This is a genomic window from Ruegeria sp., assembly GCF_965199275.1.
Lineage (GTDB): Bacteria > Pseudomonadota > Alphaproteobacteria > Rhodobacterales > Rhodobacteraceae > Ruegeria.
Genome location: NZ_CBDAQX010000028.1, coordinates 1 through 54792, shown reverse-complemented (window position 1 = coordinate 54792; position 54792 = coordinate 1). Strand labels below are relative to the sequence as shown.

Annotated in this window: 61 protein-coding genes, 1 tRNA gene and 3 pseudogenes (1 of these 65 only partly in view); 34 read left to right on the top strand and 31 right to left on the bottom strand. The window is 59.0% G+C overall.

The features are described from left to right. The 3 genes and pseudogenes from ACOERD_RS27535 to ACOERD_RS27525 form a co-directional block, all read left to right on the top strand. Positions 1 to 328, top strand: the 3' portion of a protein-coding gene (locus tag ACOERD_RS27535) for an ArsR/SmtB family transcription factor (protein WP_419741126.1). 2 nt of this gene lie to the left of the window's left edge; only the last 328 of its 330 coding nucleotides appear in the window; the start codon is cut by the window's left edge — 1 of its three bases falls inside, at position 1; it ends in the stop codon at positions 326 to 328. Further along, positions 316 to 765 (top strand): annotated as a pseudogene (locus ACOERD_RS27530) (SRPBCC family protein). Before ACOERD_RS27535 ends, ACOERD_RS27530 begins: the two are co-directional and overlap by 13 nt. A 1-nt stretch (position 766) precedes the next feature. Next, complete coding sequence (locus ACOERD_RS27525) at positions 767 to 1018, top strand: hypothetical protein (protein WP_419741125.1); 252 nt, start codon at positions 767 to 769, stop codon at positions 1016 to 1018. On the opposite strand, the gene ACOERD_RS27520 is transcribed toward ACOERD_RS27525, so the two are convergent. Then, positions 978 to 1139, bottom strand: coding sequence for a hypothetical protein (locus ACOERD_RS27520; RefSeq protein ID WP_419741124.1), 162 nt, complete (start codon positions 1137 to 1139; stop codon positions 978 to 980). The genes ACOERD_RS27525 and ACOERD_RS27520 overlap by 41 nt on opposite strands. On the opposite strand from ACOERD_RS27520, the gene ACOERD_RS27515 reads away from it, so the two are divergent. Beyond that, the gene (locus ACOERD_RS27515) at positions 1132 to 2874 is read left to right on the top strand and encodes an IS1634 family transposase (protein ID WP_419737624.1); all 1743 of its coding nucleotides are present in this window, start codon (positions 1132 to 1134) and stop codon (positions 2872 to 2874) included. The genes ACOERD_RS27520 and ACOERD_RS27515 overlap by 8 nt on opposite strands. 107 nt (positions 2875 to 2981) lie before the next feature. Here ACOERD_RS27515 and ACOERD_RS27510 read toward each other — a convergent pair whose 3' ends face one another. After that, complete coding sequence (locus tag ACOERD_RS27510; protein WP_419739268.1) at positions 2982 to 3146, bottom strand: hypothetical protein; 165 nt, start codon at positions 3144 to 3146, stop codon at positions 2982 to 2984. Between ACOERD_RS27510 and ACOERD_RS27505 the strand changes: the two genes are divergently transcribed. Next, positions 3139 to 4881 (top strand): IS1634 family transposase, encoded by a 1743-nt coding sequence (locus tag ACOERD_RS27505; RefSeq protein WP_419737624.1) that lies wholly within the window; start codon positions 3139 to 3141, stop codon positions 4879 to 4881. The genes ACOERD_RS27510 and ACOERD_RS27505 overlap by 8 nt on opposite strands. Before the next feature lie 87 nt (positions 4882 to 4968). Next, positions 4969 to 5259 carry a YciI family protein gene (locus tag ACOERD_RS27500; protein ID WP_419741182.1) on the top strand — a complete coding sequence of 97 codons (291 nt, stop codon included), beginning with the start codon at positions 4969 to 4971 and terminating at the stop codon, positions 5257 to 5259. 5 nt (positions 5260 to 5264) lie between these two features. Here ACOERD_RS27500 and ACOERD_RS27495 read toward each other — a convergent pair whose 3' ends face one another. Further along, the gene (locus ACOERD_RS27495) at positions 5265 to 6263 is read right to left on the bottom strand and encodes an asparaginase (protein WP_419741123.1); all 999 of its coding nucleotides are present in this window, start codon (positions 6261 to 6263) and stop codon (positions 5265 to 5267) included. 181 nt (positions 6264 to 6444) lie between these two features. On the opposite strand from ACOERD_RS27495, the gene ACOERD_RS27490 reads away from it, so the two are divergent. The 4 genes from ACOERD_RS27490 (at position 6445) to ACOERD_RS27475 (ending at position 9425) form a co-directional block, all read left to right on the top strand. Continuing rightward, positions 6445 to 6978, top strand: coding sequence for an invasion associated locus B family protein (locus ACOERD_RS27490; RefSeq protein ID WP_170376002.1), 534 nt, complete (start codon positions 6445 to 6447; stop codon positions 6976 to 6978). A gap of 147 nt (positions 6979 to 7125) precedes the next feature. After that, positions 7126 to 7293 carry a hypothetical protein gene (locus ACOERD_RS27485; protein ID WP_170376001.1) on the top strand — a complete coding sequence of 56 codons (168 nt, stop codon included), beginning with the start codon at positions 7126 to 7128 and terminating at the stop codon, positions 7291 to 7293. Positions 7294 to 7410: 117 nt separating this feature from the next. Then, positions 7411 to 8601, top strand: coding sequence for a 23S rRNA (adenine(2503)-C(2))-methyltransferase RlmN (gene rlmN, locus ACOERD_RS27480; protein WP_419741122.1), 1191 nt, complete (start codon positions 7411 to 7413; stop codon positions 8599 to 8601). Between the two features lie 224 nt (positions 8602 to 8825). Then, positions 8826 to 9425: a cytochrome P460 family protein gene (locus tag ACOERD_RS27475; protein WP_419741121.1), complete on the top strand. Its 600-nt coding sequence runs from the start codon at positions 8826 to 8828 to the stop codon at positions 9423 to 9425. A gap of 102 nt (positions 9426 to 9527) precedes the next feature. Here ACOERD_RS27475 and ACOERD_RS27470 read toward each other — a convergent pair whose 3' ends face one another. Together ACOERD_RS27470 and ACOERD_RS27465 are read right to left on the bottom strand one after the other, a co-directional pair. Further along, positions 9528 to 9866 carry a hypothetical protein gene (locus ACOERD_RS27470; RefSeq protein ID WP_170375995.1) on the bottom strand — a complete coding sequence of 113 codons (339 nt, stop codon included), beginning with the start codon at positions 9864 to 9866 and terminating at the stop codon, positions 9528 to 9530. Next, on the bottom strand, positions 9863 to 10783 hold the full coding sequence (locus ACOERD_RS27465) for a DnaJ C-terminal domain-containing protein (RefSeq protein ID WP_419741120.1): 921 nt from the start codon (positions 10781 to 10783) through the stop codon (positions 9863 to 9865). The genes ACOERD_RS27470 and ACOERD_RS27465 overlap by 4 nt, the downstream gene beginning before the upstream one ends. Before the next feature lie 159 nt (positions 10784 to 10942). On the opposite strand from ACOERD_RS27465, the gene ACOERD_RS27460 reads away from it, so the two are divergent. Further along, positions 10943 to 11326, top strand: a complete 384-nt coding sequence (locus tag ACOERD_RS27460) for a hypothetical protein (protein ID WP_170644204.1) — start codon at positions 10943 to 10945, stop codon at positions 11324 to 11326. On the opposite strand, the gene ACOERD_RS27455 is transcribed toward ACOERD_RS27460, so the two are convergent. Continuing rightward, the gene (locus tag ACOERD_RS27455) at positions 11327 to 12424 is read right to left on the bottom strand and encodes a cystathionine gamma-lyase (protein ID WP_419741119.1); all 1098 of its coding nucleotides are present in this window, start codon (positions 12422 to 12424) and stop codon (positions 11327 to 11329) included. 3 nt (positions 12425 to 12427) lie between these two features. Continuing rightward, positions 12428 to 13270, bottom strand: a complete 843-nt coding sequence (locus tag ACOERD_RS27450) for a TIGR00730 family Rossman fold protein (protein WP_170459791.1) — start codon at positions 13268 to 13270, stop codon at positions 12428 to 12430. A 79-nt stretch (positions 13271 to 13349) separates the two neighbouring features. Here ACOERD_RS27450 and ACOERD_RS27445 point away from each other — a divergent pair, with 79 nt between their 5' ends. The 3 genes from ACOERD_RS27445 to dapD all read left to right on the top strand — a co-directional run bounded on the left by ACOERD_RS27445 (position 13350) and on the right by dapD (position 15842). Next, positions 13350 to 14261 (top strand): threonine/serine dehydratase, encoded by a 912-nt coding sequence (locus tag ACOERD_RS27445; RefSeq protein ID WP_419741118.1) that lies wholly within the window; start codon positions 13350 to 13352, stop codon positions 14259 to 14261. Between the two features lie 44 nt (positions 14262 to 14305). Continuing rightward, positions 14306 to 14905 (top strand): GntR family transcriptional regulator, encoded by a 600-nt coding sequence (locus tag ACOERD_RS27440; RefSeq protein WP_419741117.1) that lies wholly within the window; start codon positions 14306 to 14308, stop codon positions 14903 to 14905. 109 nt (positions 14906 to 15014) lie between these two features. Then, a complete protein-coding gene (dapD, locus tag ACOERD_RS27435) occupies positions 15015 to 15842 on the top strand; it encodes a 2,3,4,5-tetrahydropyridine-2,6-dicarboxylate N-succinyltransferase (protein ID WP_419741116.1) in 828 nt (275 codons plus the stop codon). Positions 15843 to 15893: 51 nt separating this feature from the next. Here dapD and ACOERD_RS27430 read toward each other — a convergent pair whose 3' ends face one another. Both ACOERD_RS27430 and ACOERD_RS27425 read right to left on the bottom strand, forming a co-directional pair. Continuing rightward, positions 15894 to 16229 carry a cupin domain-containing protein gene (locus ACOERD_RS27430; protein WP_419741115.1) on the bottom strand — a complete coding sequence of 112 codons (336 nt, stop codon included), beginning with the start codon at positions 16227 to 16229 and terminating at the stop codon, positions 15894 to 15896. Positions 16230 to 16430: 201 nt separating this feature from the next. Continuing rightward, positions 16431 to 17612, bottom strand: a complete 1182-nt coding sequence (locus ACOERD_RS27425) for an ISNCY family transposase (protein WP_419737600.1) — start codon at positions 17610 to 17612, stop codon at positions 16431 to 16433. Positions 17613 to 17743: 131 nt separating this feature from the next. Here ACOERD_RS27425 and ACOERD_RS27420 point away from each other — a divergent pair, with 131 nt between their 5' ends. From ACOERD_RS27420 to ACOERD_RS27370, 11 genes are all read left to right on the top strand, one after another. Then, positions 17744 to 18088 (top strand): hypothetical protein, encoded by a 345-nt coding sequence (locus ACOERD_RS27420; RefSeq protein ID WP_170768320.1) that lies wholly within the window; start codon positions 17744 to 17746, stop codon positions 18086 to 18088. A gap of 70 nt (positions 18089 to 18158) precedes the next feature. Beyond that, positions 18159 to 19544 (top strand): trypsin-like peptidase domain-containing protein, encoded by a 1386-nt coding sequence (locus ACOERD_RS27415; protein WP_419741114.1) that lies wholly within the window; start codon positions 18159 to 18161, stop codon positions 19542 to 19544. Between the two features lie 3 nt (positions 19545 to 19547). Further along, positions 19548 to 20861, top strand: coding sequence for a replication-associated recombination protein A (locus ACOERD_RS27410; RefSeq protein ID WP_419741113.1), 1314 nt, complete (start codon positions 19548 to 19550; stop codon positions 20859 to 20861). A 94-nt stretch (positions 20862 to 20955) separates the two neighbouring features. Continuing rightward, positions 20956 to 21762, top strand: a complete 807-nt coding sequence (locus ACOERD_RS27405) for a crotonase/enoyl-CoA hydratase family protein (RefSeq protein WP_170667865.1) — start codon at positions 20956 to 20958, stop codon at positions 21760 to 21762. A 117-nt stretch (positions 21763 to 21879) separates the two neighbouring features. After that, positions 21880 to 22923 carry an RluA family pseudouridine synthase gene (locus ACOERD_RS27400; RefSeq protein ID WP_419741112.1) on the top strand — a complete coding sequence of 348 codons (1044 nt, stop codon included), beginning with the start codon at positions 21880 to 21882 and terminating at the stop codon, positions 22921 to 22923. Beyond that, entirely contained in the window at positions 22920 to 23591 is a 672-nt protein-coding gene (locus tag ACOERD_RS27395) for an HAD-IA family hydrolase (protein WP_419741111.1), read from the top strand. The genes ACOERD_RS27400 and ACOERD_RS27395 overlap by 4 nt, the downstream gene beginning before the upstream one ends. 4 nt (positions 23592 to 23595) lie before the next feature. Beyond that, positions 23596 to 24303, top strand: a complete 708-nt coding sequence (locus ACOERD_RS27390) for an ATP12 family chaperone protein (protein WP_419741110.1) — start codon at positions 23596 to 23598, stop codon at positions 24301 to 24303. A 207-nt stretch (positions 24304 to 24510) separates the two neighbouring features. Continuing rightward, positions 24511 to 25527: an amino acid ABC transporter substrate-binding protein gene (locus ACOERD_RS27385; protein ID WP_170375963.1), complete on the top strand. Its 1017-nt coding sequence runs from the start codon at positions 24511 to 24513 to the stop codon at positions 25525 to 25527. A gap of 125 nt (positions 25528 to 25652) precedes the next feature. Beyond that, a complete protein-coding gene (locus tag ACOERD_RS27380; protein ID WP_170375961.1) occupies positions 25653 to 26885 on the top strand; it encodes an amino acid ABC transporter permease in 1233 nt (410 codons plus the stop codon). 3 nt (positions 26886 to 26888) lie between these two features. Next, positions 26889 to 28187: an amino acid ABC transporter permease gene (locus tag ACOERD_RS27375; RefSeq protein WP_419741109.1), complete on the top strand. Its 1299-nt coding sequence runs from the start codon at positions 26889 to 26891 to the stop codon at positions 28185 to 28187. 12 nt (positions 28188 to 28199) lie between these two features. Then, positions 28200 to 28991 carry an amino acid ABC transporter ATP-binding protein gene (locus ACOERD_RS27370; RefSeq protein ID WP_170375957.1) on the top strand — a complete coding sequence of 264 codons (792 nt, stop codon included), beginning with the start codon at positions 28200 to 28202 and terminating at the stop codon, positions 28989 to 28991. Between the two features lie 45 nt (positions 28992 to 29036). Here the strand turns inward: ACOERD_RS27370 and ACOERD_RS27365 are convergent, their stop codons facing one another. The 3 genes from ACOERD_RS27365 to ACOERD_RS27355 form a co-directional block, all read right to left on the bottom strand. After that, the gene (locus ACOERD_RS27365) at positions 29037 to 29336 is read right to left on the bottom strand and encodes a SixA phosphatase family protein (protein WP_419741108.1); all 300 of its coding nucleotides are present in this window, start codon (positions 29334 to 29336) and stop codon (positions 29037 to 29039) included. A gap of 81 nt (positions 29337 to 29417) precedes the next feature. Then, entirely contained in the window at positions 29418 to 30926 is a 1509-nt protein-coding gene (tnpC, locus tag ACOERD_RS27360) for an IS66 family transposase (RefSeq protein WP_419741181.1), read from the bottom strand. Next, entirely contained in the window at positions 30871 to 31218 is a 348-nt protein-coding gene (locus ACOERD_RS27355) for a hypothetical protein (protein WP_419741107.1), read from the bottom strand. Before ACOERD_RS27355 ends, tnpC begins: the two co-directional genes overlap by 56 nt. Between ACOERD_RS27355 and ACOERD_RS27350 the strand changes: the two genes are divergently transcribed. Next, positions 31211 to 32953: an IS1634 family transposase gene (locus ACOERD_RS27350; protein ID WP_419737624.1), complete on the top strand. Its 1743-nt coding sequence runs from the start codon at positions 31211 to 31213 to the stop codon at positions 32951 to 32953. The two genes, ACOERD_RS27355 and ACOERD_RS27350, sit on opposite strands and share 8 nt — an antisense overlap. A 6-nt stretch (positions 32954 to 32959) precedes the next feature. Here ACOERD_RS27350 and ACOERD_RS27345 read toward each other — a convergent pair whose 3' ends face one another. The 5 genes and pseudogenes from ACOERD_RS27345 to ACOERD_RS27325 all read right to left on the bottom strand — a co-directional run bounded on the left by ACOERD_RS27345 (position 32960) and on the right by ACOERD_RS27325 (position 35124). Continuing rightward, the gene (locus ACOERD_RS27345) at positions 32960 to 33304 is read right to left on the bottom strand and encodes a hypothetical protein (protein WP_419741106.1); all 345 of its coding nucleotides are present in this window, start codon (positions 33302 to 33304) and stop codon (positions 32960 to 32962) included. Between the two features lie 55 nt (positions 33305 to 33359). Next, entirely contained in the window at positions 33360 to 33713 is a 354-nt protein-coding gene (gene tnpB / locus ACOERD_RS27340) for an IS66 family insertion sequence element accessory protein TnpB (protein WP_419737608.1), read from the bottom strand. After that, on the bottom strand, positions 33710 to 34120 hold the full coding sequence (gene tnpA, locus ACOERD_RS27335) for an IS66-like element accessory protein TnpA (RefSeq protein WP_419737609.1): 411 nt from the start codon (positions 34118 to 34120) through the stop codon (positions 33710 to 33712). Before tnpA ends, tnpB begins: the two co-directional genes overlap by 4 nt. A 104-nt stretch (positions 34121 to 34224) precedes the next feature. Further along, positions 34225 to 34380, bottom strand: a pseudogene (locus ACOERD_RS27330) (SixA phosphatase family protein); the annotation flags it as partial. 306 nt (positions 34381 to 34686) lie between these two features. Beyond that, positions 34687 to 35124, bottom strand: a complete 438-nt coding sequence (locus ACOERD_RS27325) for a hypothetical protein (RefSeq protein ID WP_419741105.1) — start codon at positions 35122 to 35124, stop codon at positions 34687 to 34689. Between ACOERD_RS27325 and ACOERD_RS27320 the strand changes: the two genes are divergently transcribed. Beyond that, positions 35117 to 36859 (top strand): IS1634 family transposase, encoded by a 1743-nt coding sequence (locus ACOERD_RS27320; RefSeq protein WP_419737624.1) that lies wholly within the window; start codon positions 35117 to 35119, stop codon positions 36857 to 36859. The two genes, ACOERD_RS27325 and ACOERD_RS27320, sit on opposite strands and share 8 nt — an antisense overlap. 6 nt (positions 36860 to 36865) lie before the next feature. Here the strand turns inward: ACOERD_RS27320 and ACOERD_RS27315 are convergent, their stop codons facing one another. From ACOERD_RS27315 to ttcA, 11 genes and pseudogenes are all read right to left on the bottom strand, one after another. Then, on the bottom strand, positions 36866 to 37114 hold the full coding sequence (locus tag ACOERD_RS27315) for a hypothetical protein (protein ID WP_419741104.1): 249 nt from the start codon (positions 37112 to 37114) through the stop codon (positions 36866 to 36868). A gap of 18 nt (positions 37115 to 37132) precedes the next feature. Then, positions 37133 to 37996 (bottom strand): acetylglutamate kinase, encoded by an 864-nt coding sequence (gene argB, locus ACOERD_RS27310; RefSeq protein ID WP_170375950.1) that lies wholly within the window; start codon positions 37994 to 37996, stop codon positions 37133 to 37135. 115 nt (positions 37997 to 38111) lie between these two features. Beyond that, on the bottom strand, positions 38112 to 38426 hold the full coding sequence (locus ACOERD_RS27305) for a PepSY domain-containing protein (RefSeq protein WP_419741103.1): 315 nt from the start codon (positions 38424 to 38426) through the stop codon (positions 38112 to 38114). A 143-nt stretch (positions 38427 to 38569) separates the two neighbouring features. After that, a complete protein-coding gene (locus ACOERD_RS27300; RefSeq protein WP_419737631.1) occupies positions 38570 to 39751 on the bottom strand; it encodes an ISNCY family transposase in 1182 nt (393 codons plus the stop codon). A 77-nt stretch (positions 39752 to 39828) separates the two neighbouring features. Beyond that, a pseudogene (locus ACOERD_RS27295) lies at positions 39829 to 40932 on the bottom strand (PepSY-associated TM helix domain-containing protein); the annotation flags it as partial. Positions 40933 to 41003: 71 nt separating this feature from the next. Further along, complete coding sequence (locus ACOERD_RS27290; protein ID WP_419741102.1) at positions 41004 to 41372, bottom strand: DUF2946 domain-containing protein; 369 nt, start codon at positions 41370 to 41372, stop codon at positions 41004 to 41006. After that, positions 41369 to 42022 (bottom strand): ribosome biogenesis GTP-binding protein YihA/YsxC, encoded by a 654-nt coding sequence (yihA, locus tag ACOERD_RS27285; RefSeq protein ID WP_419741101.1) that lies wholly within the window; start codon positions 42020 to 42022, stop codon positions 41369 to 41371. Before yihA ends, ACOERD_RS27290 begins: the two co-directional genes overlap by 4 nt. Next, a complete protein-coding gene (locus ACOERD_RS27280; protein WP_419741100.1) occupies positions 42019 to 42756 on the bottom strand; it encodes an MOSC domain-containing protein in 738 nt (245 codons plus the stop codon). The genes yihA and ACOERD_RS27280 overlap by 4 nt, the downstream gene beginning before the upstream one ends. Then, the gene (gene yidC, locus ACOERD_RS27275; RefSeq protein ID WP_419741099.1) at positions 42753 to 44582 is read right to left on the bottom strand and encodes a membrane protein insertase YidC; all 1830 of its coding nucleotides are present in this window, start codon (positions 44580 to 44582) and stop codon (positions 42753 to 42755) included. Before yidC ends, ACOERD_RS27280 begins: the two co-directional genes overlap by 4 nt. Before the next feature lie 126 nt (positions 44583 to 44708). Continuing rightward, a complete protein-coding gene (locus tag ACOERD_RS27270) occupies positions 44709 to 46244 on the bottom strand; it encodes a putative bifunctional diguanylate cyclase/phosphodiesterase (protein ID WP_419741098.1) in 1536 nt (511 codons plus the stop codon). Positions 46245 to 46310: 66 nt separating this feature from the next. Then, positions 46311 to 47204 carry a tRNA 2-thiocytidine(32) synthetase TtcA gene (gene ttcA / locus ACOERD_RS27265; RefSeq protein ID WP_419741097.1) on the bottom strand — a complete coding sequence of 298 codons (894 nt, stop codon included), beginning with the start codon at positions 47202 to 47204 and terminating at the stop codon, positions 46311 to 46313. Positions 47205 to 47317: 113 nt separating this feature from the next. Here ttcA and ACOERD_RS27260 point away from each other — a divergent pair, with 113 nt between their 5' ends. After that, positions 47318 to 48253 carry an alpha/beta fold hydrolase gene (locus tag ACOERD_RS27260; protein ID WP_419741096.1) on the top strand — a complete coding sequence of 312 codons (936 nt, stop codon included), beginning with the start codon at positions 47318 to 47320 and terminating at the stop codon, positions 48251 to 48253. On the opposite strand, the gene yidD is transcribed toward ACOERD_RS27260, so the two are convergent. The 3 genes from yidD to rpmH are packed head-to-tail and all read right to left on the bottom strand — an operon-like array spanning position 48250 to position 49069. Then, entirely contained in the window at positions 48250 to 48486 is a 237-nt protein-coding gene (gene yidD, locus ACOERD_RS27255) for a membrane protein insertion efficiency factor YidD (protein WP_419741095.1), read from the bottom strand. The genes ACOERD_RS27260 and yidD overlap by 4 nt on opposite strands. Next, a complete protein-coding gene (gene rnpA / locus ACOERD_RS27250; protein ID WP_419741180.1) occupies positions 48483 to 48908 on the bottom strand; it encodes a ribonuclease P protein component in 426 nt (141 codons plus the stop codon). The genes yidD and rnpA overlap by 4 nt, the downstream gene beginning before the upstream one ends. A 26-nt stretch (positions 48909 to 48934) precedes the next feature. After that, complete coding sequence (rpmH, locus tag ACOERD_RS27245) at positions 48935 to 49069, bottom strand: 50S ribosomal protein L34 (RefSeq protein ID WP_005980833.1); 135 nt, start codon at positions 49067 to 49069, stop codon at positions 48935 to 48937. Between the two features lie 296 nt (positions 49070 to 49365). Between rpmH and ACOERD_RS27240 the strand changes: the two genes are divergently transcribed. The 6 genes from ACOERD_RS27240 to ACOERD_RS27215 form a co-directional block, all read left to right on the top strand. Then, the gene (locus tag ACOERD_RS27240; protein WP_170376065.1) at positions 49366 to 50097 is read left to right on the top strand and encodes a TVP38/TMEM64 family protein; all 732 of its coding nucleotides are present in this window, start codon (positions 49366 to 49368) and stop codon (positions 50095 to 50097) included. Positions 50098 to 50102: 5 nt separating this feature from the next. Further along, a complete protein-coding gene (locus ACOERD_RS27235; RefSeq protein ID WP_419741094.1) occupies positions 50103 to 51521 on the top strand; it encodes a dihydrolipoyl dehydrogenase family protein in 1419 nt (472 codons plus the stop codon). Positions 51522 to 51539: 18 nt separating this feature from the next. After that, positions 51540 to 52922 (top strand): sensor histidine kinase, encoded by a 1383-nt coding sequence (locus ACOERD_RS27230; RefSeq protein ID WP_419741093.1) that lies wholly within the window; start codon positions 51540 to 51542, stop codon positions 52920 to 52922. A 64-nt stretch (positions 52923 to 52986) separates the two neighbouring features. Next, positions 52987 to 53063 (top strand) — tRNA-Arg (locus ACOERD_RS27225). A 148-nt stretch (positions 53064 to 53211) separates the two neighbouring features. Beyond that, on the top strand, positions 53212 to 54378 hold the full coding sequence (locus tag ACOERD_RS27220) for a tyrosine-type recombinase/integrase (RefSeq protein WP_419741092.1): 1167 nt from the start codon (positions 53212 to 53214) through the stop codon (positions 54376 to 54378). A gap of 169 nt (positions 54379 to 54547) precedes the next feature. Beyond that, a partial coding sequence (locus ACOERD_RS27215) for a hypothetical protein (RefSeq protein ID WP_419741091.1) occupies positions 54548 to 54792 on the top strand: 245 nt, incomplete at its 3' end.

Here is a 54792-nt window from a genome sequence, read left to right as displayed (position 1 = left end):
GACCGATCTTATTGCAGCCTTTTCCGCACTATCTGACCGCACTCGGTTTGCCATCGTCGAGCAGCTGATGGACGGCGGCGAACTGCCCGCCGGAGACCTGGTCGAAGGCAAAGGCATGTCAGGTGCCGCAATCTCGCGCCACCTGAAGGTGCTGCGCGAGGCAGGATTGGTGCAACAACGCGTGCTGGGCACCCAGAGGTTGTATTCCGTCCACTCCGAAGGCCTTCGTGCGATTGCCGAGTGGACGATCTCGAAACGGCAGTTCTGGGAAGGCAGTCTGGATCGTTTGGGTGACATCTTGGAAAGGGAAAATTCATGGCCGACCTGAAATTGGAGCGGGACTTTCCCGTCAGCCCGGAGGACCTTTTTACCTGGGTGACAGATGGCTCAAAACTGTTGCAGTGGTGGGGGCCGGAAGGCATGCATGTGCCGGATCACAATCTGGATTTTTCAAGAACCGGCCCATGGTTTTCGGTGATGGAAAACAGCGATGGGCAGCAATTCAAGGTTTCGGGGCATGTCACGCATGTTATTCCACCGAACTCGGTTGGCTTCACGTAGGGTTGGCATGACGACCAGGATCAACGCGGGCCTGAAAGCCATGTGACTTTTTCAATAGCGGCAACTGAAACCGGCGCCCGACTTGTTATCGATCACCGTGAACTCGCGGACGCCGAGGCAGCTGAGAACCACAACACAGGCTGGACATCCTCGCTGCGCAAACTCGAAGCGCAGTGCCAAAAGATTTCATTCAAGGAGGACTGAAATGCCCCAATATCTGTTTGTTTATCACGGGGGCCACACCCCAACTGACCCCGCAGAGGTCGAAGCAACCATGGCCGCATGGGGCGCATGGTTTCAGAACATGGGCGAGGCTTTGGATATCCCGGGAAACCCGGTAGGCCAATCCTATACCGTCAGCAACGGCGGTGTCGTCGACAATGGCGGGGCTAACCCAGCCTCTGGCTTCACGGTGATCAAAGCCGACAGCATTCCTGACTTCCGACCTTTTTGTTGATCTGACTGGGTTTTTGGTTTGTTTTCAGGTGTGGTTGCTCAGAGGCGCGTTGTAGTGCCCCATTATTATAAAAAGTATTGACATGGGCCTTCAGATGGCTAACCTCTTCGCCCATGTTCATCCGCACCAAACATGACGCAAAGCTCAACCGCACACGGATCCAGATCGTTGAATCCGTCCGCACCGGCTCCAAGGTACGCCAGAAGATCCTGCGCCATGTGGGTGTGGCCCATAACGACAGCGAGATTGAGGATATCAAGCGTCTGGCGGGCCGCTTGATGGAGCAATTACGCATTGATCGCTCGCCGCAAATGGAACTGTTCACGCCCACGGAATATGCCGATCTGCAGGCGCTGGTGCGCCGCGCTCCGCGGCCGGACAAGCTTGGCGTTGATCTTGCCGAGTGCCGTGAGGAGGCGCGGGTCTCTCTGGGTCTGCGGGATGTCATGGGGACGATGTATGACCAACTGGGTTGGGGGGCCCTTCTGGGGGCGGCGCGTAAAAGTGCCAATCGCATTGTGAAAGAGCTGGTTATGGCGCGGATCGCACAGCCCGAGAGCAAGCGCGCGACCGTGGAGGCGTTGGAGAACCAGGCAGGCATCACGCTCAATCTGGACGTGGTCTATCGGAGCATGGATTACATCAATACGCCGGTGATAGACGGGATTTGCAAAACCTCTCACGCGGCGGCAGAGAAGTTGCTGGGCGGGCCAGTGACCGTGCTGTTCTACGATTGCACGACCCTGGCCTTTGACACCGAGCGCGAGGACCCGGCCGAGGATGCGGACGGGGTCGAGCAGGATCATCTTCTGGCCAAGGGCTTCAGCAAGGATGGCAAGCATCACCGCGCTCAGGTCATGCTGGCGCTGATCGTCACCTCCGATGGGCTGCCTGTGGGCTATGAACTCTTCCCGGGAAACACCTGGGAAGGTCATACGCTGGAAGCTGCGCTGAAGGCGTTGGAGGGACGCTTCGACGTGGCCAGGGTCACGTTCGTGGCCGATGCCGCCATGCTCAGCAAGGACAACCAGCAGATGTTGCAGAACAAGGGTCTGCCCTACATCCTCGGCTATCGCATGAAGTCCGCCCCGGCCGCCGTGAAGGCGAACATTTTGAGCCCGGAGGGACGCCAGCCTTGGGCTGGACACGGTTCTGAAGAGGCAACCGAGAAGGGCTGGTACAAGGTGATCGACCAGGAGGGAGCGCGGGTCATTGTGACCTGGTCACCCACCCGGGCACGCAATGATGCCCACAAGCGCGACAAGGCAATCGAAAAGCTGCACAAGAAGCTCAAGCGCTCTCGCAAACCCGGCAGCTTCAGCAGCCGGGGATATGGCCGCTTCCTGGCCTTCCCCGACAGCGGGGACGTCACGCTGGATGATGCAAAGATCAAGGCAGCGGCACAATGGGACGGGCTGCATGCCATTGTTGTTCATGGTGCGGACGAACTGGAGGCACAGGACGTCATTGCCCGCTATCACCAGTTGTGGGAGATCGAAGCCTGCTTCCGCACCAACAAGCACGATCTGAAAATCCGGCCCATCTATCACTGGTCGCCGCGTCGGGTCCGGGCCCATATCGCCATCTGCTACATGGCCTTCTGCTGCCTGCAGCACCTGCGCAAGCATCTGGACCTGCTCGGACACCCGATGAGCCCGGCTCGTATCCGCAACGAGTTGAACGCATTGCAGCTCTCGATCCTGCGCCACAAAGGCACCCCTGACCGCTACGGCATGCCAAGCCATGCCACGGTCGATGCCAGACGCATCCTCACCTGCGTCGGCCTGACCTGGAACGAAGCCCCTTTCAAGATACCCCCCGGGCGCACCCGAAAAACTGGCCAGACCAAAGCCTGAGCTCCCTCAACACTCCGAAACAATCGCTGGCGAAAAAAGTCCGTGTAGTGCCTTTTGGCAACCAAGGCATAATAATATCAATGACTTATACGAAAAAATGTCGGAAGTCAGGAAAGCCGACAGCATTCCTGACTTCCGACCTTTTTGTTGATCTGACTGGGTTTTTGGTTTGTTTTCAGGTGTGGTTGCTCAGAGGCGCGTTGTAGTGCCCCATTATTATAAAAAGTATTGACATGGGCCTTCAGATGGCTAACCTCTTCGCCCATGTTCATCCGCACCAAACATGACGCAAAGCTCAACCGCACACGGATCCAGATCGTTGAATCCGTCCGCACCGGCTCCAAGGTACGCCAGAAGATCCTGCGCCATGTGGGTGTGGCCCATAACGACAGCGAGATTGAGGATATCAAGCGTCTGGCGGGCCGCTTGATGGAGCAATTACGCATTGATCGCTCGCCGCAAATGGAACTGTTCACGCCCACGGAATATGCCGATCTGCAGGCGCTGGTGCGCCGCGCTCCGCGGCCGGACAAGCTTGGCGTTGATCTTGCCGAGTGCCGTGAGGAGGCGCGGGTCTCTCTGGGTCTGCGGGATGTCATGGGGACGATGTATGACCAACTGGGTTGGGGGGCCCTTCTGGGGGCGGCGCGTAAAAGTGCCAATCGCATTGTGAAAGAGCTGGTTATGGCGCGGATCGCACAGCCCGAGAGCAAGCGCGCGACCGTGGAGGCGTTGGAGAACCAGGCAGGCATCACGCTCAATCTGGACGTGGTCTATCGGAGCATGGATTACATCAATACGCCGGTGATAGACGGGATTTGCAAAACCTCTCACGCGGCGGCAGAGAAGTTGCTGGGCGGGCCAGTGACCGTGCTGTTCTACGATTGCACGACCCTGGCCTTTGACACCGAGCGCGAGGACCCGGCCGAGGATGCGGACGGGGTCGAGCAGGATCATCTTCTGGCCAAGGGCTTCAGCAAGGATGGCAAGCATCACCGCGCTCAGGTCATGCTGGCGCTGATCGTCACCTCCGATGGGCTGCCTGTGGGCTATGAACTCTTCCCGGGAAACACCTGGGAAGGTCATACGCTGGAAGCTGCGCTGAAGGCGTTGGAGGGACGCTTCGACGTGGCCAGGGTCACGTTCGTGGCCGATGCCGCCATGCTCAGCAAGGACAACCAGCAGATGTTGCAGAACAAGGGTCTGCCCTACATCCTCGGCTATCGCATGAAGTCCGCCCCGGCCGCCGTGAAGGCGAACATTTTGAGCCCGGAGGGACGCCAGCCTTGGGCTGGACACGGTTCTGAAGAGGCAACCGAGAAGGGCTGGTACAAGGTGATCGACCAGGAGGGAGCGCGGGTCATTGTGACCTGGTCACCCACCCGGGCACGCAATGATGCCCACAAGCGCGACAAGGCAATCGAAAAGCTGCACAAGAAGCTCAAGCGCTCTCGCAAACCCGGCAGCTTCAGCAGCCGGGGATATGGCCGCTTCCTGGCCTTCCCCGACAGCGGGGACGTCACGCTGGATGATGCAAAGATCAAGGCAGCGGCACAATGGGACGGGCTGCATGCCATTGTTGTTCATGGTGCGGACGAACTGGAGGCACAGGACGTCATTGCCCGCTATCACCAGTTGTGGGAGATCGAAGCCTGCTTCCGCACCAACAAGCACGATCTGAAAATCCGGCCCATCTATCACTGGTCGCCGCGTCGGGTCCGGGCCCATATCGCCATCTGCTACATGGCCTTCTGCTGCCTGCAGCACCTGCGCAAGCATCTGGACCTGCTCGGACACCCGATGAGCCCGGCTCGTATCCGCAACGAGTTGAACGCATTGCAGCTCTCGATCCTGCGCCACAAAGGCACCCCTGACCGCTACGGCATGCCAAGCCATGCCACGGTCGATGCCAGACGCATCCTCACCTGCGTCGGCCTGACCTGGAACGAAGCCCCTTTCAAGATACCCCCCGGGCGCACCCGAAAAACTGGCCAGACCAAAGCCTGAGCTCCCTCAACACTCCGAAACAATCGCTGGCGAAAAAAGTCCGTGTAGTGCCTTTTGGCAACCAAGGCATAATAATATCAATGACTTATACGAAAAAATGTCGGAAGTCAGGAGGTCGAAGCAACCATGGCCGCATGGGGCGCATGGTTTCAGAACATGGGCGAGGCTTTGGATATCCCGGGAAACCCGGTAGGCCAATCCTATACCGTCAGCAACGGCGGTGTCGTCGACAATGGCGGGGCTAACCCAGCCTCTGGCTTCACGGTGATCAAAGCCGACAGCATTGATGCCGCGACCGAGATGGCCAAAGGTTGCCCGATGGTCATCAACGGATCAGGCTCGGTCGAAGTGGCGGAAATCCACGAAATCGAAATGTAGCTGCTTTAGTTCGGAAAGCCCGGCGCGGGTCGGATCACGCCGCATTCCAGCCCTCGGCGGCTGTATTGCCTGGAATTCATGAATTTGCGCGTGGCCGGGTGATCAGCCTCCAACACCCCGAGGCTGACCAGAATGGCCGCGATGGCGCATTCACTGGCGCGGGTGGTGCCATCGGTGATCTTCAGAGCAACGCCCATGCGTTTATCCGGCAGGATCGCGACAAAGACGGCTTCGGCCCCGGTCTTGATCGCAGCGCGCCCATTCATTGCGCGCATCAACTCTGTGCAGGCGCGGGTTTCGCCCGCGACAAGCTCTGGGTGCTTGATCATCGCGGCGGTCAGTTGCTGCGCCGCATCGCTCGACCGGTCTGACCGATCAGAGGCCGAGGCAAACCACGCCATGGAGCGCGCAAGCCCGACCAGCGAAGTCGCGAAATTCGGGGCCGAGCATCCGTCGATGCCGTAGCCGGGGCTAGTCTCGCCGGTTGTTTCCTCGATGGCAGACAAGCAGGCCTGTTGAACAGGGTGGTCGATCTCAAGGTATTCCGGTCCGGCCCCCATATGCTGAGACAGGGTCAGAAACCCGCAGTGTTTACCCGAGCAATTGTTGTGGATCTGGCACGGCGTATCGTCGGCCAGAATAAGCCGGTCGCGCGCGGCGATGTCGGCGGGCTCTTGCGGGCCGCAGCGCAGATCATGCTCGGTGAGACCCAGATGATCCAGCCAGACTGAGACGCGATCCGTGTGAATGGCGGCCCCGTTATGCGAGGCGCAGGCCAGCGCAAGATGTTCCGAGTTCAGCCCGTATTTTGCCGCAGCGCCAGACGTAACCAAAGGCAAAGCCTGGATCATCTTGGCCGAGGATCGCGGGTAGATCACTGCGTTCGGATCACCCCAGCTTTGCATGATCTGCCCGGTGTCATCGCAGACCACTGCATGGCCCAGATGCAGGCTTTCCAACAGATCGCCGCGCCACAGTTCTGTCATCGGGATGGGCTGCGTCATCTGGACCTCCGGATTTATGCGCAAAATTCTGCCAATCGCCCTTTCGCGTGTGGCGAAACCTGCGTTAGTGTGTGTATGTCGACAATCATCGGAATGCGCAACGTTTCCAAGACGAACTGGCAGGGTTCGCATGGCTTTCCGATGGGTATGAGGTAGAAGGTCGAGCTAGGAGGCTGGACAAATGGGATCAATGCTTACCCGCGTGCTTGCGGGTCTGTGTGTGGCGGGTATGGCCACAACTGCAATCGCACAACAGGGGACAAGTACGAACCGCGTCGCGGCAAAAACGGATTGGAGCGTTTTTGTCGAAGATGATCCCACCGAATGCTGGAGCGTTTCGGCCCCCAAGGAAACCGTGAATACGCGGGGCGGACGTGTCGTTTCTGTGCGCCGCAGCGACATCTTGCTGTTTGTCTTCTATCGTCCGAATGCCGAGGTCAAAGGACAAGTGACCTTTACCGGTGGCTACCCTTTTGCGGCCGGTTCCACGGTGAACCTGGTTGTAGACGGGTCTGAATTCGAACTGTTTACCGAGGGCGAGTGGGCCTGGCCGGCGACTGCTCAGGACGATGCCAAGATCGTCACCGCCATGAAGCGCGGGACCGAGGCTGTGCTGACCGCACGCTCGGAACGCGGGACGCAAACAAAGGACACGTTCTCTCTGCTCGGGTTTACCGCCGCGATTGAAGACGCTGAGACCCGCTGCACCAACTGATCTATCGGGTCGCGATCACAAGCGACCCGTCTATTTCGCAGCTTCTCGCATAATTCTACCAAATATTCAGAAAGCTTGATCCGTATCAAAGCGCGTCCTTTTGGTATCTGAACTAATTTGTTCAGTAATAACAAAGGATGTCTGAATATGTTCGACAAAACTCTGATCACTCTGATGTTGGCTTCTTCACTGGTTCTGGCGGCCTGTGAAAAAGAGCCTGAAACCTACCCGATTACAGGTGAAGAATGCGGGCCTGAAGATCCGGTGAAAACACTGGATGCCGAGGATTGCTTTATTCCGCCTGCAGGAGTCTGATCCGGCGACAAAAGCGCGTAGAGGTCAATACGATTCCTTTTGATCTTTGCGCGCGATCCTATATAGAGGCGCATCCCAATCCGGAATCCACCTGAGATACGCCCAGTAGGTACCCAAATGTCGCCCAAAGCGCCGATCACTCAAGACGTCATGACCATCCCCCGCAAACTGCCTGAGGGGAAGGTGAACCTTGTCGGTCTGACTCGCGATCAGCTCCGCGCGACTCTGATCGAGCATGGCACGCCGGAAAAGCAGGCCAAGATGCGGACTGGTCAGATCTGGCAGTGGATCTACCAATGGGGCGTGCGTGATTTCGCACTGATGACAAACCTGGCCAAAGCGTATCGCGCGCAACTGGCCGAGAGCTTTGTGATCGAAATTCCCGAAGTGGTCACCCGTCAGGTGTCAGAGGACGGCACACGCAAATACCTGTGTCGTATTGCGGGCGGGCATGAGGTCGAGGTCGTTTACATCCCCGAAGAGGATCGCGGCACGCTGTGTATCTCGTCTCAGGTAGGTTGTACGCTAACCTGCTCGTTCTGCCATACCGGCACGCAGAAACTGGTGCGCAACCTGACATCGGCCGAGATTGTGGGCCAGGTGATGATGGCCCGCGATGATCTTGAGGAATGGCCGACCCCCGGTGCGCCGAAGGATGAGACGCGCCTGCTGTCGAATATCGTTCTGATGGGCATGGGTGAGCCGCTCTACAATTTCGAAAATGTCCGCGACGCGATGAAGATCGCCATGGACCCCGAAGGGATTTCTCTGTCTCGTCGCCGGATCACGTTGTCCACGTCGGGCGTGGTGCCGGAAATTGCGCGCACGGCCGAAGAAATCGGCTGTTTGCTGGCGATTTCCTTCCACGCGACCACCGATGAAACCCGCGACGTTCTGGTGCCGATTAACAAACGCTGGAACATTGAGGAGTTATTGCAAGCGCTGGCCAGCTATCCCAATGTTTCGAACTCCGAGCGGATAACGTTCGAATACGTGATGCTTGATGGTGTGAATGACAGCGACGAGGACGCGCATCGTCTGATCAATCACATCAAGCGTCATAAGATCCCGGCGAAGATCAACCTGATTCCGTTCAACGAATGGCCCGGCGCGCCGTACAAGCGCAGCTCGAACAATCGTATCCGGGCCTTTGCGAATATCATCTACCAGGCCGGCTATGCCTCACCCATCCGCAAGACGCGCGGCGAGGATATCATGGCGGCTTGCGGTCAGTTGAAATCGGCAACAGAGCGTGCGCGCAAATCGCGTAAACAGATCGAGGCCGAGGCCGGGTTGAGCGGTAACTAAGCCACTTCTGCCAAGGGTTGCGGCGGTAAACTTAATGTTTCCGGTGCTGATTTTGTCTTCAATATTTGCTATGTGTTAGGGCGTCCGTTCCTGTTTCGGACGCTCGGCTTTCCCTTGAAACGCCGGGGCTTTTTCGCCGCGAGCCTATTTCTTCGCTGCGCGCGGCATGTAGGCAAACTGATATTTCAGGTGAGCCCCAAATGATTGAACGACCTCGAAGTAAATTGAAAACCATTGCATTTGCAGTCCTATTTGTACCGCTATCTGCGACGGGCGCTTTTGCGGAAGACCCCGATGCGCATCTGGCCATCGAAAACCCGGCCGAGCTGAGCAAGGACGAAGCCAACGCGCATTATCGCGCGCTGTCGAAACGTATGGCCCGTGGCTATGCGACCTCGCAGCTGGATCTCATTTTGAATTACCAAAGCTGGCCGCTATTCAATGATGCGCCCTACATCTCGGCCACACATGGGCAGCGGTTCGTGAACAGCTACGCCAATCGCATGGCGCTGAACTACGGAACCCTGCAACCGGGTGAGGTTTTGCCCATGGGCTCGGTTCTGGCCAAGGACAGCATGACGGTAACGGATGAGGGCAAGATCTACCCCGGTGCGATGTTCGTGATGGAGAAACTGGCCCAAGGTGCCAATCCCGAGACGGCAGACTGGCGGTACATCATGGTACTGCCCGATGGGTCTTTGTTTGGCGACACTCTGGGCGATCGGGCCGGGGCCGTGGCCTATTGCCATGACTGCCACGTGCAGGTGGCCGACAGGGACTACACCTTCTACGTGCCCGAGGACTACCAGATCAAAGGTGATTAGATCGCTTTGCGTTTGATTTGAATCGAAATACGCTGCCTCTCCCTACGGTCGAACGCGCATTTCGATGATATTGCCTCAGGTTAAACGCAAAACGCTTTAGACCTATCCGCGACGAAAGCGGGCGGTTCCAATAACCTCAATCAGTTGCTGCCGCACGGGATCGGGTTGCGCCTCGACCGCGTTCAGAACCTCACGCAGTTCAGCGCGTAGCCCGTGCATCTGGTCGATCAGAGAGATCATCATCGACAAAGCATCGGCCTCCATATCGTATTGCTCGTGCAGTTCGCAGGCCAGTTCCAGCCGGGCGACGTCGATGCTGTGGTAGACCACGCCTTGATCTGATTGCTCGGGGATCACGATCTCGGCGGCCAGGTATTCGGTTAGGCGGTCCGAGGTCAGGCGAGTGATGGTTTCGATCAGTTCCTCTTCGGTCAGGGTCATGACGGCATTCCTTTCCGAGGGTCATAGCGATGGGCGTCGCGCCATGTTTCCATGAATTGCTTGAGGTCGTCGTCGATCTGGTCGGGCAGGGCGACGGTGAGTTCGATCAGTTGATCCCCCCGTTCGGACGAGCCGCGTTTTTTGACTCCCTTGCCCCGCAGGCGCAGGGTTTTGCCGCTGCTGGTGCCTGCCGGGACGGTGACGTTGACGCCGCCGTCGATCGTAGGGGCAGGGACTTTGCCGCCCAGTACAGCCTCATCAATGGTGATCGGCAATGTGATGTGGATGTCATCCCCCTGCCTGTCGAACAGTGGATGGTCCGCGACCGAGATGGTGACCAGCGCGTCCCCCGGAGGCCCCTCACCATAGCCAGGAGCGCCCTTGCCTCGCAGCCGGATGGTTTGACCCGTGGTGATACCCGCCGGGATTTTAACCTCGATCCGGTTGCCATCGGGCAAGGTTAGTTTCTGGCTGGCCCCAAACACGGCATCCAGAAAGCTGATCTGCAGTGAGTAATTCAGATTGTGACCCGGCGCATGGAATTCCTGTGTGCGCTGACCGCCAAACCCACCGCGGCCGCGCATGAATTCGGCGAAGATGTCCGACATGTCATCCGGGTCCGCCTGTCGTCCACGATAGGGGTTTCCGGCGGCCTCGGCATAGTCGCGATAATATTGCTGTTGAGGGCGTTCCTGACCCGAAGCGTCAATCTCGCCATTGTCATAGCGGGTACGGGTTTCGGGGTCTTTCAGCAGATCGTAAGCAGCGGCGGCGGCTTTGAACTTGGCCTCGGCCTCGGCATCACCGGGTTTGAGGTCCGGGTGGCATTCCTTTGCAATGCGCCGATAGGCTTTCTTGATCTCGGCGGCACTGGCGTCTTTGGCGACGCCGAGGACGGAATAGGGATCGTCGCTCATCTCACCTCTCGCGGATGTGGGTCGGTCTGATCTTTATGAATGTGTTTTATCATGCGATTTCAACCGGCCAAAAGGAAGAGGCAATTGAATTGGCTCGAAAAATCCTACAGGTTTGTTACTATCTGCATGTCTGTACCTGTTCATACACGGAGAGCCTGAATGTCGCGCAGAATCAAATCCGCTCTGGCCCTGCTGGCCGGGAATGCCATCGGCCTGTTGCTGGCGTCGCTCATTTTGAACGGCTTTGCCATCAAGCCGATCTCATTCATCGTTGTGGTGCTTGTGTTCACCGTCGTTCAGGTGATTGCCGAGCCGCTGATCCTGAAACTGGGGGAAAAGAAGGCGCCGGCCCTGAAGGGTGGGATCGCGTTGATCGTGACCTTTGTGGGTCTTCTGGTCACCGACCTGATTGCCTCGGGGCTGACGGTTGGGGGTGTTTCCAACCTGCTGGCCGCAACGCTGTTGGTCTGGCTGGGGGCGTTGATCGCCAGCGTGGTGCTGCCGATCTACGTGTTCAAGGAACTGCGCGAAGCCAAGAAATAGTCACAGCGCGTTCAGGCTGGCCTCGATCGCCTGCCAAAGCTCTTCAACCGGCTCACACCCGACCGAAAGGCGGATAAAGGCGGGGTCGACAGAGTCACCCCACCGCGCGCGGCGCTCGGCCGAGCTGTGAACGCCGCCGAAAGACGTGGCGGGCCGCAGCAGAGGGCAGGTGTTGATGAAGGCCTCGGCCTTGTCTTCGCTTTCCAGCGTCAAGGATAGCAGGAACCCGAACCGCGTGGTCTGAGCCTGCGCCAGCGCGTGGGACGGATCGTTTGGAAGGCCGGGATAGCGGATGTGCTTGACGGCCGGGTGTGCTGCCAGGCGCTCAGCCAGCACTTGGGCCGAGGCGCACATGCGGTCAAAACGCACGTCCAGAGTCTCGAGCCCGCGATGCAGAAGCCATGCTTCGTGCGGTCCGGGGATTGAGCCTGAGACGCGGCGCCATTCCTCAACCCGTTCCATGATCTGCGCGTCGCGGCTGGCGACGTGGCCCATCAGCATGTCCGAGTGCCCGCCCATCGCCTTGGTGTCCGACGATACGACCACGTCGATGCCCAAATCCAGCGGGCGCTGGCCCAGAGGTGTCAGGGTCGTATTGTCGGCAATCGTGATGCCTCCGGCGGCGCGAACCTGTTTGGCCACATCCGCAAGGTCAATCATGTCGAGGCCGGGGTTCGACGGGCTTTCGACGAAGACCACGTCGAAGCCCTCAAACCCTCCGTCGGCAAAGCCTGTGGTCGGCCGTTCTTCGACCACAACGCCCAGCCGCGACAGGAACCTGTCCGACAGCAGGCGCGTCACGTAGTAGCCATCCGAGGGGATCAACAGGCGCGAACCGGCCTGAACGGTTGCAAACAAAGCAGCCGAGATGGCCGCCATGCCCGACGGGAAACTGAGGCAGGGCGCGTCTTCGAGATGGGACAGCACATGTTCCAGATGCACCCATGTCGGGTTGTCGACGCGGCCATAGGTGGCATGCCCATCCGGCAGGCCGGGCAGGTGGTACATGCTGCTTTGGGTTAGCGGCAGGGCGACCGGTTCGCCTTTTTCCAAAGCGTTGCCACGCAGGTGAAGCATCTCTCCGGGTTTGTGGGCCATGGCTCAGCGTCCCGGAATGGCGTCGCGAGGCGGGGCGGGTTCCCAGTTCTCGATGATCTCAACCGCTTCTTGGGCGGTGTCGACAAAACGGAACAGGTCGAGGTCTTCGTCCGAGATCGTGCCCGCATCGGCCAGTGCCGACCAATTGATGACCTTCTCCCAGAATTCGCGACCAAACAGCAGGAATGGCACACGCTCCATCCGCCCCGTTTGGATCAGAGTGAGGGACTCGAACAGTTCATCCATCGTACCAAAACCGCCGGGGAAGATGGTGATGGCGCGGGCGCGCATCAGGAAATGCATCTTGCGGATGGCGAAATAGTGGAAATTGAAGCTCAGGTCCGGCGTGACATAAAGGTTCGGCGCTTGTTCATGCGGCAGAACAATGTTCAGACCGATGGAGCAACCACCGGCATCCTGCGCGCCGCGGTTTCCGGCCTCCATCACGCCGGGGCCGCCACCCGTGACGATGACATTTTCGCGGCAGCCCGTCTCGTTCGACTTCTCTGTCATAAGCCGCGCGAACTCGCGCGCTTCGTCATAGTATTGAGACAGACCGGCCAGCGTTTCGGTGCGCGCGGTGTGTTTCTGAGACGGTTCCGGAATGCGCGCGCCGCCGAACATGACGATGGTCGAGGTGATCTCACGCTCGCTCATGATCATCTCGGGTTTCAGCAGTTCCAGTTGCAGACGCACCGGGCGCAGCTCATCACGGCACAGGAATTCCTCATCGGCGAAGGCAAGACGATAGGCCGGAGACCGCGTTTGGGGCGTGTCCGGCACCTCGCTCGCGGTCGAGCGGTCGGTCTGCGCGTCGCGGAAAGGGCTGTGGCGGTCTTCTCTCATTGGTGAACGATCCCTGCTTGCGTGTTTGACAAACAGCTATAGGGTTCGCGGGCAGAGTGCCAGTCACGGAAAGACAAGAATGGATTGGAAGACGGAAATTCAGGCGGCAGCAGAACGTATTGCCGGACACGCGCAGACAACCCCGGTGATGGAGAGCCATATTCCTGGCTATCCGGTCGAGCTGAAGCTTGAGCATATGCAGCACACTGGCAGCTTCAAGGCGCGCGGCGCGTTCAACACGCTGCTGAGCATGGAGGTGCCACAAGCAGGTGTTGTGGCAGCCTCGGGCGGTAATCACGGGGCGGCGGCGGCTTATGCGGCGCGTGCGCTAGGGCATCCGGCCAAGATTTTTGTGCCAGAGATCGCGGGCCCGTCCAAGATTGCCCTGATCGAACAGATCGGCGCGGATTTGAGCGTGGTGCCCGGCGAATACGCCAACGCGCTGGCGATGGCGCAGGCGCACGAGGACAAGACCGGCGCAATGCAGATCCACGCCTATGATGCACCTGCTACGGTCGCCGGGCAGGGCACTTGCTTCGCCGAATGGGAGGCGCAGGGCTTGCAGGCCGATACCGTCCTGATCGCCGTCGGCGGCGGCGGGCTGATCGCAGGCGCTCTGGCCTGGTTTCAAGGCGCGCGCAAGGTCGTGGCGGTCGAGCCTGAGACCTCTTGCGCTTTGAACGCCGCCTTGCAGGCTGGTGAGCCGGTCGATGTGTCGGTTTCCGGCGTTGCGGCCAACGCGCTGGGCGCGCGGCAGATCGGGTCGATCTGTTTTGAACTGGCGCAGGGGATGGAGTCGGTGCTGGTATCCGATCAGGCCATATCTGAAGCGCAGCGCGTATTGTGGCAAGCGCATCGCATCCTTGTCGAACCTGCCGGAGCGGCCGCCTTGGCGGCGCTGATGTCGGGCGCCTACACGCCAGAGCCGGGCGAACGCGTCGCCGTTCTGGTCTGCGGCGGGAACATTACTCCGGACCCTTTTGCAGGCTGAATTATCGCCTTGTGAAAACAGGTTGAGGATTTTATCTATAATTCATGAGCGCCACGATTGCCGATACAATCTACGAAAATCTCAGGCAGCAGATCATCACAGGTGATCTGAACGCCGGCGAGAAGCTGCGCCAGGATCACATCGCCAAAGCCTTTGAGACCAGCCACGTCCCCGTGCGCGAGGCTCTGCTGCGGCTCGAGGGGCATGGCCTTGCCAAAAGCGAACCGCGGCGCGGTATGCGGGTCGCTGTTCTCGACCCGGCCGAGGTGCGCGAAGTGGTTGAAATGCGCGTAGTGCTTGAGCCTTTGGCTCTGCAGCATTCCGTGCAGAACATGACGCCCGGTGATGTGAAGCGCATGGATGAGGCGCGAATTGCCTGTGATGAGGCGCAGACCATGCCCGACTGGGAAACGCGCAACCGGGTCTTTCACCGGGCGCTCCTGACACCCTGCGGTATGCCGCGCCTGCTGCACACGATTGATGACCTTCATATCGCCAGCGCGCGTCATCTGTTTGCCCATTGGAGACCCAAGTGGAAACAACGCGTCGACAAGGATCATCTGGCGATTGTTCAGGCGTTGAAACACAAGGATCTTGGCGCCGCAACGACCATCCTGATCCGCCATATCCGCCGCGCTAGCTGAGGCTCGGACGATTCCGCCGCAAAAGAGCCCCTGTTCGTCGCATTGCGCCGTGGGCTTGGCTTTCGTATAGGCCACACCGACACGAACAGATTCTGTAGGGAGACGCCCAATGTCCAATGCGCAACTCGAAGCCGCCATCGAATCCGCCTGGGAGGCGCGCGATACGATCACGCCCGCAACAACAGGCGAACAGCGCGAGGCCATCGAAGACACGCTGAACGCGCTGGACAGCGGCGCATTGCGCGTTGCCGAAAAGCTGGACAGCGGTGACTGGTATGTAAACCAGTGGGCCAAGAAAGCGGTTCTGCTAGGCTTCCGTATCAAGGACATGGAAATTCAGACCGGAGGCCCTCAGGCCGGTGGCTGGTGGGACAAGGTGGACAGCAAGTTCGCCGGTTGGAGCGAAGACAACTGGAAGGCCGCCGGTTTCCGTGCCGTGCCCAACTGCGTTGTCCGCAAGTCGGCCTATATCGCGCCAGGCGCAGTGCTGATGCCGTCCTTTGTGAACCTCGGCGCCTATGTCGACGAAGGCACCATGGTGGATACATGGGCGACCGTCGGGTCCTGCGCGCAGATCGGCAAGAACGTGCACCTGTCGGGCGGCGTCGGGATCGGCGGCGTACTGGAGCCGATGCAGGCAGGCCCTACCATCATCGAAGACAATTGCTTTATCGGCGCGCGCTCTGAGGTGGTCGAAGGCTGCATCGTGCGCGAAGGCTCGGTTCTGGGCATGGGCGTTTTCATCGGCAAATCGACCAAGATCGTGGACCGTGAGACCGGGGAGGTCACCTATGGTGAGGTTCCGCCCTATTCGGTGGTCGTTGCAGGCTCAATGCCATCGAAGAACGACATCAGTCTCTATTGCGCGGTGATCGTGAAGCGGGTGGATGAAAAGACCCGCTCGAAAACCGGCATCAACGAATTGCTGCGTGACTAAGCGCATTTCATCGAAACGATTGGCCGCAGCCCTGTGCTGCGGCCTTTTTTGTTAGGCTTTGACAGGATAGCGGTCCGGCTCTTCAAACACGTCGATCACGCGTGAGCCTGCCTTGATCTTACCGCCATGCTCGACCCCGTCCGGGATGTAGTAGCTGTCGCCAGGGCGATAGATTCGGGTCTCAGCCCCTATCGTCAGCTCTACTTCGCCTTCGATGACAGTGCCCCATTGGGCCTTGTGGGCGTGCATCGGCAATTCAAAATCTTTTAGGAAAGTGAAAAACGCGACTAGCCCGGCATCAGAGCTGATCACGGCTGTTTGCACGACGTCCTCGGGGAAGGGAACGTCCAGGCTGGGAAAGTCGGCAATGAAATCTGGAAAGGTCATCAAACATCCCTAGCGGCTTGTGAAAATACCACTATGCAGAGTTGTCAGCTCCATGCAAATGCTGTCGAGAACATTCTGAATTGTCCGGTGTAGGTAACATGCCAATTGTCCGCTTCAGTTGATTGCGCGGTGGCCCAATTCGGAGGGAGCCGTAGGCGACCGTAGATTTGGGCCACCGCGTTCGCGCCACGTCGAAGCGGGTCACGCGACTTTGTGTTTGCTATCCTCCTGTGTGATGGGTGATCCGTCAGGCTGGTAGCGGCCAATGCATCTCGGGCCGTGGAAGATGACCAGTTGACCATCGGGGTATTCGTGGACCCTGACCTTCGCCTTGACGAAATGATGACGGTGCCTGTCTGCCGCGATCTGCATGACCAGGCCCTTGTAGCGCACCGTATTGTCGTTGCCGACGACGCGGTCTTCCTGCACACACAGGGTGTCGCGCACATTGCCTGTAAACGGCACGAAGGCCGAGGTCGTATCCTCCGGCTCCCTTGCAAACAGGGCATTGTGTTCGGGAAGATAGACCTCTTTCAGGAACTGATTGGCCTCTTCAATGGTTGTGATCCCATGGGACCGCAGTTCCTGCGGCAATCGGTTCTGGAACGTGCCAAACATGCGTTCAGACCGTCCACGGGCCTGCGGTGAATAGGCCGGGATCAGCTCAATGCCGAGTTGCTGCAAGGCGCGCCCGACCTGGGTCAGATTGTCCTTGTCCACTTTGCCGCCCGCTTCGGGCGTATGCCAGTAATGAGAGCCCCGATCGGCATAGAGCGAGCAAAACAGACCTTGCGCCTCGATCACCTCTGTCAGCCCCTGAAAACTGCTCATCGTCCCTTCTTCCTCGACAAAGAATGCCGAATAAACCCGGTTGGTGGCATCGTCCATGGTGACGATCAGATCCCACCACTGACCCGGAACCCATTCATGGCTGGAGCCGTCCTGATGCAACATCATGCCAACCATCGGACGGCGGGGCCGCTTGCGCCGATGGGCACCTCGTCGGGGTGCTGCCTGAACCCGGCCGTGGCGCTGCAGTGTAAGCCGCACCCAGTTGTAGCTCTGTGTGAAACCATGGTGGGCCACCAGCTTCTCGTGGAAATGCTTCGGCGTGTAATCCCAGTACTTGGTATCAAACAGTTCAAGCATCTCCATGACCTTATCCGTGGCAACACGATTGTTGGCCAGTTTGCCAAGCCGACGGTCGTACAGACCTTCTGCACCATCCGCCTCAAATCGATCCTCCCAACGCCTGACGGTGCGCACGGATACACCCAGTATCTCAGCCGCCTGTTCTTGCGTCAGCTTGTTCGCGCTTCGCCGCGAATACACATCTTCAAACTTCATCAGTCGAACTTCCTGTAACACTTCTGCTCGGTTCATAACGCCTCCTCTCAGAGACAGAATAGAACCGGACAGATCGCATGTTACATACACCGGACATATCGCGTGTTAGCGACACAGCTCCATGCAAATGCTTGACCGTGCAAGGGTGCAGGTCTATCGCCCCCTGCATGGAAAAGCAAAAGAAACCCTCTCGTCAGCAAGTCTATACCCTGCTCGTGCAGATCGGCCGCAAGGAGGGCGACGGCCTGCCAGACGGCGCGACCGGAGCGGCCCTGATGTGCTTTGCCAGTGGCGTGGATGAGGCCGAAGCCGTGCGTGAAACGGTTGCGATCCTGAAACAGGCCGACACCGCCCCTCTGGACGTGACCGGCTATGGCACATTGGCCGAGCGCGAGGCGCAGGGGCATGACATCGACCCTGATGAACGCGCCTTGATGCAGCGGGCACTGGACGAGAACGCGGTCATTGTCGCGCAGATGACGCCGTTTTTTGGCGAAGGTGCAAAAGGCTGACGACTGGCCTTCTTGCATTGACGATCCGCTCGGCGCATATCCAGAGGGCTTTACTGGATTGAGGTTCCTCATGCGTCGCTGGATTTTCATCGCTGTTTCGGTTGCACTTGCCTCGGTCGCCCATGCCGAGACGCGCGTTCCTCAATCCCAAGCCGAAATCTCGCTTGGTTTTGCCCCTGTGGTGAAAGAGGCCGCGCCTGCGGTTGTAAACATCTATGCCAAGATCGTGCGGCAGGGGCGGTCGCGGCCGTTATTCTCGGACCCGTTCTTTCAGGATTTCTTCGGGCGCGGATTTGGAGAGCCTCAGCAGCGGGTCCAGAACTCGCTCGGGTCGGGCGTGATCCTGTCTGAGGATGGTTATGTGGTGTCGAATTATCACGTGGTCGGCTCGGCCACTGAAATCCGTGTGGTCACGACCGAACGGCGCGAATTCACCGCCGAGGTGGTTTTGGGCCACGAAGAAAGCGATATCGCGATCCTGCGGCTGGAAGAGGCCCAGGGCCTGCCCTTCCTGAACATGCGTGATTCGGATCACGTTGAGGTGGGCGAATTGGCCTTGGCGATTGGTAACCCGTTCGGGATCGGGCAGACGGTGTCCTCGGGCATTATCTCGGGATTGGCGCGCACTGGCACGGCGACCGGGAATGCGCGCGGCTATTTTCTTCAGACCGATGCGGCGATCAATCCGGGTAATTCGGGCGGAGCCTTGATTGACGTGAATGGCGATCTGATCGGGATCAACACCTCGATCCTGACGCGGTCTGGTGGTTCGAACGGGATCGGCTTTGCCATCCCCGCCAATCTGGTGGCCGAGTTCTTGCGGCAGGCGCAAGCGGGCAATAAAGTGTTTGTCAGCCCCTGGGCGGGTATGAGCGGCCAGCATATGAGCGCCGACATTGCTGAGTCTCTGGGTCTGGTGATCCCTATGGGCGTGGTGATCTCCGACTTGCACGACCTCAGTCCTCTGGCCGAGGCCGGATTGCGGGTTGGCGATGTGGTTACCCATGTGGACGGGGATGAGGTGAACTCTCCGGCCGAGATGAAGTTCCGCATGTCCGTGGCGGGGGTCGGAGGCACATCCGTTCTGACCCGCTTGCGCGGTGAGGAAAGCGACGACATCGAAGTGGCGCTGATCCGTGCGCCCGATACGCCGGATGCCGAAAAGACGACCTTGGATGAAAGCACAGTGCTGCCCGAACTGACCGTCTCGGGCGTCAACCCTGCTGTGATCATTGATCTGGGGCTTAAACTGTCCCAATCCGGTGTCGTTGTTGTAGATCCCGGCCCATACGGCGCCCGCGCGGGTCTGCGTGTCGGCGACGTTCTGGAGGCGATCAATGGCGCAGACATCGCGCGCCCTAAGGACGTGGTGCACGCGTTGACCGATCCGGGTCGCAGGATCAACATGCTGATCCAACGTGGTGGTCGAACGCTGTCTCTGCGGTTCCGGCTGTAGCGCATGAGCGATCTGTTCGACACCGGGGCGGCCGAGCCTGCCGCGAGCCCGCACCGCCCTTTGGCGGATCGCCTGCGCCCGCAAACGCTGGCCGAGGTGATCGGGCAAGAACAGGTTCTGGGCCCAGACGCGCCATTGGGGGTGATGCTGGCCTCGGGCAGCCTGTCCAGCCTGATTTTCTGGGGGCCTCCGGGCGTTGGAAAAACGACCATCGCGCGGTTGCTGGCGCAGGAAACCGATCTGCATTTCGTTCAGATCAGCGCGATTTTTACGGGTGTGCCGGACCTTAAAAAGGTATTCGAAGCGGCAAAGATTCGGCGTCAGAATGGGCAAGGAACGTTGCTGTTCGTGGATGAGATCCACCGCTTCAACAAAGCCCAGCAGGACGGGTTTCTGCCCCATATGGAGGACGGGACCATCCTGCTGGTCGGGGCGACGACCGAAAACCCCTCGTTCGAGTTAAACGCCGCGGTTCTGAGCCGGTCGCAAGTTCTGGTGCTGGAGCGCCTGAACCTCGCAGATCTGGAACGTCTGACCCAGCGGGCCGAGAAAGAGCTGGGCAAAGCGCTACCCCTGACGCCTGCGGCACGTGATGCACTGCATGAGATGGCGGATGGCGATGGGCGGGCCTTGCTAAACCTGATCGAACAGGTTGCGGCATGGAAGGTTGACGCACCGCTGGACCCGGATGCGCTGTCGACGCGGCTGATGCGGCGCGCGGCGAAATACGACAAGTCCGGCGATGAGCATTACAACCTGATCTCTGCCTTGCACAAATCGGTGCGCGGTTCGGACCCGGACGCGGCGCTCTACTGGTTTGCGCGGATGCTGACCGGGGGCGAGGACCCGCGCTATCTGGCCCGTCGCATCACCCGCATGGCGGTGGAGGATATCGGTCTGGCCGACCCTCAGGCTCAGGCGATCTGTTTACAATCGTGGGAGACTTATGAACGGCTCGGCTCCCCCGAGGGAGAGTTGGCGCTAGCGCAGGCGCTGGTCTATCTGGCGCTGGCCCCGAAATCGAACGGGGCCTATGTGGGCTACAAGGCCGCGATGCGTCTGGCGAAGCAATCTGGCAGTGAGCCGCCGCCGAAGCATATCCTGAACGCGCCTACCTCGTTGATGAAGGATCAGGGCTATGGCGACGGTTACGCCTATGACCACGATGCAGAAGATGGGTTCTCGGGTCAGAACTACTTCCCCGAGACGATGAAGCGGCCTGTGCTGTATCAACCGGTCGAACGCGGGTTCGAGCGTGAGTTGAAGAAGCGGCTGGACTATTTCGCCAAGCTACGAACGCAGCGCAACAGCGGGTAACGCAGGGTCAATTTCGCGCTGCCGTGGCGTCACAGGCGACAGGTGGCACACATCCGGCTTCCCTTGGGTCAATGACCATGAGGGAGGACATGTCATGCCCGTTTCCATAGACAAAACCGAAGACGTTTGGACCATCATCCATGACCGGCCCGAGGCGCGGAACGCTGTTGACCCGGATCATGCTAAGGCTCTGGTAGATGCGTTTCTTGAGTTCGAACACGGCCCCGCAAAGGTTGCCGTTTTCTGGGGGAAGGGGGGCAATTTCTGTGCCGGGTGGGACCTGAAGTTGGCCGCCAGTCTGGCTGACCCTGACTTGGGTGAGGCCTATTACGAGAAACACAGCTTTCCTATTGGATCCGCCACCTCGACGCTCGGGCCAATGGGGCCATCTCGGCTGGAATTGTCAAAGCCAGTCATCGGAGCAATCGACGGTGCAGCCGTCGCCGGCGGGATGGAGTTGGCCTTGTGGTGCGACATACGGGTGATGGCTGAGACGGCCTACCTTGGGGTTTTTTGTCGCCGCTGGGGAATTACTCTGATGGACGGCGGCACAGTTCGCTTGCCGCGCTTGGTTGGGCAGGGCAAAGCGCTTGAGATTGCTCTGACCGGGCGCAAGGTCGCGGCTAAGGAGTGCCATCGGATCGGGTTGGCAGAGAAAGTCGTGCCGCACGGAGAAGCGCGGGCCGCTGCCGAGGCCATGGCCTGCGAAATCGCCCGTTTCCCACAGGAGGCTGTGCGGGCCGACCGACGCTCGATCATCGAAACGCGTGGGATGTCGGTGCGCGATGGGCTTAAGGTTGAATGGGCCAACGGTCTGGAGGCGATCCGGCGCGAGGGGACCGCAGGCGCAGGGCGGTTCCGAGACGGGGCCGGGCGACATGGGGATTTCTTGAACATCTGAAGCACCTACGATTGCTTGACTCTCGACCCGTTGCAGGCCACAGACGCGCATGTTTTCTAGGATAGTGGCAACAGGATACTCCGGGCGGATCGGCCGTGCGGGACAAGGGGCGATGGCATGAGTGGCGTGCAGATGATTACGGTCGCAGAAGGTGACGGAGACCAGCGTGTGGATCGCTGGCTGCGCCGCCTGTTTCCGCATGTCAGCCAGGGGCGGATCGAAAAGATGTGCCGCAAGGGTGAGCTGCGCGTAGATGGCAGCCGCGCCAAAGCCTCGACCCGGCTGGAGGTCGGGCAGGTCGTCCGCGTGCCGCCTCTGCCGGATGCCGATCACAAACCGGCTGAGGTAAAGCGCAGCGTGTCCGAGGCGGATGCGAAGATGATCCAGTCCTGCGTGATCTATCGCGACGATCACGTGCTCGCGCTGAACAAGCCGCACGGCCTGCCGGTGCAAGGCGGCAGCGGTCAGACACGCCATGTGGACAGCCTGTCAGAGGCTTTGCGCTTTGGCTATGACGAGAATCCGCGGCTGGTCCATCGGCTGGATAAGGACACCTCGGGCGTTCTGCTGCTGGCCCGCACGCGAGAGGCTGCGAAGGGGCTGACTGCTGCCTTCCGCCACCGCGATACGCGCAAGATCTATTGGGCGCTGGTTGCCGGTGTGCCGACGCCTTATCTGGGAGAGATCAAGACCGGTCTGGTCAAGGCCTCTGGTCATGGCAAACAGGGCGAGGGCGAAAAGGTGATCCCCGTCCATATGGGTGACATCGACAGCACGCCCGGTGCGAAACGGGCACATACCCACTACGCCACGCTCTACCGTGTCGCGGGCCGCTCCGCTTGGGTTGCGATGGAGCCGATTACGGGCCGCACCCATCAGTTGCGCGCGCATATGGCCGCGATCGGGCATCCGATCATTGGTGACGGCAAATATGGTGGCTCGGGTCAGGAAAACCTCGGCGATGGTTGGGGCGCACAACTGGGCGGGATCATCAGCAAGAAACTGCACCTGCACGCACGGCGCTTGTCTTTCCAGCACCCGATGACCCGCAAGCCGATCACAGTCGAGGCCCCTCTGCCCGAGCACATGAAGCACAGCTGGGACACGTTTGGTTGGACCGAAGACCTTGCCGCCGACGACCCCTTCGAGGAGCTGCAATGAGCGCACCCCTGCGTTTGGTCCTGTTCGATGTCGATGGTACGCTGGTCGACAGTCAGGGCAGCATCGTCCATTCGATGACGGCCAGTTTTCGGGCCGCCTCGGTCGAGGTGCCAAGCCGTGAGGCCATTTTGCCGATTGTCGGCCTGTCGTTGCCTTTGGCCATTGCACAGCTTGTGCCACAGCAGTCGACGACGGTTCAGGCGCAATTGGTTGAAGGGTACAAACAGGCCTATCACGCGCACCGGCTAGATCTCGGCGCCGCGAGTTCCCCCCTTTATCCCGGCGCGCGCGATGCGATTGAAGCCCTGCATGCGGTGCCCGAGATTCTTCTGGGCGTCGCCACAGGCAAATCGCAACGCGGTCTGGATGCGCTGATCGAAGCGCATGGGCTGGAGCGCTATTTCGTGACCCGGCAGGTGGCGGATCATCACCCCTCAAAACCTCATCCGTCGATGGTTCAGACTGCGCTGGCGGAAACCGGTGTTGAGGCCGCGCACGCGGTCATGATCGGGGATACCAGCTTTGACATGGATATGGCCGCTGCTGCTGGCGTGACCGGGATCGGGGTGTCGTGGGGGTACCATGACACTGCTGCGCTAAGTGCGGCCTCTTGTGTGATTGAAACATTCGACCAGCTGCCGGATACGCTGGCCACTCTTTGGAAGTGAAGACATGAGCGACTGGAAACCGAAACGCTTTTGGACAAACAGCATCACGGTCGAGGCCGAGGACGGCTATACGGTCGAGCTGGATGGCCGCCGGGTCAAAACGCCGGCCAAGGCCGCATTGATTCTACCGATCAAAGCGATGGCTGAAGCCGTTGCCGCTGAATGGGATGCACAAGACAAAGAGGTCGACCCGACCACCATGCCCTTTACCCGCTCGGCCAATGCGGCGATCGACAAGGTGCGCATCCAGCACGGCGAAGTGGCGGATATGCTGGCGGACTATGGTGACTCCGATCTGCTGTGCTATCGCGCCACCCATCCTCAGGAACTGCAGGAGCGTCAGGCCGCAGACTGGGATCCCGCGTTGGACTGGGCCGCCGAGACCCTGCAGGCCCGACTGATTCCCGTGGCGGGTGTCCTGCACCGACCCCAATCGGCTGAGGCATTGGCGCAGTTGCGTCAGCAGGTCCATGCGCTGGACGCGTTTCAGTTGGCGGCTTTCCACGATCTAGTAAGTCTGTCGGGTTCATTGATTCTCGGATTTGCGGCGGCGCAGGATTGGCGCGAACCGGACGAGATATGGCGCATTTCGCGACTTGATGAGGTCTGGCAGATCGAACAATGGGGCCATGATGACGAAGCCCACGCCGTGGCGGAAACAAAGAAAGCCGCGTTTTTGCACGCCAAGACCTTCTTCGATCTCTCCGTTTGATCCTTCCAACGTTGGTTTTTTTACGCATCTGCCTAATCCAGAGGCGGAGACCCATCGTTTTCCCTGATCCGACCCTTGACGTTTGTTTATGAATGCGACCAAACTCAAGCCCACTAAAGGGGAGACACCTTTGGGGTAACCTTTCCGGCATCCACTATGCCGGGCAGAGCCGCCCTTACCGGGGCGGAAAATCAGGAAGAGGTAAAAATGAAAAAATCCGTAATCTTGGGCGCGGCAACAGTGGCCGGTCTGGCCGCAGGTGCTGCCGCGGCGGGAACTGTAGACGACGTCAAGGCGCGCGGCACTCTGAACTGTGGTGTGACCACCGGTCTGGTTGGCTTCGCTGCACCTGACGCGAATGGCGAATGGAAAGGCTTCGACGTATCGCTGTGCCGTGCCGTTGCCGCCGCTGTTCTGGGTGACGCAAACGCAGTTGAATTCGTTCCGACCACCGGCAAGACGCGCTTCACCGCTCTGGCCTCGGGCGAGATCGACATGCTGGCCCGTAACACCACATGGACCTTCAGCCGCGACGTCGACCTGAAGTTCGAATTCACCGGCGTGAACTACTATGACGGTCAGGGCTTCATGGTTCCCAAGGCGCTGGGCGTAAGCTCGGCCAAAGAACTGGACGGCGCAACCGTCTGCATCCAGACCGGCACTACCACCGAGCTGAACCTGGCCGATTTCTTCCGTGCCAACAACATCAGCTACGAGCCGGTTCCGATCGAAACCAACGCCGAAGCGCAGCAGCAGTACTTGGCTGGCGCATGTGACGTTTACACCACCGACGCTTCGGGCCTGGCCGCAACCCGCGCCACGTTCGAAAACCCTGGTGACCACGTCCTGCTGCCCGAAATCATCTCGAAAGAGCCGCTGGGCCCGCTGGTCCGTCACGGCGACCACGAGTGGGGCGATGTAGTCCGCTGGACCCTGAACGCGCTGGTTTCGGCTGAAGAGCTGGGCGTGACCTCGGCGAACATCGACGAGCTGGCAGCTGGCACCGACAACCCGGAAGTCAACCGTCTGCTGGGCACCGAAGGTACCCTGGGCGAGATGCTGGGTCTGGACGCACAGTGGGCAATGCGCGCCATCAAGGCGGACGGCAACTATGGTGAAGTGTTTGCCAAGAACATCGGTGAAGAAACTCCGATCGGTCTGGCACGCGGCCTGAACGCTCAGTGGACCGAAGGCGGCCTGCTGTACTCGCCGCCTTTCCGCTAAGACATCCACGGAAAAGGGCGCAGGACATCCTGCGCCCTTTTTCACTAAAGCTTACGCGAACGGACACAGAGCGGGGACAACCTCGCCATAAAAACAAAGTCCGCTAGCTACGGGGATTCCAAAATATGTCGACTATGACTGACCCGCCGAAAGCTGATTTTCGGCTGTCGATGCTCATAAACGATACCCGCTACAGATCGCTGACCTTTCAGGTGATCGCGGCTATCGCTATTGCGCTATCCATTTGGTATCTGGGCAACAACCTGATCCAGAACCTTCGGGCCGCCGGCCTGAACATATCCTACACATTCCTCGGCGATTCCGCCGGGTACGACATCAACCAGCGTCTGATCGAATATGACAGCCAGTCCTCGCATGGGCGGGCTGCGGTAGTGGGGCTTTTGAACACGCTTCTCGTGGCGTTTCTGGCCTGTATCACCGCAACGATATTCGGAGTGATCGCCGGGGTTCTGCGGCTCTCGAACAACTGGCTCGTCTCAAAGCTGATGGCGGTCTATGTCGAGATCTTCCGCAACATTCCGGTTCTGATCTGGATCATCATCATCTTCACGATCATGACGGCCGTTCTGCCGGGGCCGCGGGCGTTCCGCGGTGATAACCCCACGTCGAGCATGCTGTTTGATGCCTTCGCCTTCACCAACCGCGGGGTCTATATCCCCCGTCCGGAATTCGCACACGGCCTGTTCAGTGCAACCATTCTGAACTGGCTGCTGGTGATTGCCGGTCTGGTCGGATCATGGTTCGCCTCGCGCGAGATCGAAAAGCGGGCAACCAAGAAACAGGAAGAGACCGGTGAACGCCCCAGAACGCTGCTGGTGAAGCTGGGCGTCTGGCTGGTGCCGTTTGCGTTGCTGATGGTTCTGATGGGCCTGACTTGGGACATTCCCGCGCTGAAGGGCTTTAACTTCAGCGGAGGTATCAAGGTCGGTGGTCCTCTGATCGCTTTGTGGTTCGCTTTGTCGATCTACACTGGGGCCTTCATCGCGGAAAACGTGCGGGCCGGTATTCAGGCGATCTCAAAAGGTCAGACCGAGGCTGCGGCCGCTCTGGGTCTGCGTCAGGGTCGGATCATGAATCTGGTCATCCTGCCGCAAGCGCTGCGGGTGATTATTCCGCCGCTGATTTCGCAGTATCTCAACATCACCAAAAACTCGTCTCTGGCGATTGCCGTGGGCTACGCGGATATCACCGCGACGCTGGGCGGTATCACCCTGAACCAGACCGGTCGTGCGATCGAATGTGTTCTGCTCTTGATGCTGTTCTACCTCACCGCCTCGCTGGTAATCTCGATGGTGATGAACGTCTACAACGCATCCGTCAAGTTGAAGGAGCGCTGAGCCATGGCCGATCAAACAACCAATCCGATCGCTTTCGTGGCCGAAGGTACCATCCCTCCCTCTCCGCCCCCGGCGAATGAGACGGGCGTGGTCAAATGGCTGCGCGAGAACCTGTTCTCTGGCGTTGCCAACACCATCCTGACGGTTCTGTCGCTGATCCTGATCTACATCCTTCTGAAGAACACGTTGCCGTGGATTCTGAACGGGGTGTGGAACGCGAACTCGCTGGCAGAGTGTCGTGAGATTCTGGGTGGCAAGACAGGCGCGTGTTTCGCGGTTCTGACCGAACGCTGGCCTCAGCTGATCTACGGTTTCAAATACCCGGTTGACGCTTATTGGCGGCCCAACCTGGCCTTTGTGCTGATGCTGGTGGCCTTTGCGCCGGTGCTGTTCTTCGACCTGCCGCGCAAGATGCTGATCTTTACGGCGCTTTACCCGTTCATTGCGTTCTGGCTGATCTGGGGTGGCACCATTCTGATCCCGCTTGTGGCCCTCGTGGGCTGTGTTGCGGGCGGTGCCGTGTTTCAGAAGTTCGGCAAGAACAGCTTTGCGGCCGGCTTCTTCGGGGCAATCATCGTTGCGCTGGTCGTTTGGAATGTTGGCGGAGCGCTGATACCGGAAGGTGCTTCTGAAGACGCGATGCTTACAGCTGTTCCAAGCCGTGATCTGGGTGGCTTCATGCTGAACATGATGCTGGGTGTCACCTGTGTGTCGCTGTCGGTTCCGCTGGGCATTGCCCTGGCACTGGGCCGCCAGTCCGACATGCCGCTGATCAAATGGGTGAGCGTCATCTTCATCGAATTCATCCGTGGCGTGCCTCTGATCACGCTGCTGTTTGTGGCTTCGGTGATGCTGGCCTACTTCTTCCCGCCTGACAGCACAGTCGACCTGTTCCTGCGCGTTGTGATCATGATCACCATGTTCTCAGCCGCCTATATCGCCGAGGTGATCCGCGGCGGTCTGGCAGCGCTTCCACGTGGACAGTATGAAGCAGCAGACAGCCTTGGTCTGGATTACCCGCAGGCGATGCGTCTGATCATCCTGCCGCAGGCTCTGAAGATCTCGATCCCTGGTATCGTGAACGTGGCCGTTGGCCTGTTCAAGGACACCACACTGGTTTCGGTCATTTCGATGTTCGATCTGGTGGGCATGATCCGGGGCCCCATCCTGGCGTCAACCGAATGGAACGGCGTCTATTGGGAGCTTCTGGGCTTTGCCGCGCTTTTGTTCTTCGTCGTCTGCTACGGCATCTCTCAATATTCTCAGTGGCTCGAGCGTCGCCTTGCCACCGATCATCACTAAGGAGTTCAACACATGTCTGAACTTGCAATTGACCGCGAAATCGACCGCTCGAAGATGCAGGTGAGCGACGAGGTCGCCATCGACATCAACGGAATGAACAAGTGGTACGGGTCCTTTCACGTGCTGCGCGACATCAATCTAACCGTCAACCAAGGCGAGCGGATTGTAATCGCGGGCCCGTCCGGCTCGGGCAAATCCACCCTGATCCGCTGCCTGAACGCGCTGGAAGAACACCAGCAGGGCAAGATCGTGGTGGACGGGATCGAACTGTCGAATGACCTGAAAAACATCGACAAGATCCGGTCCGAAGTTGGTATGGTGTTTCAGCACTTCAACCTGTTCCCGCATCTGACCATTCTAGAGAACTGCACGCTGGCCCCGATCTGGGTGCGCAAGACGCCCAAGAAAGAGGCCGAAGAGCGCGCGATGCATTTCCTTGAAAAGGTGAAGATCCCCGATCAGGCGCTGAAGTATCCAGGACAGCTGTCCGGTGGTCAGCAACAGCGTGTGGCGATTGCCCGCTCGCTTTGCATGATGCCGCGGATCATGTTGTTCGATGAACCGACATCGGCGCTGGACCCCGAGATGATCAAAGAGGTGCTCGACACCATGATTGAGCTGGCCGAAGAAGGCATGACCATGCTCTGTGTGACCCACGAGATGGGTTTTGCCCGTCAGGTCGCCAACCGCGTGATCTTCATGGATGCCGGCCAGATCGTCGAACAGAACGAACCGGAAGAGTTCTTCAACAACCCGAAGAGCGAACGCACCAAGCTGTTCCTCAGCCAGATCCTCGGACACTGATCGAGATCACGTCAAAGGGAAGGCGGGGTTTTGCCCCGCCTTTTTTCATTTCAGAAGCTCGCGCGGGATCGCGAAGCCCAAGACCTTGCCGCTGTGCTTCTGGATGTCGGACCACTTGTCGATCTCAAACTGGATCACCGTTGTGGCGCAGGTCGGGTAGTCGTGGAACCGTGCGTGCTCAGGCGCGGTTTCGACAAGCTGAGCCGCGAATTGGGCAATCCCGGGATTGTGGCCCAGCATCATCACGGTTCGGCCTGTTGCCGTCTTCAACTCTGCCAGCATCGCATCCGGCCCCGCCAGATAGAGGTCATAGGCGTAGTAGGCGTTTTCTGCGTGCAGACCCATGTGGTCCCAAGTCTCACGCGTTCGGACCGAGTTCGAGCTCAGAAGCTCATCGTAAGCGTAACGAGGCACACACATGGCATTTCAGCTTGACTTTTGAAAGTTCCATGGCAGGAGCTCGTCGATACGGCTTTGGGGGTGACCGGCTGCTATTTTTTGGAGCGTTGAGGTCAGATATGCATTGGGTTCCACGCCGTTCAACTTCGCGGTCTGTATCAGAGATGCGATACGGCCCCAACTGGCGCCGCCTTCATCATGACCCGCAAACAGTGCGTTTTTCCGCCCAAGGGCAATTGGTCTTTGGAGATTTTCGACGTTGTTGGAGTCGATCTCAACCCGGCCGTCACTGAGAAAGACCTGCAAGCCGTCCCAATGTTTGTGAATGTAGTTGAGCTTTTCACCAAGTCTGGATTTTTTAGAGACCTGCAGGCGCTGCTCCTGAAGCCAGGTGCCGAACTCGGCAACCAAGGGCGCGGTTTGTGTCTGGCGCGCAGACAGGCGCTGTTCGGGTGGAAGGCCCCGAATTTCAGTTTCAATTGCGTAAAATTCGGCAATCCGACGCAAGCCCTCTGCTGCGATCCCGGACTTGTCGCGGTCAAAGACCTCCTTCAGTTTGCGGCGAGCGTGGCTCCAACAATAGGCGGCTCGGATCGGAGAGCCCCCTTTCCGCGTTGGCCGCATCAACCGATTATACCCCTGATACCCATCCAACTGCAGAACACCGTTGAACCCCTTGAGAAACTTCTCTGCGTTTTCGCCAGCCCGACCGGGTGCATAGAAATAAACAACCCCTGGTGGTGCATCGCCCCTCCAGGATCGGTCGTCACGTGCCAACGTCCAGAAATAACCGGTTTTCGTTTTACCCTCTCCCGGATCGAGGACTGGGACCGTGGTTTCATCCATGAACAGTTTGGTCGAAGACTTCAGGTGTTCCGCCAGCCGCTCAACAACCGGCTTGAGGTGGAACGCGGCCTTTCCGACCCAGCCCGCGAGCGTGGCGCGATGAATGTCGATGCCAGAGCGCACAAGTATCTGCGATTGACGGTACAGAGGAAGGTGGTCTGCATACTTGCTGACCAACACGTGCGCGATGGCCGCTTCGGTCGGAAGTCCGCCCTCGATCAGCCACGATGGTCCCGGTGCTTGTTTCACGCCTCCAGCACATGACCGGCAGGCATATTTCGGACGGACCGTTACGATCACACGCAACTGCGCGGGCACGATGTCCAGCCGTTCACTGCGATCTTCACCAATCTTATGCATCGCGCCGCATCCGCACGGACATTCAACACTGTCAGGTTCGATCACCTGTTCGATCCGCGGCAGATCTTCAGGCAGATTGCCGATATTGCGCTCAGGCGCTTTCCTGGGCTTTGCCTTTTTCTCTTTGTCACAGGATTGAGTGGCTGCCTCGCTTGAGGCCTCCGCCTCGCTGAGCGCAACTTCAAGATCTTCGGCCCCGAGATTACGCTCGTCCTGAGTTAGTTTTTCCGATTTCTTGCCGTAAAGCGCCCGCTTCAATTCCGCAATCAGGCTTTCATAACGAAGGATCAAAGCGTTTTGCTCTGCAATCTGTTGGTCTTGACCCGTTATCTGCCGATCTTGATCCGATATTTGCTGGGCCTGATCTGCAATGTGCGCCCCCTGATCTGATATGCAGGCGCTCTGCTTGGTTGTCAGTTCCTCCAACTCGGCAACCCGACGTGCATTGTCCTCGACAAAGGCCTGAACAGCCTCTTTCCTGACTTCCGACCTTTTTGTTGATCTGACTGGGTTTTTGGTTTGTTTTCAGGTGTGGTTGCTCAGAGGCGCGTTGTAGTGCCCCATTATTATAAAAAGTATTGACATGGGCCTTCAGATGGCTAACCTCTTCGCCCATGTTCATCCGCACCAAACATGACGCAAAGCTCAACCGCACACGGATCCAGATCGTTGAATCCGTCCGCACCGGCTCCAAGGTACGCCAGAAGATCCTGCGCCATGTGGGTGTGGCCCATAACGACAGCGAGATTGAGGATATCAAGCGTCTGGCGGGCCGCTTGATGGAGCAATTACGCATTGATCGCTCGCCGCAAATGGAACTGTTCACGCCCACGGAATATGCCGATCTGCAGGCGCTGGTGCGCCGCGCTCCGCGGCCGGACAAGCTTGGCGTTGATCTTGCCGAGTGCCGTGAGGAGGCGCGGGTCTCTCTGGGTCTGCGGGATGTCATGGGGACGATGTATGACCAACTGGGTTGGGGGGCCCTTCTGGGGGCGGCGCGTAAAAGTGCCAATCGCATTGTGAAAGAGCTGGTTATGGCGCGGATCGCACAGCCCGAGAGCAAGCGCGCGACCGTGGAGGCGTTGGAGAACCAGGCAGGCATCACGCTCAATCTGGACGTGGTCTATCGGAGCATGGATTACATCAATACGCCGGTGATAGACGGGATTTGCAAAACCTCTCACGCGGCGGCAGAGAAGTTGCTGGGCGGGCCAGTGACCGTGCTGTTCTACGATTGCACGACCCTGGCCTTTGACACCGAGCGCGAGGACCCGGCCGAGGATGCGGACGGGGTCGAGCAGGATCATCTTCTGGCCAAGGGCTTCAGCAAGGATGGCAAGCATCACCGCGCTCAGGTCATGCTGGCGCTGATCGTCACCTCCGATGGGCTGCCTGTGGGCTATGAACTCTTCCCGGGAAACACCTGGGAAGGTCATACGCTGGAAGCTGCGCTGAAGGCGTTGGAGGGACGCTTCGACGTGGCCAGGGTCACGTTCGTGGCCGATGCCGCCATGCTCAGCAAGGACAACCAGCAGATGTTGCAGAACAAGGGTCTGCCCTACATCCTCGGCTATCGCATGAAGTCCGCCCCGGCCGCCGTGAAGGCGAACATTTTGAGCCCGGAGGGACGCCAGCCTTGGGCTGGACACGGTTCTGAAGAGGCAACCGAGAAGGGCTGGTACAAGGTGATCGACCAGGAGGGAGCGCGGGTCATTGTGACCTGGTCACCCACCCGGGCACGCAATGATGCCCACAAGCGCGACAAGGCAATCGAAAAGCTGCACAAGAAGCTCAAGCGCTCTCGCAAACCCGGCAGCTTCAGCAGCCGGGGATATGGCCGCTTCCTGGCCTTCCCCGACAGCGGGGACGTCACGCTGGATGATGCAAAGATCAAGGCAGCGGCACAATGGGACGGGCTGCATGCCATTGTTGTTCATGGTGCGGACGAACTGGAGGCACAGGACGTCATTGCCCGCTATCACCAGTTGTGGGAGATCGAAGCCTGCTTCCGCACCAACAAGCACGATCTGAAAATCCGGCCCATCTATCACTGGTCGCCGCGTCGGGTCCGGGCCCATATCGCCATCTGCTACATGGCCTTCTGCTGCCTGCAGCACCTGCGCAAGCATCTGGACCTGCTCGGACACCCGATGAGCCCGGCTCGTATCCGCAACGAGTTGAACGCATTGCAGCTCTCGATCCTGCGCCACAAAGGCACCCCTGACCGCTACGGCATGCCAAGCCATGCCACGGTCGATGCCAGACGCATCCTCACCTGCGTCGGCCTGACCTGGAACGAAGCCCCTTTCAAGATACCCCCCGGGCGCACCCGAAAAACTGGCCAGACCAAAGCCTGAGCTCCCTCAACACTCCGAAACAATCGCTGGCGAAAAAAGTCCGTGTAGTGCCTTTTGCCAACCAAGGCATAATAATATCAATGACTTATACGAAAAAATGTCGGAAGTCAGGAAAGCGTTTTGCTCTGCAATCTGTTGGTCTTGACCCGTTATCTGCCGATCTTGATCCGATATTTGCTGGGCCTGATCTGCAATGTGCGCCCCCTGATCTGATATGCAGGCGCTCTGCTTGGTTGTCAGTTCCTCCAACTCGGCAACCCGACGTGCATTGTCCTCGACAAAGGCCTGAACAGCCTCTTTATGTTCGGCGGGCAGAGCATCAAGATTGAAACCATTGGAGTCGGCAGTCATACCTGCGAGCATACACAGCCCGAACTTCTAAATCCTGCCCAATCAACCGCCTGATTCACTCTGCCGCAGTTGGCCGCCGCGTCTCGACAGGTTTGACCTTCCGCCAGTCCAGACCAGAAAAAAGCGCCTCAAACTGTGCTCTGTTCAGCGTCATCACCCCATCGCGAATAGCAGGCCAGACGAAGTCTGTATCTTCCAGACGCTTATAAGCCATAACCAGACCTGACCCATCCCAAAAAACCAGCTTCAGCCGATCCGTTCGCTTCGCGCGAAATACGAACACCGTCCCGCTGAACGGGTCTTCCCGCAGAACCGACTGCACCAGAGCACATAAGCCATCATGACCCTTGCGAAAATCCACCGGCTGTGTGCTGACCAGAATGCGCAACTTCTGTGCAGGGAAAATCATTCAACAACCCCAACCGCTCGGGCAATCTCGGCAATTCGCTGTGCCGATGTATCGGTGCCCAAATTGATCGACACCCCGCGGAAAACGATCTCGACCTTTTCCGCTGGTGACGATGGCGGGCGAACCTGCGGCTGAACACTTGCCTCATCACCGTCACAAAGAACCACGGGCGCAAACTCAACATGTTCATCAGGCTCCGGAGCTGGAAGCACCAGTTTCCCATCTTTTGCCAGACAACGCCATTCCGACAATCGGTTCGCATTGACCCCGAATTTACCAGCCACAGCTTTTACCGTCGCCCCCGGCTTCAAAGTCTCGGCAACAATGTATGCCTTCGCATCATGCGACCATCGGCGACGGCCATCAACTTGATACTCAACGCCCAACGAGCGGAGGAACTCCGTCATCGACTCCATGGAGAAAATCCTTATCCCTGTTACGATAAGGAAAATCTGACAGCGCAGGGGCTAGCGCGCGAGGCAAAAAATGGGTGAGCACCTCGTTACGCTTACAGCTCATCCGGGACCCAGCCATTATTCTTGAGCCAAGATCCAATCGCCGGGGCTGACGCTCGCCCACGTTTGTTCAGTGGTCGCTCATGATCACTGAGGTTGGGATCATCCCAGCTGGACTTGGCGTGGCGGGTCAGGATCAGTGTGTGTGTCATGACGGATGAAAGGCCCTCATATGATGTGCGGATTGGTCCGGGTCTCGGCCTGCGCGGGCGCTGACAGGGCAGGAGAGGCGCGCGAGGCATCCTCCGGTCATGCAGATCTGCCCCTCGGGCGTGGCGAGGTGGTTGTGGCAGGCCTCGACATTGTAAAAGCTCTGATCATTCAGCGCCCCCACAGGGCAGGTTTGTGTGCAAGGCGCTGCGCATGAGGTGCATGGCGAAGGGGCGGTTGCCAGGGGGATCGGGAATTCATCGGCGAAATGAAGCGCGCCGCGCAGTGAGATCATCATGCCCATCTGGTCATGTACCAGAGCGCCCACCGGGCTGCTGAAGGTCCGCCCTGATTTCAACGCCCAGTCGATGAATGGCGCGTAGGGAGGGCCGCCGAAGGGAAAATGTGCCTCGGCACCGAAGTCCTGGGCCAATTGCCCAACCACACGGAGTGACCAACGATCTACCGGGTCCTTGCCCTGCCATTCCGGCGCGGCTTTCAACTGGGGCCAGAACTCGGGCCCTGCGCCGAAAAGGATCAGCGTTCCGCCATCCAGTTGTTTCGCTTGAACCTGACGCGGGTGCAGCGCACCCATGACGATCCTGACTTCCGACCTTTTTGTTGATCTGACTGGGTTTTTGGTTTGTTTTCAGGTGTGGTTGCTCAGAGGCGCGTTGTAGTGCCCCATTATTATAAAAAGTATTGACATGGGCCTTCAGATGGCTAACCTCTTCGCCCATGTTCATCCGCACCAAACATGACGCAAAGCTCAACCGCACACGGATCCAGATCGTTGAATCCGTCCGCACCGGCTCCAAGGTACGCCAGAAGATCCTGCGCCATGTGGGTGTGGCCCATAACGACAGCGAGATTGAGGATATCAAGCGTCTGGCGGGCCGCTTGATGGAGCAATTACGCATTGATCGCTCGCCGCAAATGGAACTGTTCACGCCCACGGAATATGCCGATCTGCAGGCGCTGGTGCGCCGCGCTCCGCGGCCGGACAAGCTTGGCGTTGATCTTGCCGAGTGCCGTGAGGAGGCGCGGGTCTCTCTGGGTCTGCGGGATGTCATGGGGACGATGTATGACCAACTGGGTTGGGGGGCCCTTCTGGGGGCGGCGCGTAAAAGTGCCAATCGCATTGTGAAAGAGCTGGTTATGGCGCGGATCGCACAGCCCGAGAGCAAGCGCGCGACCGTGGAGGCGTTGGAGAACCAGGCAGGCATCACGCTCAATCTGGACGTGGTCTATCGGAGCATGGATTACATCAATACGCCGGTGATAGACGGGATTTGCAAAACCTCTCACGCGGCGGCAGAGAAGTTGCTGGGCGGGCCAGTGACCGTGCTGTTCTACGATTGCACGACCCTGGCCTTTGACACCGAGCGCGAGGACCCGGCCGAGGATGCGGACGGGGTCGAGCAGGATCATCTTCTGGCCAAGGGCTTCAGCAAGGATGGCAAGCATCACCGCGCTCAGGTCATGCTGGCGCTGATCGTCACCTCCGATGGGCTGCCTGTGGGCTATGAACTCTTCCCGGGAAACACCTGGGAAGGTCATACGCTGGAAGCTGCGCTGAAGGCGTTGGAGGGACGCTTCGACGTGGCCAGGGTCACGTTCGTGGCCGATGCCGCCATGCTCAGCAAGGACAACCAGCAGATGTTGCAGAACAAGGGTCTGCCCTACATCCTCGGCTATCGCATGAAGTCCGCCCCGGCCGCCGTGAAGGCGAACATTTTGAGCCCGGAGGGACGCCAGCCTTGGGCTGGACACGGTTCTGAAGAGGCAACCGAGAAGGGCTGGTACAAGGTGATCGACCAGGAGGGAGCGCGGGTCATTGTGACCTGGTCACCCACCCGGGCACGCAATGATGCCCACAAGCGCGACAAGGCAATCGAAAAGCTGCACAAGAAGCTCAAGCGCTCTCGCAAACCCGGCAGCTTCAGCAGCCGGGGATATGGCCGCTTCCTGGCCTTCCCCGACAGCGGGGACGTCACGCTGGATGATGCAAAGATCAAGGCAGCGGCACAATGGGACGGGCTGCATGCCATTGTTGTTCATGGTGCGGACGAACTGGAGGCACAGGACGTCATTGCCCGCTATCACCAGTTGTGGGAGATCGAAGCCTGCTTCCGCACCAACAAGCACGATCTGAAAATCCGGCCCATCTATCACTGGTCGCCGCGTCGGGTCCGGGCCCATATCGCCATCTGCTACATGGCCTTCTGCTGCCTGCAGCACCTGCGCAAGCATCTGGACCTGCTCGGACACCCGATGAGCCCGGCTCGTATCCGCAACGAGTTGAACGCATTGCAGCTCTCGATCCTGCGCCACAAAGGCACCCCTGACCGCTACGGCATGCCAAGCCATGCCACGGTCGATGCCAGACGCATCCTCACCTGCGTCGGCCTGACCTGGAACGAAGCCCCTTTCAAGATACCCCCCGGGCGCACCCGAAAAACTGGCCAGACCAAAGCCTGAGCTCCCTCAACACTCCGAAACAATCGCTGGCGAAAAAAGTCCGTGTAGTGCCTTTTGGCAACCAAGGCATAATAATATCAATGACTTATACGAAAAAATGTCGGAAGTCAGGAAAAGGATCAGCGTTCCGCCATCCAGTTGTTTCGCTTGAACCTGACGCGGGTGCAGCGCACCCATGACGATCAGCCCAACCCGCTGCGCTGCGTGTTCGACACGGTCATAAATGTTGTGAGAGGAGGCGGGCTTTTGGGTCATATCTCCTCCGGTTTGGAATTAGTCGGGGCGTATCAACGACCCGGCACCGTGTTCGGTGAACAGCTCCAGCAGGACCGCGTTGGGCGCGCGCCCGTCCAGAATAACCACCGCGCGCACTCCACTATGCAGCGCATCCAGCGCGGTTTCGGTCTTTGGGATCATACCACCGGCAATGGTGCCTTCCAGAGTCATTTCGCGGATCTGACCGGCCTTCAGCTCGGTCACCACGTCGCCAGCGGCGTTCTTGACGCCCGAGACATCCGTCAGCAGCAGCAGGCGGTCGGCTTTTAAAGCCGAGGCGATAGCCCCCGCAGCTGTGTCGCCGTTTACGTTAAAGGTCTCTCCTTCGGTGCCCGCGCCTAGTGGCGCGATGACCGGGATCACGTCATGTGAGAACAGGTCGTGCAGAACCTTGGGGTCCATCTTCGACGGAGACCCCACAAAGCCCAGCGAAGGATCGGTCTGTTCGCAGGTCATCAGGTTGGCGTCCTTGCCCGACAGGCCCACAGCGGTGCCGCCCTGGCGGTTGATCGCCTGTACGATCCGCTTGTTCACAAGGCCGGACAGGACCATCTCGACCACTTCGACCGTCGCTTTGTCGGTGACGCGTTTGCCGCCCACAAACTCTGACTGGATGTCCAGCTGTTTGAGCATCGCGTTAATCATCGGTCCGCCGCCATGCACGATCACCGGATTCACACCGACCTGCCGCATCAGCACCACGTCGCGGGCAAAGCTATCCATCGCCTCATCGCTGCCCATGGCATGGCCGCCCAGTTTGATGACGACAATCGCGCCATCGTAGCGCTGCAAATAGGGCAACGCGCTGTTCAGGGTTGCGGCGGTGGCGATCCAATCCCGGTTCATGTCTCGTGTCTTCATGGCTGTCAGTCCTCTGATCCACCCTGTTAGGGCGTTTGGACCGGGCTGCCAAGACCATACCGCTGCAAATGCAGGCTATGGGGGCCGCGCCGGGTTGGCGCGGCCCCTGTTCAGATCAGCTCATCGCGCGTTTCATCGCGGGAATATTGCTGAGGATCAGCAAGTCGAAGACCAGTACAACCAGTAAGGTCAGCCCTACCAGCGGGAAAGCCATAGCTGTGAATAGCCCGATCAGGACCGCGCCTTTCCACAGCGGCAATTCCGCAGGCATCGGTGGAGCCGCCAGACGACGCGCCTTTTGCGGGCGGCGCTTGACCCACATCACCACGCCCGAGACGCAGACGAAGATCACCGATAGGCAGAACACCACGTTGAGAATGAAGTTCCACGTGCCCATCAACCCCATATGGAATGGGATCCCAACGGCCATGGATTGTCGAGAACATTCTGAATTGTCCGGTGTAGGTAACATGCCAATTGTCCGCTTCAGTTGATTGCGCGGTGGCCCAATTCGGAGGGAGCCGTAGGCGACCGTAGATTTGGGCCACCGCGTTCGCGCCACGTCGAAGCGGGTCACGCGACTTTGTGTTTGCTATCCTCCTGTGTGATGGGTGATCCGTCAGGCTGGTAGCGGCCAATGCATCTCGGGCCGTGGAAGATGACCAGTTGACCATCGGGGTATTCGTGGACCCTGACCTTCGCCTTGACGAAATGATGACGGTGCCTGTCTGCCGCGATCTGCATGACCAGGCCCTTGTAGCGCACCGTATTGTCGTTGCCGACGACGCGGTCTTCCTGCACACACAGGGTGTCGCGCACATTGCCTGTAAACGGCACGAAGGCCGAGGTCGTATCCTCCGGCTCCTTTGCAAACAGGGCATTGTGTTCGGGAAGATAGACCTCTTTCAGGAACTGATTGGCCTCTTCAATGGTTGTGATCCCATGGGACCGCAGTTCCTGCGGCAATCGGTTCTGGAACGTGCCAAACATGCGTTCAGACCGTCCACGGGCCTGCGGTGAATAGGCCGGGATCAGCTCAATGCCGAGTTGCTGCAAGGCGCGCCCGACCTGGGTCAGATTGTCCTTGTCCACTTTGCCGCCCGCTTCGGGCGTATGCCAGTAATGAGAGCCCCGATCGGCATAGAGCGAGCAAAACAGACCTTGCGCCTCGATCACCTCTGTCAGCCCCTGAAAACTGCTCATCGTCCCTTCTTCCTCGACAAAGAATGCCGAATAAACCCGGTTGGTGGCATCGTCCATGGTGACGATCAGATCCCACCACTGACCCGGAACCCATTCATGGCTGGAGCCGTCCTGATGCAACATCATGCCAACCATCGGACGGCGGGGCCGCTTGCGCCGATGGGCACCTCGTCGGGGTGCTGCCTGAACCCGGCCGTGGCGCTGCAGTGTAAGCCGCACCCAGTTGTAGCTCTGTGTGAAACCATGGTGGGCCACCAGCTTCTCGTGGAAATGCTTCGGCGTGTAATCCCAGTACTTGGTATCAAACAGTTCAAGCATCTCCATGACCTTATCCGTGGCAACACGATTGTTGGCCAGTTTGCCAAGCCGACGGTCGTACAGACCTTCTGCACCATCCGCCTCAAATCGATCCTCCCAACGCCTGACGGTGCGCACGGATACACCCAGTATCTCAGCCGCCTGTTCTTGCGTCAGCTTGTTCGCGCTTCGCCGCGAATACACATCTTCAAACTTCATCAGTCGAACTTCCTGTAACACTTCTGCTCGGTTCATAACGCCTCCTCTCAGAGACAGAATAGAACCGGACAGATCGCATGTTACATACACCGGACATATCGCGTGTTAGCGACAATCCCAACGGCCATGGATTTGCCCATCAGCGAATAGTCCGTATACCGTACATCGGCCAGGATTTTGCCGGTGTATTGGTCGACATGGACAGTTCGGTCGTTCACGGGATCGGTCGAGTCGCTGCTCATGCTGTCGCGGTTGAGCGTCCAGACGCCATCCTCTCCGCCCGGATAGGCCACGCGGAATCGCCCGCTCATACCCAATGCCGTCCCCAAAGCGACTAGGGCGTCGATATCGATCACAGTCCCGTCAGGCACGCCCTCAATGCCGGCGTCAGAGCCGGAGGCAGGCATGGGCGTTTGCTCCAGCGCCCAAGGCACGTCGTTCTGATGACCGTGGTTCATGCTGGCGTGGGTTTCATCCGACAAGGGTACGTTGTCCCACTTCTCGGCTGGAAAGCTGCTCCAGGGTTGAACGATCATACCGCCCCAGACCCCGGCCCAAGACAGGCCCGAGACAAGGAAGACGACCAGCAAGAGCGACATCCAGAAGCCGACCACTGCGTGCAAGGACTTCCACAACGCGCGCCCTCGCGCCTTGAGGTTGGGCACAAATGCCGCCATCGCATTGCTGCGTGGCCACCATAGATAAAGGCCGGTGAACACCAGAACGAGGCTCAATCCTGCCGCGATTTCAAGGATGCGGTCCCCAGTGGTACCGATCAGGAGGGTCGAGTGGATATTGTCCGCCAGATCATACCATCCGGCGCGGCGATCCCAGATTTCCAGAACCTGACCGGCGTAGGGGTCAACCGCGACCAAGCGTTGGCCTTCATCGGTTTTGATGCGGAAGACGGTGGCCAGATCCTCGGCCTTGGGGCCGATCCATTCGACGACCTGCCCGGGAACCTCGGCCAAAGCGACTTCGGCCTGTTGCGAGACGGGCAGGGCTTTGCCTTCGACCGTGACGGCGATTTTCTCGCCATCGCGCCCGTCAAACTGGGTTATGAACATCATCATCAAACCGGTGACGGCGAGGATGATCAGAAACGGGATTACGAAAATCCCGGCGTAAAAGTGCCACCGCCACGCGGCAAAGTAGAATTTTTGCGCAGTTGTATTCTGCGTCGGGGCTGTGCCCGAAGTTTGGCTATCCATTGCCATTTGAAATCTCCATATACAGACATCCCTCGCGCGCAGGTGCGCGCAGGGTAAAAACAAGGTTTCGCTGTTTTTCAGGAGAAGCGGGGTGGTCCCCGCGCATCATAGCGGGCGTAAAATCCTGCACTGCGATGGGTGAAATCAGATTGATCCCAGCGCGGCTGCAATTGGAAATCCGCTGGAATGATCAACTCAAATCCAGGGAGATTGGCATCCGCAGTGAGCCCCGCAAAAGGGCACATGGAGCGCGTGTCATGCTCATCATGGATTGGATCGTCCGGGTCCAGATTGACCCATTGCTCGACCGTTCCCTCACCGGTGCAAAGCACCAGTAGGATCTTACCGTCATTGCCTTGCGCCGGCATCCAGCCCTGCGGAATTGCACTGGTCGCGAGCAGTGCAAGCAGGGTCAGGACACCAAAGACGCGCAGGATCAGGGTCATTCCAGATGGGCGATGATTGAGCGGAGCGTTGGCACCCCATCCCCTTTTTCCGAGGATGTCAGAACGATCTCAGGGTAAGCGGCGGGGTGCTTGGACAGGGCTGTACGCACTTGGTTCAGCACTTTCTCGCGGTCGTTGGCCTTCACCTTGTCGGCCTTGGTCATTACGCATTGAAAGGTCACGGCGCTGGTGTCCAGCAGCTTCATGATCTCGTCATCCACAGGCTTCACCCCATGGCGCGCATCAATCAGAACGAAGGCCCGACGCAGGGTTTGCCGCCCGCTGAGATACTGTTTTAGCAGTCGCTGCCATTTCTCAACTACCTTGACCGGAGCATTGGCGTAGCCATAGCCGGGCAGGTCCACCAGATACAGCTCAGGACCTTGGGTGAAAAAGTTGATCTCTTGCGTGCGGCCTGGAGTGTTCGAGGCACGTGCCAGACCCTTTGTACCAGTCAGCGCGTTGATCAGGCTGGATTTCCCCACGTTCGAACGTCCGGCAAAACAGACCTCAAGCCGGTCGGGGGCGGGCAGGCCGTTCATCGCGACGACGCCTTTGACGAACTCGGATTCACCTGCAAACAGCTTGCGCCCACGCTCCAGCGCGAACTCGTCGGGATCTTCGGCGAGAGGGAAGGGCAGGGTGCTCATAGCAGTTGAACCTTGTCGTAAATGCGGATTTCACCGCCTCGGATCACCTCGGCATAAACGCCGAAATCCTGATGGTCCCAACTGTTCAGGGCACCAAGCGTGTCCGCATCCCGCTCTCCCGTGTTGGGGTTGGCAGTGGTCGCCAGACAGCGCGTGATCCGTTCGCGCACGTGGAACACGGCCTGTCCAATCTGAACTTCACGCCCGAGCCAATCGAACTCCTCCCACAGGGGCAGGCCATCGAACCAGATATTGCCGCGCCAGCGGATGGGTGAGAGCTCACGGCCCAGCTTCTGTTCGACCGCGCGGTGGCTGGCCATGTTGCACAGGCTGATCGAAGGGAAATCACTGTCGGTCATTCCCCGACCGGGCACACGCACGATCCGCGCCGATGCTGCGCGATCCGCAGGCATCAGTGGTTTGACCCACTCCAAAAACACGTCCTGCTGCGTATCGGGTGCAAAGCTCAGATCCGGACGATCAGGGTGGCGAAGGGTCACGCTGTCGCCGTGGGATTCGGCCGAGATTGCCATCAGCTTGGGCGCCTTCGCACCGCGGCTGAAATTTACGCAGGGTGCCCATTCCGAGCCGTCGGTCCTGGCAGCCTCATGCGCGACGGCCCAAACACGATCCCCGGGCATGGTCTGCCCGGGGAGTACAGTGATCTCGGTCAGGGCTTCTCGCCCATGGCTCTTGATCGGGTGCCGCCAGATGGCTGAGACCTGCCCGCTCATTTGCCGTCCGTCTTCGGCGTGCGCTTGAAGCCGGACTTGATGTTGCCGAACACGTCCGGCTTATATCCTTGGCTGCGCATGATCAGATACTGCTGGGTGAAGGTGATGGTGTTGTTGGCAATCCAGTAAACCACCAGACCGCTGGCAAACCCGCCCAGCATGAACATGAAGACCCACGGCATCCAGGCAAAGATCATCGCCTGTGTCGGATCGGTTGGCGCCGGGTTCAGCTTTTGCTGTAGCCACATCGAGATACCCAGCAGCAGGGGCAGGATCCCGATAAAGATCAGCGCAAGGAAACTTTCGGGCGCGGGTGCGGCCCAAGGCAACAAGCCAAACAAGTTGTAGATCGAGGTCGGGTCCGGCGCGCTGAGGTCCTGGAACGGACCAAACCACGGGGCCTGACGCAGTTCGATGGTGACGAAAATCACCTTATACAGAGAGAAGAAGATCGGGATCTGCATCAGGATCGGCAAACAGCCCGCGGCGGGGTTTACCTTTTCCTTCTTGTACAGCTCCATCATGCCCTGCTGCATCTTCTGGCGGTCGTCGCCCGCAGCCTCTTTCAAGGCTTCCATCTGCGGCTGAAGCTCCTTCATCTTCGCCATCGAGACGTAGGATTTGAACGCCAGTGGGAACAGGATCGCCTTGATGATCAGCGTCAGGCCGATGATGGACCAACCCATGTTGCCGATCAGAAGATTGATATTGTGCAGCAGCCAGAAAATCGGTTTCGTCAGGAAGAAGAACCAACCCCAGTCGATGCTGTCGATGAATTTCTGAACGCCCTCGGATTGGTACTCCCGAATGGCTTCCCATTCCTTGGCGCCCGCGAACAGGCGGGTGCTGACCTCTTCCGTCGCACCGGGAGCCACGGTGAGGGTCGGAAGCACGGTTTCGGTCTGATAGATTTTGCGTCGCGAGTCGTATTTTGCGGCTGCTTTGAAGGCCGATCCGGGCTCGGGGATCAGTGTTGTCATCCAGTAGTGATCGGTGAAGCCGATCCAGCCGTCCTCTTTGACTTGGTAGACCTCGGCCTGAGCGCGTTCGTTCGGGTCGATGTCAAAGTCGCGGACATCACCATAGTCGACCTCGGTCAAGGTTCCGTCGGCCATTCCAATCACGCCTTCATGCAGGATGAAGAAATTCTTGAGGCCCGGCAGATCGCCGTCTTCGCCAATGCCATGGCGGGCCAGAATGCCGTAAGGGGCCATGCTGACCTCGGCGCCGGTGGCGTTTTCGACCGATTGGGTCACCGAGAACATGTAGTTTTCGTCCACCGAGACTGTGCGGCGGAAGGTCAGGCCGTTGCCGTTGTCCCACGCCAGAGTGATGGGGGTGTCCACGCCCAATGTCTCGCCCTGCTCAAGGGTCCAAAGGGTGTTGGGGCCGGGAACGTCTGTGCCGCTCACGCCGGATCCGGGGGCCCAGCCATAGAGGGCGTAATAGGCCGAGTCCGACCCGACAGGGGCCAGAAGTTCGACGATCGGTGCGTTTTCCTCAAGCGAGACTTTGTAGTCCTTCAAGAACAGCTCATCAATGCGGCCACCCGACAGCGACAGGCTACCTTTCAGGCGGGGCGTATCAATCGCAACGCGCGGGGCCTGCTCTTCGGGCTGAGCCTCTTCCGCGGTCGCGGTTGCCTCGCCAACCGTTCCGGTGCCGCTTGCGCTGGGCGTTTGAATCTCTGACCCTTCGGTTGCCGCTATCTTGGTCTGTTCCGTTCCGGGCGTGGGTTCCGGCGGAGGGAACAACACGAACCAGACCAGGATCACGAGAAAGCTGAGCGCGGTTGCAAGGATGAGATTCTTGTTCTGATCGTCCATCTGGGACAGCCACCTTGAGCAGTGAAAGACACCCGCAGGGTTCAATAGAGTGCGGGCCCAAAGGTCAAGCGGAATCGGCTGCAAATTCGTCGCGCCTTGGCATTCCAGGCCAATCTTTCACGGAATTCAGCCGGTTTGGCGTCCGATTTTCGGAACCCCATTCATCTTGCCGTTATGCGCGGCCATCCAGTCCAGCGTCTTTTCGAAGGGCATTGGCTTGCCGATACCAAAGCCCTGCACGTGATCACATCCAAGCTGGGCCATCAGGGCATGTTCCCCCGGTGTTTCGACCCCTTCTGCCAGCGTCTCGAGATCCAAGCGTTCGGCCATGGTCAGGATGGCGCTGGCCATCTGTTGCTGACTGGGGTCCTGATCGGATTTCGCCACGAATGAGCGGTCTATCTTGATCCGCGAAACGTTGAACCGTTTGATCGACGCGATCGAAGCATGGCCGGTGCCGAAATCATCCAGATCAATAAAGCACCCCAAAGCTGCAAGGCCGGTGACATTGCGGGTGATCACGTCGTCGGGGCGGCGGGAAAAGACGGTCTCTAACACTTCGACAGTCAGCCTGTCGGGGGTCAGGTCGAATTGATCTAGCTCCCATTTGAGGCGGTCGATCAAGCCCGGTGCACGCAGCTCATCCGAGGAGAAGTTGACGCCCATACGCGGCACAATAACGCGCGCCCTGTCCCACGCCCGCATGGCGGTGAAGGCGTGGTGCCGGATGGCCTGACCCAAACGCTCCATCAAATCGGCTTGTTCGGCGAAGGGCAGGAAGACTTGAGGACTCAGTACACCTTTTTGCGGATGTTCCCACCGGGCCAGCGCCTCAAAACCCGTAACGCGGCCGGTATCCGTGGATACCTGTGGTTGGAACCACGGGCGGATATCGCCATGATCCAGTGCCGCCTCGAACTCCTTGCGCAGATTGCTTCGGACCAGTGACCTGCGCCGGGTCTCGGAGGAATAGGCCCGAATCGTCGAGGGCCCACAGCGCTGTGCCTCGGTCAGCGCATCGGTGCTGGCGGCTTTCCAGTCTGCAACCGTGTCGCCAGAGATAGTTTTGTTCAGGCTGAACCCAATCGAACAAGTCAGGTAGAGACCGATTCCATTGAGCATGATCGGCTCTTCCACCGCAGACTGGATGCGCCCGGACATCTGAATGCAGGCCTCGAGGTCCAGCTGCTGCGACGGATGCAGACCGATCATCAGGCCGTCGTCTTCGACCAACATCGCAATGTCATCGTCGCGGATCATCGAAAGAACGCGGCTGCAGAATTGCTGGTGGATGTGATCGGCGGCGGCCTGACCGTGAATATCCGCAACCTCGGGAAAACCGTCGATCGCAATGGCGATGCAAGCTGCGCCAGCCTCTTGCTGAAACGCGATTTCAAGCTTTTTTGCCAAGGCCAGATTAAACTGTTCGTTTGGCAGCATACCACCGATTTCCTGCCCAGCGCGCGCTTTCGACTGATTGTTCACAATCCCAGCTACTGCGAACATCAAAGGTACCCCAAGCGTCACACTGACAAGCGCGCGTTCGCCCCCTAGCCAAAACGCCCCAAGGCTGAGCGCTGGCAGAAAGGCCAGTGCAGATGGCCCGCTGAGGGCAGAGATTACAGGACGGAGAAAACGGTCAAAATCAGGAAGTTTCCGCATAGCTATTCCGGGCCTTGGGCATCAAACGCTCAAGGTGAACGGTAGGAAACCAGTCTGAGTCAGACGTTAACGCAACTGCGGAATTTCAGCAGAATTTTCGTCTTTTTTGGCAAGATCCAGGGAAAGCCCTGAAAAGTCGAACAATTTTGGGTCCAGCAAATGGGAGGGGCGGGCGTTGGTCAGCGCGCGGAACATAACCTGACGGCGGCCGGGGCTGTTCTTTTCCCACTGATCAAGAATCTGTTTGACCTGCTGGCGTTGCAAACCATCCTGACTGCCGCAAAGATCGCAGGGAATGATCGGATAGTTCATCGCCTTGGCGAATTTCTCGCAATCGGCCTCGGCCACATGGGCCAGCGGGCGGAAGACGAACAGGTCGCCCTCTTCATTGACCAGTTTGGGCGGCATGGTTGCCAGACGCCCGCCGTGGAACAGGTTCATGAAGAAGGTTTCCAGAATGTCATCGCGGTGATGGCCCAGCACCACGGCCGAGCATCCCTCTTCCCGCGCGATGCGATACAGGTTGCCCCGGCGCAGGCGCGAACACAGGGCGCAATAGGTCCGGCCTTGGGGAACCTTGTCCATCACAACGGAATAGGTGTCCTGATACTCGATCCGATGAGGAACGCCCATCCGCTCCAGAAACTCGGGCAGGACGGTGGCGGGAAAGCCCGGCTGTCCCTGATCCAGATTGCAGGCCAGCAAATCGACCGGCAGCAACCCACGCCATCTCAGCTCATAGAGAATGGCAAGCAGGGTGTAGCTGTCCTTGCCGCCCGACAGGCAGACCAGCCAGCGTGGCGGCTTGCCATCCTTGTCATGGGCGGACGGGTCGATCATCCCGTACTGCTCGATCGCCTCACGGGTCTGGCGCACGATGCGTTTGCGCAGCTTCTTGAACTCGGTTGTCGAGGGCGCGCCAGCAAACAGCGGATGGATATCGTCGGCTTCATCAAACATGGACCGTGATTACAGCGCAGGATGCGCGCGGGCAAGGTGTCGTGAACCCGGGCCAGTTTTTGGGGAAAGCGCCGCCTGTGCTATGCTCTGCGGATTTATCGACGGAGTTTAAATTGGACTATTTCTTTACCGTCCGCGGACGCAGCGGCAATCACTATTCAAACAAACTGGGCAAGGCGCGCTACCTAGCAATACCGTCCAACGTAAAGACACCGGCGCGCAAACATGAAATCCGAATCTCGGACTGGCTGGACAAGGTGCAGCAGGCCGCCGGGGCGACGGATCATGAAAAGGGCCACATCGTCTTTTTCGTGCATGGTTTCAACACCGAGCAGTTCGAGATGTTGGAGCGGCACCGCAAGATCCGCAAAGGGCTTGAGGCCCACGGTTTCAAAGGTGTGATCGTCAGCTTTGACTGGCCAAGCGATGGATCCGTCTTGGGCTATAGCTCGGACAGAGCCGATGCGCGTCGCTCGGCGGATAAGCTGTTCAATGACGGGATCAGACGTTTGTCCAAAATGCAGACCCCGGATTGCCCCCACAATGTTCACGTTCTGGCGCATTCGATGGGGACGTTTCTGGTGCGCGAGGCCATGGACTATGCCGATGACGACCATGAGATCGCCCAACACAGCTGGACCACCAGCCAGATCGCCTTTGTCGCGGCGGATGTCTCGGCCAAATCTTTCCGCGAGGGCAGCGCCAAGACCTCATCCTTGATGCGGCGGTGTACGAGGCTGACCTGCTACTACAGCCCGTTTGATGAGGTTCTTTCGATCTCTGAGGTCAAGCGCGTGGGCGTTTCGCGCAGATTAGGGCGGGTGGGTATGCCCTCGGACCATCCTGAAAAGGCGGTTAACCTGTATTGCGGCAAGTTCTTCAATGACAATCGCGCGGATTACCCGGATGGGCCATCCGCCAGCCACAGCTGGTATTTCGACTCGCCACGATTCTACGAGGATTTGCTCCACACTCTGCTGGGTAAATTGGATCGTGAAGTTATCCCGACCCGAAGGTTCACGGACCGAGGGAATCTGGCGCTGGTCTAATCGTCTTCCGATTTTTCGGGCACCGGGTCATACCCCGTACCACCCAATGGGTGGCAGCGCCCGATTCTACGGGCGGCCAGCCACGCGCCCTTGATCGCGCCGTGTTTCTCAAGCGCTTCGAGCGCATAGGTTGAGCATGTTGGTTGGTAGCGACAATTGAATCCGACCCACGGGCTGAAAACCAACCGGTATGCGCGCACGGGCAGGGCGAATATGCCCGCCAGCAGGGTCATTTGCGAGGGGCATGGATTTTGCGCAGCGCATAGCGCAGATCGTCGAGCATGGCGTCATACGCCCGCCCGGCGGTGACCTCGGCGCGGCCGATCAGGACATAGTCCCAGCCGTCATGCCCCTGCTTGGGTAGTACGGCACGGGCGGCTTCGCGCAGGCGGCGCTTGGCGCGGTTGCGGGACACCGCATTGCCGACCTTTTTGGAACACGTAAACCCGACGCGAATGCCTGCGCCCTCGTCCGAAGCGCGCCTGCGCGCCTGCACCATCATCGAGGATGTGCCTTGCCGACGCGCCTTTGCCGCTTTCAGGAAATCAGAACGATTCTTGAGAACGGTCAGAGGTTTGGGCGCGCAAACGGACGCCGCCGGGGGCTTGACCCTCGGTTGGTTGATACCATCCTCAGGGGCCTCCGGCGGCGTCATGTTCATAACCTGATCGGTGAGGCGGTTTACGCGCTCAGCGATTTGCGGCCGCGTGCACGGCGCGCGTTCAGGATTTTGCGACCGGCTTTGGTGGCCATGCGCGCGCGGAAACCGTGGCGGCGTTTGCGAACCAGGTTCGAAGGCTGATAGGTGCGTTTCATCGCTCCGTCTCCAATCTAAAGCGGTGGGTGCGGCGCGGATTCGCCTAGCCCGAATGTTCGAAGCCCGTCCTCTACTGCCAAGCGGGGGGTAAGTCAAACCCCAAGGCACGGGTTTTCGCGCCTTTTGCAACAATTCTGTAACCTGGCCGGTCAAAAGATTTCAGAATCCGGTTTTTTGCGCCCCGAACCCTCACATTCGCGGCCACAGAGTTCAAGGCCGCGTGAGGGGCCTGTTGCAGGACCACAGGGAAGCGCATGTTGGGGTCAGAATGAATCAACCAAAGCCGGACAGCCAGATGAGCGAAACGACCCAAGCACCGCGCAGCGGGTTTGCGCGCCATATTCCATTGCTTGTGATCCTGACCGTTGCCGCGGTGGGGTTCTTCACCCTTGGGGACTACCTGAGTTTTGAAACCCTGCGCGACAATCGCGAGGCCCTGTTGGCCTGGCGGGATGAGTATTACTGGGCCATGGCCGCAGCTTTCGTTGGGATCTATATCGTGATTGTGGCGTTCTCTCTGCCCGGGGCCGCCGTCGCCTCGATGACCGGTGGGTTCCTGTTCGGCCTGTTCGCAGGCACCGCGTTCAACGTGTTCGCGGCCACGATCGGCGCATCCGCCATCTTTCTGGCCGCGCGCTGGGGCTTGGGTGAGTCGCTGACGGCGCGGCTCGAATCCTCGGAAGGGACCATCAAGAAACTCAAGGACGGCCTGCGCGAGAACGAAATCTCGGTCCTGTTTCTGCTGCGTCTTGTGCCCGTGGTTCCGTTCTTTGTGGCCAATCTGGTTCCGGCTCTGGTGGGCGTGAAATTCCGCAACTTCTTGTTCACGACGGCGCTGGGCATCATTCCGGGCGGGATTGTCTACACTTGGATCGGCGTTGGCCTGGGCGGTGTCTTTGATCGCGGCGAAACGCCGGATGTTTCGCTGCTTTGGGAACCTTTTGTTATCGGTCCGATCATAGGCTTGTGCGTATTGGCTGCTCTGCCCATTCTGATCAAAGCCCTGCGCGGGAAAAAGGACGCCTGAATTCCATGAAAGAGCTGAAAACAGATATCCTGGTCATCGGCGCCGGGTCGGGCGGTTTGTCGGTTGCGGCAGGGGCGGCGCAGATGGGGGCCGATGTGATCCTGCTGGAAGGCCACAAGATGGGCGGGGATTGCCTGAACTTTGGCTGTGTCCCCTCCAAGGCCCTGATCGCCAGTGGCAAGATGGCTTATGGGCAGGCCCATTCAGCGCCCTTTGGCGTGGCCGATGTTGTGCCGCAAGTGGACTATGCGGCAGCCAAGGATCACGTGCAGGGCGTCATCGCTCAGATCGAGCCGATGGACAGTCAGGAACGGTTCGAAGGGTTTGGCGTCAAGGTGATCCGCGAATTTGGCACCTTCCTGTCGCCGACACAGGTGCAGGCGGGTGAGAACGTGATCACCGCCCGGCGGGTTGTCATCGCCACCGGATCATCGCCGCTTGTGCCTCCGATCCCGGGGCTGGACTCGGTGCCGTTCTACACGAATGAAACCATCTTTGATCTGAAGGAGAAGCCCGACCACCTGTTGATTATCGGCGGTGGTCCCATCGGGATGGAGATGGCGCAGGCCCATATCCGGCTGGGCTGCAAGGTCACCGTGATCGAAGGCGCAAAGGCGCTGGGCAAGGATGATCCCGAGGCAGCGGCCCTTATTCTGGAGACCCTGCGGGCCGAAGGCGTCGACATTCAGGAACAAGCCATGGTCGCACAAATCCGAGGCTCGGCTGGCGCGGTCGAGGTCGTCACCCAGAACGGAGACATCTTTGCCGGTACCCACCTGCTGATGGCAGCCGGACGCAAGGCCAATGTCGAACGCCTGAACCTCGAGGCCGCCGGGATCGACCGAACACGCACAGGGATCAAGGTGGATGACGCCCTGCGCACGACCAACCGCAAGGTCTATGCCATCGGCGATGTGGCAGGTGGTCTGCAATTTACCCATGTGGCGGCGTACCATGCGGGCATCATCATTCGCTCGGCCCTGTTTGGCCTGCCGTCAAAGGCCAAGACAGCGCATATCCCCTGGGCCACCTATACGGACCCCGAACTGGCTCAGGTTGGCTTGACCGAGGCGCAGGCCCGCGACCAGCATGGCGACGCGACGGAGGTCGCCCGGTTCGACTACCATCATAATGACCGCGCCATATCCGAGCGAAAGACAAAAGGGTTCATCAAGGTCATGGTCGTGAAAGGACGCCCCGTGGGCGCGACAATCGTGGGCCATCAGGCCGGAGAGCTGATCAACTTGTGGTCCCTTGCGCTGGCCAATAACCTGAAGATGGGGCAGATCGCCGCGATGGTTTCGCCCTATCCGACGATCGGAGAGCTTAACAAACGTGTGGCGGGGGCTTATTTCTCGCCAAGGCTGTTTGAGAATCAGACGGTTAAACGCGTGGTCAGGTTCGTGCAACGCTGGATCCCCTGACCGGAAGAGGAGCGCCAATTGAACTCGCTGTCCGGCCGATTTCTGATCCTGACGACGGTCTTCGTGATGTTGGCCGAGGTCCTGATCTTTGTGCCGTCCATCGCGCGTTTCCGAGAAGACTTCCTGCTGAACCGGCTGGAGCGCGCGCAGATCGCGTCTTTGGCGCTGCTGGCCGATGACATGCTCGCTGACGATCTTGAGGCCGAGCTGCTGGCAAATGCGGGTGTCTACAACGTTGTCCTGCGGCGCGATGAGGTGCGGCAGCTGATGCTGTCATCGCCGATCCCGGAACAGATCACCAACACCTATGACCTTCGCGATGCTGGCCCGTGGATCCTGATCCGCGACGCAATGAACCGGATTTTCACCACCGAGAATGAAGTCATCCGCGTGATCGGTGAGCCGGTCAAAGGGGCCGGTCTGTTGATCGAGGTGACTATAGACAGCATGCCCTTGCGCATGGCGATGGTCGACTACGGGCTGCGCATTCTGGGTCTGTCCTTCGTTATTTCGATCATCACGGCCTTCTTCCTGTTCCTTGCGGTGCGCGTCGTGCTGGTGCGTCCGATCAAAAGCGTCGTCGGCTATATGCAACGCTATGCCAGCGCGCCCGAGGATGCGCGTGGCATCATCACTCCCAACTCCAAGGTCACCGAATTACGTGAGGCGGAAGAGGCTTTAAAGATGCTGCAGACCGACCTGACGCAGGCTTTGAAACAACGCGAACGTCTGGCGCAACTGGGTGGCGCTGTCGCCAAGGTCAGCCATGACCTGCGCAATATCCTGACCTCGGCGCAGTTGTTTACGGATCGGATCGAAGCCAGCGATGACCCCCTTGTCCGCCGCATGGCGCCCAAGCTGGTCAACTCGATCACTCGCGCGGTTTCGCTGTGTGAAAGCACCCTTGCCTTTGGCCGCGCGGAAGAGCCTGCGCCGACCCTGACCATGGTGCGCGTCCGCGACATCGCCGAGGATGTTGCCGCAAGCGAGCAGCTGGCTGTCGCCGATGCCTGCGTCGAAATCGTGAACGAAGTGCCCGAGGATCTGGTTGTGCGCGCAGACCCAGAGCAGCTCTTCCGCGTGATCATGAACCTTGTGCGCAATGCCCGGCAGGCTCTGGTCTCCTCAGGCAAACCCGGGCGCGTCACTGTCACCGGCTGCGCCATGGAGGCCAGCTGGTGCATTGAAATCCGCGATAGCGGCCCCGGTCTGCCGCCCAAAGCCCGCGAGAATCTGTTCACGCCATTCCAAGGTGGCGTGCGCAAGGGCGGTTCGGGCCTTGGGCTTGCGATTTCACAGGAACTGGTGCGCGGACATGGTGGAGATCTCGTGCTGAAAGAGACCGGACCCACCGGTACAACCTTCGAAATAAGCCTTCCACGCGGCGATCTAACTTTTTAATGATTTTTTGCAGAATCGTCTTGCACGTCCCCCGCACCGGGTCTAAACAGCGCCTCACCAACGCGGACCGATAGCTCAGCTGGATAGAGTACTTGACTACGAATCAAGGGGTCGGGGGTTCGAATCCTCCTCGGTCCGCCACTTGGTGATTTTCCCAAATCTCAATGAGATACACTAGGTTGCTTAAACCTATGTGTTTTATGGCTATCGCCGCGTTGGCTGGTTTCGTTGGATTTTATCCGATCATACCCGTATACTTTCATTGAGTGGTATATTTTGTGGTATTTTCATGGCTGCGCTCAGCGGGAAGCTGACAAAGAAGCTGGTAGAAAATCTTGGCCCGGGTCGGCATGGCGACGGTTCTGGTCTGTATCTTGTTGTTGATCCATCGGGTGCACGGCGCTGGATCGTGCGCGTAACCGTCAAAGGGCAGAAGAACCGCAAGGGCGCTCCTCTGCGCACGGATTTTGGGTTGGGTGGCGCTGATGTTGTCACTCTGAATCAAGCCCGCGAAAGAGCTCTCGAGTATCGACGAATGGCAAAGTCAGGGCTGAACCCTCGGTTCAATGCCCAGCGCGAAATCCCAACTTTCGAGGAGCTCAGCCGACAGGTCCACATCGACCGCCTGCCAACATGGAAGAATGCCAAGCATGGGCAGCAGTGGCTCAACACCCTGCGCGACTATGCGTTCCCAAAGATCGGGCGCATGCCAGTCGACAGCATTGATCAGCCCGAAGTGTTAATGTGCCTGTCCCCGATCTGGACCGATAAACATGAAACCGCAAAGCGGCTGTCGCAGCGGATCAAGACGGTGCTCGATGTGGCAAAGTCCAAAGGCTTCCGATCGGGCGAGAACCCGGTGACCGCTATCCGCGAAGGCAAAGTGCTGCCCGCCGTCAAAGCCAAGGTCCAACACCACGACGCGATGCCGTGGCAGGAGGTCCCCGCGTTCTATGCCGAGTTGCATACCCGCTCAGCTATGGCCGCCAAGGCGCTGCAGTTCACCATTCTGACCGCCTGCCGGACCTCAGAGGTCCTGGAGATGAAGTGGCCCGAGGTCGATGTTGATGCGCGCCTGTGGACCATACCATCGGAGCGCATGAAAGGCGGGCAAGTCCACCGCGTGCCCCTCACTGACGAAATGCTGGCCATTCTGGAGCCGCTGCGTGCGCTGGCCTCTGACTATGTGTTCGAGGGGCAAAAGCGGCATCAGCCCTTGTCAAACATGTCCATGCTGATGCTGCTGCGCCGGATGCGGCAGGATGGCGTTACCGTGCATGGTTTCCGCAGTTCGTTTCGGGACTGGGCGGCAGAGGCGGCGAACGCGCCGCGCGAACTGGCGGAGGCGGCTTTGGCTCATCAGGTTGGGTCCGATGTGGAGCGGGCTTATGCACGGTCGGATTTGTTGGAAAGGCGGCGCGAATTGATTGAGCGCTGGTGCTGGTTCATTTGCTAACGACCATGATCGGAGGAAACGAGTTTATTGGAACGTTTTACGGAAGAAGAAATTGAACGGCTAAACAGAGTTCTTTCCTATGAACTTAACCCATTCGTTCATGGCGAGGGTAAAAAAGAAACCAGTTCCAATTGGTAGGAAATCGAAGGACTGGTTATTCGAAACTCGAATGAATTTACCTTCCGATGCGAATGCCGAACTCGACCGGATTGGTTTCGACGAGCTGCCAGATCAAGTTCGCATCCACCTGTTGAACGAGATTTTGGAAGAAAGACAGGTTAGTTCAGCGCCCAAATGGTGGGAGATGAATTTCTTTCAATTTTCCACAAATGATCTCTGGGAATTTTTCGTGGAGCAATGTCGAAGAAACTATGAAATCGACCACCTGACTTCCGACCTTTTTCCTGACTTCCG

Coding starts and splice junctions, on each gene's coding strand:
- ACOERD_RS27525 (WP_419741125.1), top strand. CDS start 767: ATGCCCCAATATCTGTTTGTTTATCACGGGGGCCACACCCCAACTGAC.
- ACOERD_RS27515 (WP_419737624.1), top strand. CDS start 1,132: ATGTTCATCCGCACCAAACATGACGCAAAGCTCAACCGCACACGGATC.
- ACOERD_RS27520 (WP_419741124.1), bottom strand. CDS start 1,139: ATGAACATGGGCGAAGAGGTTAGCCATCTGAAGGCCCATGTCAATACT.
- ACOERD_RS27505 (WP_419737624.1), top strand. CDS start 3,139: ATGTTCATCCGCACCAAACATGACGCAAAGCTCAACCGCACACGGATC.
- ACOERD_RS27510 (WP_419739268.1), bottom strand. CDS start 3,146: ATGAACATGGGCGAAGAGGTTAGCCATCTGAAGGCCCATGTCAATACT.
- ACOERD_RS27495 (WP_419741123.1), bottom strand. CDS start 6,263: ATGACGCAGCCCATCCCGATGACAGAACTGTGGCGCGGCGATCTGTTG.
- ACOERD_RS27490 (WP_170376002.1), top strand. CDS start 6,445: ATGGGATCAATGCTTACCCGCGTGCTTGCGGGTCTGTGTGTGGCGGGT.
- ACOERD_RS27485 (WP_170376001.1), top strand. CDS start 7,126: ATGTTCGACAAAACTCTGATCACTCTGATGTTGGCTTCTTCACTGGTT.
- rlmN (WP_419741122.1), top strand. CDS start 7,411: ATGTCGCCCAAAGCGCCGATCACTCAAGACGTCATGACCATCCCCCGC.
- ACOERD_RS27470 (WP_170375995.1), bottom strand. CDS start 9,866: ATGACCCTGACCGAAGAGGAACTGATCGAAACCATCACTCGCCTGACC.
- ACOERD_RS27465 (WP_419741120.1), bottom strand. CDS start 10,783: ATGAGCGACGATCCCTATTCCGTCCTCGGCGTCGCCAAAGACGCCAGT.
- ACOERD_RS27460 (WP_170644204.1), top strand. CDS start 10,943: ATGTCGCGCAGAATCAAATCCGCTCTGGCCCTGCTGGCCGGGAATGCC.
- ACOERD_RS27455 (WP_419741119.1), bottom strand. CDS start 12,424: ATGGCCCACAAACCCGGAGAGATGCTTCACCTGCGTGGCAACGCTTTG.
- ACOERD_RS27450 (WP_170459791.1), bottom strand. CDS start 13,270: ATGAGAGAAGACCGCCACAGCCCTTTCCGCGACGCGCAGACCGACCGC.
- ACOERD_RS27445 (WP_419741118.1), top strand. CDS start 13,350: ATGGATTGGAAGACGGAAATTCAGGCGGCAGCAGAACGTATTGCCGGA.
- ACOERD_RS27440 (WP_419741117.1), top strand. CDS start 14,306: ATGAGCGCCACGATTGCCGATACAATCTACGAAAATCTCAGGCAGCAG.
- dapD (WP_419741116.1), top strand. CDS start 15,015: ATGTCCAATGCGCAACTCGAAGCCGCCATCGAATCCGCCTGGGAGGCG.
- ACOERD_RS27430 (WP_419741115.1), bottom strand. CDS start 16,229: ATGACCTTTCCAGATTTCATTGCCGACTTTCCCAGCCTGGACGTTCCC.
- ACOERD_RS27425 (WP_419737600.1), bottom strand. CDS start 17,612: ATGAACCGAGCAGAAGTGTTACAGGAAGTTCGACTGATGAAGTTTGAA.
- ACOERD_RS27420 (WP_170768320.1), top strand. CDS start 17,744: ATGGAAAAGCAAAAGAAACCCTCTCGTCAGCAAGTCTATACCCTGCTC.
- ACOERD_RS27415 (WP_419741114.1), top strand. CDS start 18,159: ATGCGTCGCTGGATTTTCATCGCTGTTTCGGTTGCACTTGCCTCGGTC.
- ACOERD_RS27410 (WP_419741113.1), top strand. CDS start 19,548: ATGAGCGATCTGTTCGACACCGGGGCGGCCGAGCCTGCCGCGAGCCCG.
- ACOERD_RS27405 (WP_170667865.1), top strand. CDS start 20,956: ATGCCCGTTTCCATAGACAAAACCGAAGACGTTTGGACCATCATCCAT.
- ACOERD_RS27400 (WP_419741112.1), top strand. CDS start 21,880: ATGAGTGGCGTGCAGATGATTACGGTCGCAGAAGGTGACGGAGACCAG.
- ACOERD_RS27395 (WP_419741111.1), top strand. CDS start 22,920: ATGAGCGCACCCCTGCGTTTGGTCCTGTTCGATGTCGATGGTACGCTG.
- ACOERD_RS27390 (WP_419741110.1), top strand. CDS start 23,596: ATGAGCGACTGGAAACCGAAACGCTTTTGGACAAACAGCATCACGGTC.
- ACOERD_RS27385 (WP_170375963.1), top strand. CDS start 24,511: ATGAAAAAATCCGTAATCTTGGGCGCGGCAACAGTGGCCGGTCTGGCC.
- ACOERD_RS27380 (WP_170375961.1), top strand. CDS start 25,653: ATGTCGACTATGACTGACCCGCCGAAAGCTGATTTTCGGCTGTCGATG.
- ACOERD_RS27375 (WP_419741109.1), top strand. CDS start 26,889: ATGGCCGATCAAACAACCAATCCGATCGCTTTCGTGGCCGAAGGTACC.
- ACOERD_RS27370 (WP_170375957.1), top strand. CDS start 28,200: ATGTCTGAACTTGCAATTGACCGCGAAATCGACCGCTCGAAGATGCAG.
- ACOERD_RS27365 (WP_419741108.1), bottom strand. CDS start 29,336: ATGGGTCTGCACGCAGAAAACGCCTACTACGCCTATGACCTCTATCTG.
- ACOERD_RS27350 (WP_419737624.1), top strand. CDS start 31,211: ATGTTCATCCGCACCAAACATGACGCAAAGCTCAACCGCACACGGATC.
- ACOERD_RS27355 (WP_419741107.1), bottom strand. CDS start 31,218: ATGAACATGGGCGAAGAGGTTAGCCATCTGAAGGCCCATGTCAATACT.
- ACOERD_RS27345 (WP_419741106.1), bottom strand. CDS start 33,304: ATGACTGCCGACTCCAATGGTTTCAATCTTGATGCTCTGCCCGCCGAA.
- tnpB (WP_419737608.1), bottom strand. CDS start 33,713: ATGATTTTCCCTGCACAGAAGTTGCGCATTCTGGTCAGCACACAGCCG.
- tnpA (WP_419737609.1), bottom strand. CDS start 34,120: ATGACGGAGTTCCTCCGCTCGTTGGGCGTTGAGTATCAAGTTGATGGC.
- ACOERD_RS27320 (WP_419737624.1), top strand. CDS start 35,117: ATGTTCATCCGCACCAAACATGACGCAAAGCTCAACCGCACACGGATC.
- ACOERD_RS27325 (WP_419741105.1), bottom strand. CDS start 35,124: ATGAACATGGGCGAAGAGGTTAGCCATCTGAAGGCCCATGTCAATACT.
- ACOERD_RS27315 (WP_419741104.1), bottom strand. CDS start 37,114: ATGACCCAAAAGCCCGCCTCCTCTCACAACATTTATGACCGTGTCGAA.
- argB (WP_170375950.1), bottom strand. CDS start 37,996: ATGAAGACACGAGACATGAACCGGGATTGGATCGCCACCGCCGCAACC.
- ACOERD_RS27305 (WP_419741103.1), bottom strand. CDS start 38,426: ATGGCCGTTGGGATCCCATTCCATATGGGGTTGATGGGCACGTGGAAC.
- ACOERD_RS27300 (WP_419737631.1), bottom strand. CDS start 39,751: ATGAACCGAGCAGAAGTGTTACAGGAAGTTCGACTGATGAAGTTTGAA.
- ACOERD_RS27290 (WP_419741102.1), bottom strand. CDS start 41,372: ATGACCCTGATCCTGCGCGTCTTTGGTGTCCTGACCCTGCTTGCACTG.
- yihA (WP_419741101.1), bottom strand. CDS start 42,022: ATGAGCACCCTGCCCTTCCCTCTCGCCGAAGATCCCGACGAGTTCGCG.
- ACOERD_RS27280 (WP_419741100.1), bottom strand. CDS start 42,756: ATGAGCGGGCAGGTCTCAGCCATCTGGCGGCACCCGATCAAGAGCCAT.
- yidC (WP_419741099.1), bottom strand. CDS start 44,582: ATGGACGATCAGAACAAGAATCTCATCCTTGCAACCGCGCTCAGCTTT.
- ACOERD_RS27270 (WP_419741098.1), bottom strand. CDS start 46,244: ATGCGGAAACTTCCTGATTTTGACCGTTTTCTCCGTCCTGTAATCTCT.
- ttcA (WP_419741097.1), bottom strand. CDS start 47,204: ATGTTTGATGAAGCCGACGATATCCATCCGCTGTTTGCTGGCGCGCCC.
- yidD (WP_419741095.1), bottom strand. CDS start 48,486: ATGACCCTGCTGGCGGGCATATTCGCCCTGCCCGTGCGCGCATACCGG.
- rnpA (WP_419741180.1), bottom strand. CDS start 48,908: ATGACGCCGCCGGAGGCCCCTGAGGATGGTATCAACCAACCGAGGGTC.
- rpmH (WP_005980833.1), bottom strand. CDS start 49,069: ATGAAACGCACCTATCAGCCTTCGAACCTGGTTCGCAAACGCCGCCAC.
- ACOERD_RS27240 (WP_170376065.1), top strand. CDS start 49,366: ATGAGCGAAACGACCCAAGCACCGCGCAGCGGGTTTGCGCGCCATATT.
- ACOERD_RS27235 (WP_419741094.1), top strand. CDS start 50,103: ATGAAAGAGCTGAAAACAGATATCCTGGTCATCGGCGCCGGGTCGGGC.
- ACOERD_RS27220 (WP_419741092.1), top strand. CDS start 53,212: ATGGCTGCGCTCAGCGGGAAGCTGACAAAGAAGCTGGTAGAAAATCTT.